The sequence below is a fragment of the Pseudomonas sp. ABFPK genome (genome assembly GCF_001586765.1).
In the GTDB taxonomy this organism is placed as follows: Bacteria; Pseudomonadota; Gammaproteobacteria; order Pseudomonadales; family Pseudomonadaceae; genus Aquipseudomonas; species Aquipseudomonas asiatica.
Window position 1 is genome coordinate 1 of record NZ_LQXW01000028.1, and the last position, 46,956, is coordinate 46,956.

The window sequence follows — 46,956 nt, forward strand, 5'->3', positions numbered from 1 at the left end:
GACAGCTTCGGGCTTTGCTTCGCAAAGCCCGAAAGCTGGGATATCAATTGGTGGCAGCCTAAGGTGCTTAAAAAACAGCGGGTTGCATTTTGTTTGATGAGAGCGGGTTTACCCGCGAAGAGGCCGGTACAGGTCAATCCTGGCTGATCGGCAGGATATAGCTCTTGAACTCGTTATCCTCACGAAACCCGATGGATTCGTAAGTCTTGTGCGCTACCTCATTGTCCGCGCTGGTCGACACCCGCATGCGCACGGCGTTGGTTTCCTTGGCCATTTTCTTCGCCTCGCGCATCAGGTGGTCGGCCACCAGCATGCGCCGCGAGTCCTCGGCCACGTAGATATCGTTGAGAATCCATACCCGCTTCAGCGACAGCGACGAGTAGCTCGGGTACAGCTGGCAGAAGCCCAGCAGCTTGCCGTCATCATCATCGGGTAGCGCCAGGTAGATCACCGACTCATCCCGCTTCAGGCGCTTTTCCAGGAAGCTGCGCGAACTGTCGGGGTAGGGTAGCTGCCCATAGAACTCGCGGTATTTGACGAACATCGGCGTAAGCAGATCGAGGTGTTCCAGGGTTGCCTTGATGATGCGCATGTGCGGCCCTCAGAGTCCATTAGGGGAAACAGCGGATTGCCAGCAGCTTTCAAAGGCATGCTGCCCAATGCTTGGCGCAAGTGCAATCCGCCTTCCGTGACATGTTTTTTATCCTTTGCCGAGCAGAAAGTTACCTTTCTGGCCGGTGTTGTGTTCACTCTCCAGGCTATGGACCTCGGCTTCGTCCTTCAGATTCACCCCGGAAAGCTGACGTCGGCAGGCTTCGCGCATCAAGTACAGCAAGCGGTGCGCCGCCATGCCATAGCTCAGCCCCTCCAGGCGGATGTTGGAAATGCAGTTGCGGTAGGCATCGGTCAGGCCGACCTTTGGCGCATAGGTGAAGTACAGGCCAAGGCTGTCGGGCGAGCTGAGCCCCGGGCGTTCGCCGATCAGCATCACCGTCATCCGTGCGCCCAGCAGTTCACCGACCTCGTCGGCCACTGCCACCCGACCCTGCTGCACCAGCACCACCGGGGCGCTGGTCCAGCCATCGGCGGCGGCCTGTTCCTCGAAGCGCGCCAGGAACGGCAGCGTGTGGCGGTGCACGGCCAGCGCCGATAGGCCGTCAGCGACGACGATGGCCAGGTCGACCCCGCCGGGGTTGGCCTGGGCATGCTGGCGCAGCACGGCAACCGAATCTTCGCTCAGCCGTCGCCCCAGGTCCGGGCGTTGCAGGTACTGGTTGCGGTCGCTGGCGGCGCTGTGCAGCACCAGGCTTTCGCGCCCGCGGTCACTCAGCTGGGTAGCCAGGCCGGCATGGTCGAAGGCCAGATGCACGGCATCGCGTGCCTGGGCGTGGGCGAACTGGAAGTCCAGTTGCGCACCGGTAGGCAGGCTGGTGCCGGTACGGCCCAGGGCAATGCGCGCCGGGGTCAGGTTGCGCAGGGCCAGCCAGGGGTTTTCGGGGGTAGGCGTGCGGTGGTCCATGGTCATCCCTATGCAAGCTGTGCCAAGGCCTGGCGGAAGGCCGGCGGCAGGTTGTCACCAAAGCGCACCCGGCCATCGGCCTGGGTGAAGATGCCGGTGCGGGCCAGCCATGCCTCGAATTCCGGCCCAGGCTTCAGGCCCAGGGTCTGGCGTGCATACAGCGCGTCGTGGAACGAGGTGGTCTGGTAGTTGAGCATGATGTCGTCGGAGCCTGGGATACCCATGATGAAGTTGATCCCGGCCACGCCCAGCAGGGTCAGCAGGGTGTCCATGTCGTCCTGGTCGGCTTCGGCGTGGTTGGTGTAGCAGATGTCGCAACCCATCGGCACTCCCAGCAGCTTGCCGCAGAAGTGGTCTTCGAGGCCGGCGCGGATGATCTGCTTGCCGTTGTACAGGTATTCGGGGCCGATGAAACCGACCACCGTGTTGACCAGGAACGGTTTGAAGTGGCGGGCCACGGCATAGGCGCGGGTCTCACAGGTCTGCTGGTCGACGCCGTGGTGGGCGTTGGCCGACAGCGCGCTGCCCTGGCCTGTTTCGAAGTACATCAGGTTCTGCCCGAGGGTGCCGCGTTTCAGCGAAAGGCCCGCTTCGTAGCCTTCCTGCAGCACGTTCAGGTTGATGCCGAACCCGGCGTTGGCCGCTTCGGTGCCGGCGATGGACTGGAATACCAGGTCCAGTGGCACGCCACGGTTGATCGCCTCGATCGAGGTGGTGACGTGGGTCAGCACGCAGGCCTGGGTGGGGATGTCGTAGCGCTGGATGATGGCGTCGAGCATCTCCAGCAGGGCGCAGATCGAGGCGATGCTGTCGGTGGCCGGGTTGATGCCGATCATGGCGTCACCGTTGCCGTACAGCAGGCCGTCGAGAATGCTGGCGGCGATGCCGGCCGGCTCGTCGGTCGGGTGGTTGGGCTGCAGCCGGGTCGACAGGCGCCCGCGCAGGCCCATGGTGCCACGGAACCGGGTGACCACGCGGATCTTCTGTGCCACCAGCACCAGGTCCTGCACGCGCATGATCTTCGACACCGCTGCGGCCATTTCCGGCGTCAGCCCGGGTGCCAGGCTGCGCAGGCTGTCCTCGTTGGCCTCTTCGCTCAGCAGCCAGTCGCGCAGGCCACCCACGGTCAGGTGGCTGACCGGGGCGAAGGCCTGGGCGTCGTGAGTGTCGATGATCAGGCGCGTGACTTCATCATCTTCGTAAGGGATCAGCGCTTCGTTGAGGAAATGCGTCAGCGGGATATTGGCCAGGGCCATCTGCGCGGCGACCCGTTCGCCATCATTGCTGGCCGCCACGCCCGCCAGGTAGTCCCCCGAGCGGGCGGGGCTGGCCTTGGCCATCACTTCCTTGAGGCTGTCGAAGCGGTAGACCAGGTGGCCGACCGTGTGTACGAAACTTGCCATACAGAGTCTCCAGAGCCGCGGGTTGCCCCGCGGCGGGTGGCGGCGATCAGTGCAGGGCCTCTTCGGCCTTCTGGATCGCGGCGAATTCCTCTTCCGGTGTACCCGCGACCAGGTGGTGGCGGCTGTAGAAAGCAAAGTAGGCAATTAATACCGCATAGATCACTGCGGCGCCAATCACTACCCGTGGGTCGACCAGGAAACCGGCGACCACGGCGATGCAGGCCAGTACCAGTGCCAGGCCCGAGGTGAAGATGCCACCGGGGGTGCGGTATGGGCGCTCCATCTTCGGCCGGCGGATGCGCAGGGTGATGTGCGCGGCCATCATCAGCACGTACGACAGGGTAGCGCCGAACACCGCCACCAGGATCAGCAGGTCACCTTGGCCAGTCAGCGACAGGGCAAAGCCGATGATCCCGGGGATGATCAAGGCCAGTACCGGGGCCTTGCTCTTGTTGGTTTCCGACAGCTTGCGCGGCAGGTAGCCGGCGCGGGACAGGGCGAAGATCTGCCGGGAGTAGGCGTAGATGATCGAGAAGAAGCTGGCGATCAGCCCGGCCAGGCCGACCAGGTTGACGAAGCCGCCCATCCAGGTGCTACCGCCGTAGGCCTTGGACAAGGCTTCTACCAGCGGGTTGCCGGACGCTTTCAGTGCTTCGGACCCTGCGCCGCCGGGGCCGACCACCAGGATCAGCAGGGCGAAGGCCAGCAACACCAGCATGGCGCCGATCAGGCCGCGTGGCAGGTCACGCTTGGGGTTCTTGGTTTCTTCGGCAGCCAGCGGCACGCCCTCTACGGCAAGGAAGAACCAGATGGCATAGGGGATGGCCGCCCACACGCCGACATAGCCGAACGGCAGGAAGCTGCTGGCGCCCACAGCGTCCGTTTTGGCGATGTCGAACAGGTTGGCTGCATCAAAATGGGGCACCATGCTCACCAGGAACACGGCCAAGGCGATGGCTGCGATGGCGGTGATGATGAACATCAGCTTCAACGCCTCACCCACGCCAAAGATGTGGATGCCGATGAACACGATGTAGAACGCCAGGTAGATCATCCAGCCACCGATGCCGAACAGTGACTGGCAGTAGGCGCCGATGAACACGGCGATGGCGGCGGGGGCGATAGCGTACTCGATGAGGATCGCCGTGCCGGTGAGGAAGCCGCCCCAGGGGCCGAAGGCGCTGCGGGCAAAGCCGTAGCCGCCGCCTGCGGTGGGGATCATCGACGACAGTTCGGCCAGCGAGAAGCACATGCACAGGTACATGGTGGCCATCAGCAGGGTGGCGAGGAACATGCCGCCCCAGCCGCCCTGGGCCAGGCCGAAGTTCCAGCCGGCATAGTCGCCGGAGATGACGTAGGCCACGCCCAGGCCGACCAGCAGGACCCAGCCGGCGGCACCTTTTTTCAGTTCACGTTGCTGGAAATAGTCCGAGCCGACTTTTTCGAAGTCGACGGAAGAGGCTGCCGGCGAGCCGGCGGAATGATCGCTTGGCATAGATTCACCTGTTGTTTTTCTTGGTGGCCGGACGGGTTCCGGGCCGATGGTGATGGGTACTGCAGGAAGCGAGCCAGAGCGTTGGTGCACGGTTACCGCTCTGGGTTTTGTATATGCAGGCCTGGCCTCTTCGCGGGTGAACCCGCTCCTACAGGGGGTGTACAGCGCCTTAAGCAAGCGCAGTACCTGTGGGAGCGGGTTTACCCGCGAAGAAGGCGACGCGGTTTAGAAGAAGCCCAACGGATTGATGTCGTAGCTCACCAGCAGGTTCTTGGTCTGCTGATAGTGGTCGAGCATCATCTTGTGCGTCTCACGCCCGACCCCCGACTTCTTGTAGCCACCGAACGCGGCATGCGCCGGGTACAGGTGGTAGCAGTTGGTCCACACGCGGCCAGCCTTGATCCCACGGCCCATGCGGTAGGCACGGTTGATGTCGCGGGTCCACACGCCGGCACCCAGGCCGAACTCGGTGTCGTTGGCGATTGCCAAGGCTTCGGCTTCGTCCTTGAAGGTGGTGACGCTGACCACCGGGCCGAAGATTTCTTCCTGGAACACGCGCATCTTGTTGTTGCCCTTGAGCAGGGTCGGCTGGATGTAGTAACCGGTGGCCAGCGAGCCTTCCAGTTTTTCGACCTTGCCGCCGGTCAGCAACTCGGCGCCTTCCTTCTGGGCGATGTCGAGGTACGACAGGATCTTCTCGAACTGCTGTTGCGAGGCCTGGGCGCCGACCATGGTGTCGGTGTCCAGCGGGTCGCCGCGCTTGATCTGCAGCACCTTCTTCATCACCACTTCCATGAACTGCGGGTAGATCGACTCCTGTACCAGTGCCCGTGACGGGCAGGTGCATACCTCGCCCTGGTTGAAGAACGCCAGCACCATGCCTTCGGCCGCCTTCTCGATGAAGCTTGGCTCGGCTTGCATGATGTCTTCGAAATACACGTTCGGCGACTTGCCGCCCAGTTCGACGGTGGACGGGATGATGTTCTCGGCGGCGCATTTCATGATGTGCGAGCCAACCGGGGTCGAGCCGGTGAAGGCGATCTTGGCGATGCGCTTGCTGGTGGCCAGTGCTTCACCGGCTTCGCGGCCATAGCCTTGCACCACGTTGAGCACGCCTTTTGGCAGCAGGTCACCGATCACTTCCAGCAGCACGGTGATGCCCAGCGGGGTCTGTTCGGCAGGCTTGAGCACCACGCAGTTGCCGGCGGCCAGGGCCGGGGCGAGCTTCCAGGCGGCCATCAGGATCGGGAAGTTCCACGGGATGATCTGCCCGACCACGCCCAGTGGCTCATGGATGTGATAGGCCACGGTGCCTTCGTTGATTTCCGCGGCGCCGCCTTCCTGGGCGCGGATGCAGCCAGCGAAGTAGCGGAAGTGGTCGACCGCCAGCGGAATGTCGGCATTGAGGGTTTCGCGGATCGGCTTGCCGTTGTCCCAGGTTTCGGTAATGGCCAGCAGTTCGAGGTTCTGCTCGATACGGTCGGCGATCTTCAGCAGAACGTTGGAGCGGTCCTGCACTGAAGTGCGGCCCCAGGCATCCGCCGCAGCGTGGGCGGCATCCAGGGCTTTGTCGATGTCTTCGGCAGTGGAGCGAGGGAATTCAGCGATCAGCTTGCCATTCACCGGGGAGGTATTTTCGAAGTACTGCCCCTTTACCGGAGGAACGAACTCACCACCGATGTAGTTGCCGTAGCGGCTCTTGAAGGAAACCTTCGCGCCTTCGGTACCGGGATGTGCGTAACGCATGGTGTGTCTCCTGGCTATTGTGTTTGTTAGGGAGTTGGAAAGCGTAGAGCAAAGGTTGGGCCAGCGTTTCGAGCGCCAGGCAAATCAATGACTTGGCTCGGTTCTTTGGGCCTGGCCCACGATCTCTGTGCCAGCGCCGGTACGCGCGGGGGTGACACTTTGTGCCATTTGCGACACGTAACCGGAGGGTGCATTGCAAAGCCTTCCCGGGTGGAGGATGCTGGCGGGACTCTCTATCTGCGGAGAACTACAACAATGCAGAGCAATCATTTCAGTCGCCATGCCCAGCAAGTCCATACCGTCGCCCATGGTGGGGCCGGGGAGGGTGGCAGTGACCCGTCCATCGCCCGCTCCTGGCTACGCTGCCTGGAGGACTACCACCTCGACCCGTCGGTGATCGAGGCCCCGGTGGTGCTCGAGCATGGGCGCCTGCTGGAAAGCCGCGAGCGCCTGCGCCAGGTGCTGCAGATTGCCGACCATGAAATGAACAGCCTGCACCAGCAGCTTTCCGGGGCCGGCCATGCGGTGCTGCTGACCGATGCCCGCGGGGTGATCCTCAATTGCGTCAGCGCGCCGACCGAGCGGCGCAGCTTCGAGCGTGCCGGGCTGTGGCTGGGCGCTGACTGGAGCGAGGCGCGCGAGGGCACCAACGGCATCGGCACCTGCCTGGTCGAGCGCCAGGCGCTGACCATTCACCAGAACGAGCACTTCCGCGGTCGCCACACCGGCCTGACCTGCTCGGCCAGCCCGGTGTTCGACCCGCATGGCGAGTTGCTTGCAGTGCTGGATGTGTCTTCGGCGCGGCCCGACGTTTCCCGGCAGAGCCAGTTCCACACCATGGCTTTGGTCAACCTGTCGGCGAAGATGATCGAAAGCTGCTACTTCCTGCGCCATTTCGAACAGCAATGGCTGCTGCGTTTTCACCTGCAGGCCGAGTCGGTCGGCCTGTTCAGCGAAGGCCTGCTGGCGTTCGACGGTGACGGGCGCATCTGCGCCGCCAACCAGAGCGCGCTGAACCTGCTGGGCACGGTGCGTGGTGGCGTGCTGGGCAAACCGCTGGAACGCTTTTTCGCTTGCAGCCACGACGAACTGTTCAGCCGCGCCACGCCTGGCGGCAGCACGGCGTGGCCGCTGCATACCCTGGACGGGCGCCAGGTGTTCGCCAGCCTGCGTGGCCAGGCTCGCGCACCGGTGTGGTCGGTGCCAGCCGCCCAGCCGCGGCCCACGCGGGAAGTGGAGCCGCTTATCTGCCTGCTCGACCCCGCCTTGCAAAACGACTTCCGCCGCAGCGTGCGGGTGTTCGAGCGCGATGTGCCGCTGTTGCTGCGCGGCGAGACCGGCTGTGGCAAGGAGGCTTTTGCCCAGGCCGTGCACCAGGCCAGCGAGCGGCGCGGCAAGCCGTTCGTCGCCATCAACTGCGCCTCGATCCCGGAAAGCCTGATCGAGAGCGAACTGTTCGGCTACCGCGGCGGCAGCTTTACCGGTGCACGCAAGGAAGGCATGCGCGGCAAGCTGCTGCAGGCCGATGGTGGCACCTTGCTGCTGGACGAGATCGGCGACATGCCACTGGCCCTGCAAACCCGCCTGCTGCGCGTGCTGGAGGAGCGCCAGGTGGTGCCGATCGGTGGCGAGCCGCAGGCGGTCGACGTGCGCATTGTCAGCGCTACTCACCGTGACCTGCTGGAACGGGTGGAGCAGGGCAGTTTCCGCGAGGACCTGTATTACCGGCTGAATGGCCTGGAAGTGGCATTGCCTGCGGTGCGCGAGCGCAGTGACAAGGCGCAGTTGCTGGACTTTCTGCTGCGTCAGGAGGCGCAGGGAGAACCGATCGATATCGAGCCCAGGGCGCGGCAGGCACTGCTCGACTTCGCCTGGCCGGGCAACGTGCGGCAGATGCGCAACGTGCTGCGTACCCTGGTGGCACTTTGCGAAGACTCCCGCATCGCGTTCCCGGATCTGCCCACCATTCTCCGCAACAGCACCGTCCCTGTAGGAGCGGCCTTGTGTCGCGAAAGGGCCGCAGAGCGGCCCCAGGGTCTCAGCAGCGCCGACCAATCTGCAGGGGCTGCGTCGCAGCCCGATCGCGACACAAGGCCGCTCCTACAGGATGCGGAGCGGCAAGCATTGTTGGAGACGCTAGATGCAAAACACTGGCACCTCACCCGTGTCGCCGAGCACTTGGGCATCAGCCGCAATACCTTGTATCGAAAACTGCGCAAACACGGCATCACCAGAGCCGACTGAGCGAAACATCTGGTGCGATTTGTCGCGCCCTGGGCTACCCTGCCTCGATGTTTTGCGAGGTCGACCATGCATATTCACATTCTCGGTATTTGCGGCACTTTCATGGGCTCGCTGGCGGTGCTGGCCAAGGAACTTGGCCACCGCGTCACCGGCTCGGACGCCAACGTCTATCCCCCGATGAGCACCCAGCTTGAAGCCCAGGGCATCGAACTGACCCAAGGATATGACCCGGCCCAGCTGGACCCGGCGCCAGACCTGGTGGTCATCGGCAACGCCATGTCGCGTGGCAACCCGGCGGTGGAGTACGTGCTGAACAAGGGCCTGCCCTATGTTTCCGGCCCGCAGTGGCTGGCCGACCACGTGTTGCAGGGCCGCTGGGTGCTGGCCGTTGCCGGTACCCACGGCAAGACCACTACCAGCAGCATGCTGGCCTGGGTGCTGGAACATGCCGGCATGAGCCCGGGCTTCCTGATTGGCGGTGTGCCGCAGAACTTCTCGGTGTCGGCGCGCCTGGGCGATACGCCGTTCTTCGTGGTCGAAGCCGACGAGTACGACAGCGCCTTCTTCGACAAGCGCTCGAAGTTCGTCCACTACCACCCGCGCACGGCGATCCTCAACAACCTCGAGTTCGACCATGCGGACATCTTCCCCGACCTGGCCTCGATCGAGCGGCAGTTCCACCACCTGGTGCGCACCATTCCTAGCGAAGGCCTGGTCATCCACCCCACCACCGAGCAGGCGCTGGAGCGGGTGATCGGCATGGGTTGCTGGACCCCGGTGCAGACCACCGGCGAAGGTGGCCAGTGGCAAGCCCGTCTGCTCAGCCCCGACGGCTCGCGCTTCGAAGTGCTGTTCGACGGCGAAGCGCAGGGCGTGGTGGACTGGGCGCTGACTGGCCAGCACAACGTCGCCAACGCCCTGGCTACCCTGGCAGCGGCGCGCCATGTAGGCGTGGTGCCAGCCATGGGCATCGAAGGCCTGAGCGCCTTCAAGAGCGTCAAGCGGCGTATGGAGAAGGTTGCCGAAGTGCAGGGCGTGACCATCTACGATGACTTCGCCCACCACCCGACCGCCATCGCCACCACCCTGGACGGCCTGCGCAAGCGCGTTGGCGAAGCCCCGGTGATCGCCGTGATCGAGCCGCGCTCCAACTCGATGAAGCTCGGTGCCCACCGTGACGGCCTGCCGGAAAGCGTCAACGATGCCGACCAGGTGATCTGGTACGCCCCGGCCAACCTTGGCTGGGACCTGGCTGCCACCGCCGCGCAATGCAAAGTGCCCAGCGTGGTGGCCGACAGCCTCGAAGCGATCATCGAGCGGGTCAAGGGGCAGGCCCGCGCGGGTACCCATGTAGTGATCATGAGCAACGGCGGCTTCGGCGGCCTGCACGGCAAGCTGGCCGAGGCACTGAAGTGAGCGGGCCGGAACGCATCACCCTGGCCATGACGGGCGCCTCTGGTGCCCAGTATGGCCTGCGCCTGCTCGACTGCCTGGTGCGTGAGGACCGCGAGGTGCACTTCCTGATCTCCAAGGCCGCGCAACTGGTGATGGCCACCGAGACGGACGTGGTGCTGCCGGCCAAGCCACAGGCGATGCAGGCTTTCCTCACCGAATATACCGGCGCTGCCGACGGGCAGATCCGCGTGTATGGCAAGGAAGACTGGATGTCGCCGGTGGCCTCGGGCTCCGGCGCCCCGGCGGCAATGGTAGTGGTGCCCTGTTCCACTGGGACCTTGTCGGCGATTGCCACTGGTGCCTGCAACAACCTGATCGAACGTGCTGCTGACGTTACCCTCAAGGAGCGCCGCCAACTGATCCTGGTGCCGCGCGAGGCGCCGTTCTCCACCATCCACCTGGAGAACATGCTCAAGCTGTCGCAGATGGGCGCGGTGATCCTGCCGGCGGCGCCGGGCTTTTATCACCAGCCGCAGACCATCGACGACCTGGTCGACTTCGTGGTCGCGCGCATTCTCAACCTGCTGAACATTCCCCAGGACATGTTGCCGCGCTGGGGTGAGCACCACTTCGGGGTGGATGATTGAAGCGAGCGCTGGTGGGCTTGCTGGCGCTGGTGCTGCTCGGTGGCTGCGCCACGGTGCGCACGCTGGATGCCAACAAGCCCGGGGCACCGGTGGTGTATGCAGGTACCCGGTTGGACTTGTATGTGATCAATGGCGGGTGCTGCCCGCGGGATCGTTACGGGGCTGAGGCGCCAGCGTATCCGGGGCTGGACCTGCCGGGGAGCATGTTGCTCGATACCTTGTTGCTGCCGTTGTCGTTGCTGACAGCGGCCGGTGTAGGCTTCCAGGCCACTGGTGGCCTGTAAGGGCCCTTTCGCGGGTAAACCCGCTCCCACAGGTACTGCACCAGGTCTGAAATCGGTGCAAATCCTGTGGGAGCGGGTTTACCCGCGAAGAGGCCCTGCCAGGTAAAGCCTACTTCTTGCCCAACCTGCGCAACTCATCCGACTCCACAATCCGCACCCCGTCCTCTTCCTCCAGCGCCAGCCGCCACAGCGCCCGGGCCAAGGTACAAGCCTCGATCCCCCGATACTTCCCGGGTATCAGCCTGGCAAACGGCGAAGCCAACTGTTCGCCGAGCCGCGGCTCGACCCGCTCACCCAGCAGCAACGACGGCCGCACGATGGTCAGCTGCGGCCAATCCTGAGCCTTGAGAGCCTCCTCCATCTCACCCTTGACCCGGTTGTAGAAAATCGACGATTTCGGGTCGGCGCCCAATGCACTGACCACCAGCAGATGCCGCGCGCCCAACTCCCGGGCACGCTTGCTGAAAGCCACCACCATGTCCAGGTCCACAGCGCGGAAGGCCGATTCGGAACCGGCTTGCTTAAGTGTGGTACCCAGGCAGCAATAGGCGATATCGACCCGCCCACCCAGTTGTGGAAGGAACACAGCCGGGTCGCCTACCGGGTTTTCCAGGTGCGGGTGCTCGGCCAATGGCCGGCGGGTAGGCGCCAGTACGCGAGTGATGGTGGGCTCGTTGAGCAGACGGTCGAGCAGGTGTTCACCTGTCAGACCCGTGGCACCGGCAAGCAGGACATGCTGAGGCGTCAAATACATGATGTCTCTCCCTTGTTACACACAAGCTTAGTGGCTGCCGGGCGTTTGCGCCTGTTCCCCCACGTTGGCCTGTGCGGCGTTACGCAATGCTTCTTCGGCCTGTTGCCGGCGCAGGTGCTGCCAGTGCTCAAGCACCTTCGGCGGCGCCCACAGCTGAGGTTCGGAGGCCTCGAAACCTTCCCTTTGTTCTCTTTCGGCAACGCTGGCGCGCGCCAGTTCAAACGCCTGTTTCAGGTCGTCGGTCTGGTTCAGCGCTTCGGCGAACAGGGCATCGCCGAAATAGGTGAAATCGGCTTCTTCCGAACAACCGAAAGACACGCGGTCGGCCCGGGCGGCGGTCATGATCAGCGTGCGCTCATCTTTGAGCGGCGTGATGTAGCCCCCTGAATAGCAGGCGGATATGACAATCACCTTGTCGCGGTTCTTCAGCGGTGCCAGCGCGCTCGCCAGCTCGTCGGCAGACAGATCGGCCAGCTGCAGGCGCGGTTGGTCGAGTACCAGCTGATGGTCCTGGCTGCCATGACTGGTGAGATAGATGAACACCAGGTCTTCGGGGCCGCTGCGCTCGGCCAGGGTGCGGGCGGCGCGGGTCAGGTTTTCGCGTGTGGCCATGGCTCGGGTGGTCATGTGGTCGCGGTGGTTGACCAGGGTCACCTGGCCACTGGCGCCAAAGCGCACCTTGAGCATGTTGCTGACATAGTCGGCTTCGCGCATGAACACGCTCTGCTGGCCATCGCCGGCCACCACCAGGCTGTATAGCTGAACTGGTGGCGCCGAGCGCGGTACCCGGGCCAACGCTTCATCCAGCAAACGGCCCTGGTTGAGCAGCGCCAGGTCCAGTGGGTCAGGCAACAGCTTGCCGTTCTGGTCCCGTACGCGCACGCCGTTGCTCCAGGTGCCACTTTCGACCTTGCCGTTGGCCAGGATCAGCCGGCCCTGGCCGTGGTAGGCATCGTTGAGAAAGCCACCGATATACTTGCTGCCGTCGGCCAGCTGCAGGCTGCCCTGGCCCGACAGTCGCCAGTCGGCGAAGGTGCCTTTGTAGTGGCTGCCATCGCTGCCCAGCAATTCGCCTTCGCCAACCAGCGAGCCGTCCTTGAATTCGCCGATCCACACATCACCATCGGCATTTTCGTAGCGGCCACGGCCTTCCAGGCGGTTGTCCTTGAACTCGCCGATGTACTGCTCGCCGTCAACGCTGTCGTAGGTGCCGCTGCCTTCCAGCTGGCCATTGATGAAGTGGCCGCTGAACTGGTTGCCGCTGGCATCGCTGCGCACCCCGGCGCCGTTGGGCTTGCCCTTGGCGAACAGGCCCTGGTAGCGGCTGCCGTCGGCCAGTTCCAGCTCGCCGGCGCCTTCGTACAAGTCGTCCTTGAACTGGCCGCGGTAGGTCTGGTCGGCTTGCTTGAGGGTGCCTTCGCCGTCGCGGCGGCCGTGGCTGAAGGTACCGGCATAGTGGCTGCCCGGGGTAGTCAGCTCGCCCAGCCCCTGGAACAGCCCTGCGGCGAACTGGCCGCGGTACACCTCGCCGTTGCGGCCGTGCCATTCGCCCTGGCCGTGCCATTGGCCGTCCTTGAAGGTACCGGCGTACCAGCTGCCGTTGGGGTAGTCGATCCGGCCCTCGCCTTGCAACAGGCCATCGACCACCTGCCCCCGGTACCGCCCACCGTCAGGCAGGCGCGCGTCCGGCGGGAGCAGCGATTCGCCATCGCCGCAGGCGGCGAGCAGCAGGACCAGGGTGACGGGGAGCAGTGAACGCATGGCGAGAACCGGGCAATAGGTCTGCCGAGTATGACGCAGAATGGGATCCTGAAACAGCGAACGCATGTGCTGGCGCAGCTCTCGAGCCTGCACTGCATTGAAAAGCTGGCACGGAACCTGTGGGAGCGGGCGTGCCCGCGAACACCGGCGAAGCCGGTGCCATGTACCGTGTGGTCTTCTTCGCGGGTGAACCCGCTCCCACAGGCATTGCGGTGAATTTCAGCTTTGCGCAATACCTGTGGGAGCGGCTTTAGCCGCGAACACCGGCGAAGCCGGTGCCAGGCACCGCGTCGCCTGCTTCGCGGGCACGCCGGCTCCCACAGTTTCCGTGTTGCCTTTGAGGTGCAATCAGCGCACGCCCGGCGACACGATGATCTTCACGTTCTCCTCCTTGTTGTTGACCAACTCCTCGAAGCCCAGCTCGACAATCTGCTCCAGCCCGATCCGCCCGGTCACCAGCGGGCGAATGTCCAGCCTGCCGTCAGCGATGAAGGCAATCACATCGGCGAACTCGCCGTTGTACGCCAACGCGCCCAGCACCTGCTTTTCGGTGGACACCAGTTCGAAGAAGTTGAACTCGCTAGGCTCCTCGAATATCCCCACCAACACGCACTTGCCCGCCTTGCGGATGGTGTCGATGGACAGCTTGGCCGTGTGCTTGTTGCCGATGCATTCAAAACTCACATCCGCGCCGAGCCCGGCAGTGAGCTTGCGGATTTCCACCAGGACGTCGCACTGGCTTGGGTCCAGCACCACGCTGGCGCCAACCTCCTTGGCCTTGGCCTTGCGTGCCGAGGACATTTCCAGGGCGATCACCTGCGCCGCGCCAGCCGCCTTGGCACACATGATGGTGCACAGGCCGATGGTGCCGGCGCCGACTACCACCACCGTCTGGCCAAGCAGGCTGCCGGCCTTCTTTACCGCATGCATGCCCACCGCCAGCGGTTCGATCAGCGCCCCGGCCTCAGCCGGGAAACCCTGCGGCAGCCGGTACAGCAGGTTGGCGGGCACGTTGACCAGTTCGGCAAAGGCGCCATTGTTCATCAGGCCGGTGAAGGCCAGGCGCTCGCAGATGTTGTACAGGCCGTGGGTGCAGTAGTAGCAGGTGCCGCAATGCTGGCAGGCGTCCGCAGCCACCGGGTCACCGACGGCAAAACCTTCCACGCCTTCACCCAGCTTGGCGATCTGGCCGCAGAACTCGTGGCCGAGGATGCACTGGCCCTGGATGCCGGTCAGCGGGTGCGGTGCCTCCACCGGGATGAATACCGGGCCAGCGACGTATTCGTGCAGGTCGGAGCCGCAGATGCCGCACCAGTCCACCTTGATCTGCACCCAGCCGGGCGCAGGGTCGGCCGGCAGGGGCACCTGTTCGACGCGAATATCATTGCGGCCATGCCAGACGGCGGCGCGCATGTGGGTGTGGCTCAGGTCGTTCATTGTTGTTCTCCAGGCTCACGGAAAGGGCTTAGTGCTTGCGCAGGAACGCGAGCAGTTGCTGGTTGACCTGTTCGGCCGCCTCCATTTGCACCATATGGCCAGCCTCGGGCAGCACCAGCACTTCAGCCTCCAGCCCTTCGGCATGGCTGGCCGGGATGATCGCGTCCTTGCCGCCCCACACCACCAGGGCCGGGTGTTGTCCCAGCACCCCGCGCAGGTCGTGGCGCTGCCGGTCGCCGTCGGCGATGGCCGATGCCAACAGGCGCAACGCGTCGTCCACGCCTTCCAGTCGCTTGAACTTGAGCATGTCCTCCAGCATCTGCCGCGTTACCAGTGCGGGGTCGGCAAACAGCTGTACCATCTGCGGTTTGAGGGCATTGCGGTTGGCGGCAGCGACGAAGCCTTGCAGGTACTGTCCGTTGATCTCCTCGCCCAGCCCGGCACTGGCCACCAGGCTCAGGCTGGCCACCCGTTGCGGCGCCAGGCGCGCCACATTCAGGCTGACCGCGCCGCCCATGGAGTGGCCGGCCAGGTGGGCCTTGGCGATGTCCAGGTGGTCGAGCAGGGCCAGTACGGTTTCGCTCAACTCTTCCAGGTCGCCCCGTTGCAGGGCCTTGGCCGACTCGCCATGGCCCGGCAGGTCGAGGGCGATTACCCGTCGCTCGGCAGCCAGCGCCGGGTGGTTGAACAGCCAGTTGTTGAGGTCGCCACCAAAACCGTGCACCAGCACCAGCGGCGTGCCGCCTTCACCCAGCTCGAACCAGCGCAACTGCCGGCCAGCCACTTCAGCCTTCTGTGGCGCCGGCCCTTGGGCCTGGTCGGCGCCACCCTCGGCGACGAACTCGGCCTGGAAGCGCTGCACCACGGCATCGATTTCAGCCTCTTCGGCTTCGCCTTCCACTACCACCGCCAGCAGGGCACCGACCGGCAGGGTTTCATCAGGCCTGGCCACCTGGCGGCGCAACACACCGCTGAACGGGGCTTCGACGCTGCTGCTGATCTTGTCGGTCTCGACGTCCAGCACCTCGTCGCCCTTGCTGATTTCGTCACCTTCCTGCTTCAGCCAGGTATCCACCCGGCCCTCGGTCATCGACAGGCCCCACTTGGGCATGGTCAGGGTATGGATCTGGCTCATGCGGCACTCCTTGCGGCTTCGATCACTTTGCGCACCGCAGCCTCGATCTTCGCCGCGTCGGGGATGTACAGGTCTTCCAGGGCATCGGAGAACGGCACGGGAGTATGCGGGGCGGTGACCATTTCGATCGGGCCCTTGAGCGCGCCGAAGGCCTTCTGAGCCACCAGCGCGCTGATGTCGGTGGCCATGGAGCAACGCGGGTTGGCTTCGTCGATCACCACCAGGCGGCCGGTCTTTTCCACGCTTTCCAGGATGCTGTCCTCATCCAGCGGGCTGGTGGTGCGCAGGTCCAGCACCTCGCAGTCGATACCCTGGCGGGCCAGGTTGTTGGCGGCCTCCAGCGCCACATGCACCATGCGGCCATAGGTGACCAGGGTCACGTCGTCGCCATCACGCAGGAAGTTGGCCTCACCGAACGGTACGGTGTACACCTCTTCCGGCACCTCTCCCTGCATGCTGTAGAGCAGCTTGTGCTCGCAGAAGATCACCGGGTCGTTGTCGCGGATCGCCTGTATCAACAGGCCCTTGGCATCGTACGGCGAGGACGGGCAGACCACCTTCAGGCCGGGAATGTGCGTCCACAGCGAGGTGAGCATCTGCGAGTGCTGGGCCGCCGCGCGCAGGCCGGCGCCGTACATGGTGCGCATCACCAGCGGAGTGACCGCCTTGCCGCCGAACATGTAGCGGAACTTGGCGGCCTGGTTGAGGATCTGGTCCAGGCAGCAGCCGGCGAAGTCGACGAACATCAGCTCGCACACCGGGCGCAGGCCCTGGGTGGCAGCACCGACGGCGGCGCCGACGTAGCCGATTTCGGATAGTGGCGCGTCGAGCACGCGCCCCGGGAACTGGTGGTAAAGGCCCTTGGTCACGCCCAGCACGCCACCCCAGGCGTCATCTTCGCCGGGGGCACCGGCACCGCCAGCAACGTCTTCGCCAATGATGAACACCGTGTTGTCGCGGCGCATTTCCTGGGCCAGGGCTTCGTTGATGGCCTGCTGGTAGCTGATCTTTCTTGCCATGGTGATTCTCCTGTTGTTCTTGTAATCCGCGGCTCAGGGGTAGGCGACGTAGACGTCGGTGAGCAGGTCGGCGGGCTGTGGCTTGGGATCGGACTTGGCGCGGCGCACGGCGTCTTCGATCAGGTCCTCGACGCGGGCGTCGATGGCGTCCAGTTGCGCAGCCGTGAGCAGGCCGGCGCGGGTGGTCTTGTTGCGGAACTGCATGAGGCAGTCGCGGGATTCGCGCAGGTTCTTCACTTCGTCCGGGGCGCGGTAGGTTTGTGCATCGCCTTCGAAATGGCCGTAGTAGCGGCTGAGCTTGACCTCGATCAGCGACGGGCCTTGCCCGGAACGTGCACGTTCGATGGCAGCGCCGGCGGCTTCGTACACGGCAAAGAAGTCGAAACCGTCGATGGTGACACCGGGCATGCCGAACCCGGCCGCGCGGTCGGCGATATGGTCGCAGGCAACCGACCAGGTCGAGGCGGTGGCTTCGGCGTAGCCGTTGTTCTCGGCCACGAAGATGCACGGCAGGTTCATGATCGAGGCCATGTTCATGGCTTCGAACACGGCGCCTTCGTTGGAAGCGCCATCGCCGAAGAAGGCCACCGATACATCGTCGCGGCCTTTGATCTTGGCCGCCAGCGCCGCCCCGGCCACCAGCGGAGCGCCTGCACCGACGATGCCGTTGGCGCCGAGCATGCCTTTTTCCAGGTCGGCGATGTGCATCGAACCGCCTTTGCCGCCGCACACGCCGGTCTTCTTGCCGTAGATCTCGGCCATCATGCCGTACACGTCCACACCCTTGGCGATGCAGTGGCCGTGGCCGCGGTGGGTCGAGGCGATACAGTCGCTATCGCGCAGGTGGGCCATGACTCCAGCGGCGGAAGCTTCTTCGCCGGCATACAGGTGCACGAAGCCAGGGATCTCGCCGGTGGCGAACTCGACGTGCAGGCGTTCTTCGAAGGCGCGGATGGTGCGCATCACTTCATAGGCATGCAGCAGTTGTTCGGTACTGAGTTGATTGGACATCTTGTTGTTCTCCGGGGTTGTCTCAACACGGGTTTGCAGGGTGCAGCCGATGGCCACGGGGCACGGCCATCAAGTGATGGCGGGCGGCGTGCGCCAGTACGGCCTCGACGTCCACGCTCAATGGGCCTTGGTGGTCGAGGGTGATGGTGGGGCTGTCATGCTCGGCGAATTCGATTTCGCGCTCGCCGTCCAGCGCCAGGGTGCCGCTGGCCAGGCTCAGGCGATGGGCTACGCCGGGCGTCAGGGCGCCGCTGGCGGTGATGCCGCAGCCTTGCAGCAGGCCGGGTGCCAGTGGTGCGAGCAGCGCTTGTTCGGCACCGGGGTTCAGGCGTACCCAGGCACCGTGCGGGTCCTGGCGCGAGACCGGGCACCACAGGCCGCACAGGGCCGAGAGGCCGATGGCATGGGGTTCGGCGAAACAGGCGAAGACTTCGCAAAGGTCTTCGCTGCGGCTCAGTGCCCGAGCGCCGATGAAGCGCTGGGGCGATACCGCCACCTCCACCAGTGCCCATTCGGCAAGCTGTTGTTCGGGCACCTTCACCAGCAGGCGCTTGTTGCGGCGCAGGCCGATGCTGGGCGGTACCCGGCCGCTGGCAAGCAGGCCGCCGGCCAGGCCGGCGCTGGTGGCCTCGCGCAGTTCGGGGAAGGCATTGTTGGTGCCGGTGGACAAGGTCAGCAGCGGTACGTCACCGGCCTCGGCAGCAACTGCCTTGTGGGTGCCGTCGCCGCCGAGCACGGCGATCATCGCCACACCGCGTTCGACCATGCGCCGGGTGGCCAGGCGGGTATCGGCAACGGTCTGGGTCAGCGGCAGGTCGAGTATTTCGATGGTCGGCCAGTGCTGGTCACGGGCGACCGGGCCCTGGCTAGCCTTGAGCACGGCGGCTGCAATGCCGGTCATGTCGCTGGGCAGCAGTACCTGGCCGATGCCGGTGGCACCGAAGGCGGCCAGCAGGCGCTGGATCGCCGAAGCCTTGTCGGTGCTCGAATAGAGCCCGGCGTTGGCGGTCAGGCGGCGCAGGTCGCGGCCAGAGGCAGGGTTGGCAATGATCCCGACGGTCGGGGCGGGTAGCGGCATGGCGCACCTCGTTTCTTGTTTGCCAGTGCCGGAGCAAGCGCGGTGCCAGTTTTCCTTGGGTTGGCTGAAATTACCGGGGCAGAGCGGTTTCGTTGCGCTCTGGCCGGAACGTATGGCCGGGCTGGCGAGACGCCGGGTGCCAGCCGAGGTATGGCATGGCCGAGACGCTGAGACGCTGCGTCTCAAGTCGGCCGGTAATCACGCAGTGCTTGTCGGGGCATGCCCGGAAGCGCTTAATGGCCGGACAACGATAAAAACAGCAACGAGAACCGGAGGGCCTGAATGCTTGCCGCGAACTCCCGAGCCCATGTCGACTGCGTCAGCAGGGTGCTGAAGAATGCCGACCGTCTGCCGCAGGCGCCGGTGCCACCGCTGATCCTCGATTCATGGCGCCGTTCCATGGAGCTGTACCGCCTCGACCCCGGATCCCAGCAGGGGCCGCGCATCCTGTCCCAAAGCCTGCTCAACGAATGCCGCGAGCGCGCCGAACTGTTCCTGCGCATCGCCAGCGATGCCGTGGCCCGCCTGCATGAGCGGGTGCGCGGTGCCGACTACTGCGTGCTGCTCACCGACGCCTTGGGGCGCACCATCGATTACCGGGTCGAGTCGGCCATCCGCAACGATTGCCGCAAGGCCGGGCTGTACCTGGGCACCTGCTGGTCGGAGGGCGAGGAGGGCACCTGCGGCGTGGCGGCGGTGTTGACCAGCAAGGCGCCGGTCACGGTGCACAAGCGCGACCACTTCCGCGCTGCGTTCATTGGCCTGACCTGTACGGCGGCACCGGTGTTCGACCCGCTGGGCGAGTTGCTGGGCGTGGTGGATGTCTCGGCCTTGCAGTCGCCGGACGACCGCCGCAGCCAGCACCTGATCCGCCAACTGGTCGAGCAGACTGCCCGCGAGATCGAAAATGCCTTTTTCATGCATAGTGCCCAGGGCCATTGGGTGATGCGTGCCCATGGCACGCCGGGATATGTGGAAAGCCAGCCCGACTACCTGCTGGCCTGGGATGGCGATGGCCGCCTGCAGGCGATCAACAGCCTGGCGCGCCAGCGCCTGGTGGAGCATCTGGGGCGTTTGCCCGAGCACATTGGCGAGCTGTTCGACATGGATCAGTTGCGCCGCGTGAACGCATCGTCCGCTCAACGCCTGCCGGGCCTGGGTGGGCTGTACGGCCGGGTCAGCGCACCCCGCCAGCGCCAGCGTGCGCAGCCGTTGCGCCAGGCCCAGGACGACCGTATCGAGCAGCATCTGCGCCTGGCCACGCGGGTCAAGGACTGCAACCTGGCGGTGCTTGTGCAAGGCGAGACGGGGGCTGGCAAAGAGGTGTTCGCCCGCCAGTTGCATCAGCAAAGCCTGCGTCGCGATGGCCCGTTCGTCACCTTGAACTGTGCGGCCATCCCGGAAAGCCTGATCGAGAGCGAGCTGTTCGGCTATGTGGCCGGGGCCTTCACCGGGGCTTCCAGCAAAGGTATGCAGGGGCTGTTGCAGCAGGCCGATGGCGGCACGCTGTTCCTCGACGAAATCGGTGACATGCCGCTGAACCTGCAAACCCGGTTGCTGCGCGTGCTGGCGGAGGGTGAAGTGGCGCCGCTGGGCGCGGCGCGGCGGGAGCGGGTGGATATTCAGGTGATTTGCGCGACCCACCGCGATTTGGCGGCGATGGTGGAGGATGGGCGTTTTCGTGAGGATCTTTACTTCCGCCTGGCCAATGCCCGCTTCGAATTGCCGCCGCTGCGCGAGCGTGAGGACCGCTTGGGGTTGATTCACCAGTTGCTGGTCGAGGAGGCCGAGGCCTGCGGGGTCGAGGTGATGTTGGCGGATGATGCGCTGCAGGCGCTGCTGGTCTATCGCTGGCCGGGGAACTTGCGCCAGCTGCGGCAGGTGTTGCGCTATGCCTGTGCGGTGAGTGAGGGCGGGCAGGTGCAGATGCAGGACCTGCCGCAGGAGGTGCGCGGCGAGGTAGTCGCGTCGGCTGAAAGCAGCATGTCCTGTCCGGCCCGGCAGTTGCTGCTGGATGCGCTGATCCGCCATCGCTGGAAGCCGGCCGATGCGGCGCGGGCTCTGGGGATATCGCGGGCGACCTTGTACCGGCGGGTGCATGAGCATCACATCGAGATGCCGCGGATGAAGGGCTGAGTCACGCGGACCTGTAGGAGCAGCCTTGTGCTGCGAAAGGGCCGGCATGAGCAACAAATTTGTTTGGGAAGTAATGCCCTCTTCGCAGCACAAGGCTGCTCCTACAGGGCTTCTGCCAAACCAGTGATCCATAAAAAACCCCGGAACAAGTCCGGGGTTTTCAGTACATCACACTACGCGATCACTCCTGGCTAGCCAGTTTGTGCTCGAGGTAGTGAATGTTGACGCCGCCTTTGCAGAAACCTTCATCACGCACCAGGTCGCGGTGCAGCGGGATGTTGGTCTTGATGCCGTCGACGACGATCTCGTCCAGGGCATTGCGCATGCGCGCCATGGCTTCGTCGCGGTCCTTGCCGTAGGTGATCAGCTTGCCGATCAGCGAGTCGTAGTTCGGCGGAACCGAGTAACCGCTGTACAGGTGCGAATCAACACGCACGCCGTTGCCGCCCGGGGCGTGGAAGTGCTTCACCTTGCCTGGGCTCGGGATGAACTTCTTCGGGTCTTCGGCGTTGATACGGCATTCCAGCGCATGGCCACGGATGACCACATCTTCCTGGCGGAACGACAGCTTGTTGCCAGCGGCGATGCTCAGCATCTCCTTGACGATGTCGATACCAGTCACCATCTCCGACACCGGGTGCTCAACCTGCACGCGGGTGTTCATCTCGATGAAGTAGAAGCGGCCGTTCTCGTACAGGAACTCGAAAGTACCCGCACCACGGTAGCCGATCTCGATGCACGCATCGACGCAGCGCTTGAACACTTCCTGACGGGCTTTCTCGTCGATGCCCGGGGCTGGCGCTTCTTCCAGTACCTTCTGGTGACGGCGCTGCAGCGAGCAGTCACGGTCACCCAGGTGAATGGCGTTGCCTTGGCCGTCGGACAGTACCTGTACTTCCACGTGGCGTGGGTTGGTCAGGAACTTCTCCAGATAGACCATCGGGTTGCCGAAGGCTGCACCGGCTTCAGTACGGGTGAGCTTGGCCGAGGCAATCAGGTCCTCTTCCTTGTGCACCACGCGCATGCCGCGACCACCACCGCCACCGGCGGCCTTGATGATCACCGGGTAGCCGACGTCACGAGCAATCGCCAGGGCGACTTCTTCATCTTCCGGCAGCGGGCCATCGGAGCCCGGTACGGTCGGTACGCCCGACTTGATCATCGCGTCCTTGGCCGAAACCTTGTCGCCCATCAGGCGAATGGTGTCGGCTTTCGGGCCGATGAAGGCGAAACCGGATTTTTCCACCTGCTCGGCGAAGTCGGCGTTTTCCGCCAGGAAGCCGTAGCCCGGGTGAATCGCGGTGGCGCCGGTCACTTCGGCGGCAGCGATGATTGCCGGGATATGCAGGTAGGAATCCTTGGACGATGCAGGGCCGATGCAGACCGACTCGTCTGCCAGGCCCAGGTGCATCAGTTCACGGTCGGCGGTGGAGTGCACGGCGACTGTCTTGATACCCAGCTCTTTGCAGGCACGCAGGATCCGCAGGGCAATTTCCCCGCGGTTGGCGATCAGGACTTTTTCGAGCTTCCCAGACATCGTTGGCTCTCCGCGATTCAAACGATGGTGAACAGCGGCTGGTCGAACTCAACCGGCTGGCCGTCTTCTACCAGGATGGCGTCGATGACACCGCCGACATCGGCTTCGATGTGGTTCATCATCTTCATGGCTTCGACGATGCACAGGGTGTCGCCTTTCTTCACGGTCTGGCCAACTTCAGCGAAGTTCGGCGAGGTCGGCGAAGGCTTGCGGTAGAAGGTACCTACCATCGGCGAGCGGATCACGGTGCCTTTCAGGGCCGGGGCGGCGGCAGCGGCTTCAGTGGCCGGAGCGGCAGCGGCGACCGGGGCAGCAACAGGAGCGGCGGCTACCGGAGCCGGTGCGAAGTACTGCTGGGCAGCCGGGGTCTTGCTGTGACGGCTGATACGGACCGACTCTTCGCCTTCCTTGATCTCCAGTTCGTCGATGCCAGACTCTTCCAGCAGCTCGATCAGTTTCTTGACTTTACGGATATCCATTAATCATCAACTCCCAAAGGTTCGGTCAGGGGGCGAAATACAAAAAAACGTATCTGAAACGTTTCTCTCGAACCCTGGCCCACTGAGGCCAGGGTTTTCATCATTTGGGCTGTGCGTTGGCAGCCAGTTGTTCCAGCGCGGACTCCAGGGCCAGGCGATAACCGCTGGCGCCCAGGCCGCAGATCACCCCTACGGCAACATCGGAAAAGTAGGAGTGGTGGCGGAACGGTTCGCGTTTGTGCACGTTGGACAGGTGCACTTCGATGAATGGGATGCTCACCGCAAGCAATGCGTCACGTAATGCGACGCTTGTGTGGGTGAAAGCAGCCGGATTGATCAGGATGAAGTCCACACCCTCGTTGCGTGCGGCGTGAATGCGGTCGATCAGTTCGTATTCGGCGTTGCTCTGCAGGTACTGCAGATGGTGGCCTGCGGCGCGGGCACGTTGCTCCAGGTCCTGGTTGATCTGGGCCAGGGTCACGGCGCCGTAGTGGCCAGGCTCGCGGGTACCGAGCAGGTTGAGGTTGGGGCCGTGGAGCACCAGTAGCGTTGCCATCTGCGGATTCCTTGGATTTGTAGGGCAATTCGACACAGCGCGGCGAGTGTGCCGTAAAGCGACGGCAAGTGTCCAGTTCCCGGCAATAGCCAGCACGATGTCCGAGGTTCGCGCGAAGTATGTGACCAAATAATTAAATTTGGTCACTGATTTCTGGATTTTTCACAGCTCGCGGGAAGTTATAGACCGACTTTGCCGCGCACGCGTGTGAGAATTTGCGCAAATTCACCGGCATTTATCTCGCCAATGACCCGATCAGCGGTTATTTCGCTACCGTTCGCGGCAAAGAACAGCAGGGCGGGCGGGCCGAACAGCTGGTAGCGATCGAGCAGGCTGCGTTGTTCGGCATTGCTTTCGGTGATGTCAAAACGCAGCAGCTTGAAGCCGGCCAGTTGCGCTTGCACCTGCGGAGCGGTGAGCACCTCGCGTTCGATCACTTTGCAGCTGATGCACCAATCGGCGTACCAGTCCAAGAGCACCGGCTGGCCGGCTGCCTTGGCCTGGGCCAGGGCAGCGTCCAGTGCGGCGGGGGTGGTGATGGTCTGCCAGCTATCCGCCTGCACCGCCGGCCCGTTGCCGGTGGCCACAAGGGTTGCCGGCGGCAGAGGGCGCAGGGGGTCGCCCTGGCCGCTGAGGGCGCCGTACCAGCAGGCCAGGGCGTACACCAGCAGGGCCAGGCCGAGCAGTTGGGCCAGGCGCTGGCGTGCGGTCTTGACGACGAACTCTAGGGCACCGAGGAACAGCGCCACGCCAGCGGCGAGGAAACCGACCAGCAGCAAGGTCAGCGGGCCTGGCAGCACTCGGCTGAGCAAGCCGATGGCCAAGCCCAGCAGCAGGACGCCGATGGCATTCTTCACCGTGTTCAGCCAGGGGCCGCTTTTCGGCAGCCAGGCCGCGCCACCGGTGGCCACCAGCAGCAATGGTGCGCCCATGCCCAGGCCCAGGGCGAACAGTTTGAATGCACCGCCCAGGGCATCGCCGCTGGCGCTGATGTACAGCAACGCACCGGCCAGCGGCGCCGACACACAGGGCGAAACCAGCAGGCTGGAGAGTACGCCCAGTATTGCCGCGCCCAGCAGCGAGCCGCCCCGGGTGTGGCTGGCCACATTGTTCAGGCGGTTGCTCAGGGCTTGCGGCAGTTTCAGTTCGAACAGGCCGAACATGGCCAGGGCGAACACCACGAAGAACAGCGCGAAGGGCACCAGTACCCAGGCCGACTGCAGGCGCGCCTGCAGGTTCAGGCCGGCGCCGAACAACCCCATCAACGCACCGAGTACCGCGAAGCTGGCCGCCATCGGCAGCACATAGGCCAGCGACAACGCCAAACCGCGCAGGCCGCCAGCCTGGCCGCGCAGCACCACGCCGGAAAGGATCGGCAGCATCGGCAGCACGCAGGGGGTGAACGTCAGGCCGACCCCGGCGAGGAAGAACAGCAGCAGCGACTTCCAGGTCCAGGCGTGTTCACCGCTGGCCGGGGTGCTTGCGCCGCCTTCGCCATCGATGCTCAGGCGTGCGGTTTCTGGCGGGTAGCACAGGCCTTTGTCGGCGCAGCCCTGGTAGCCCACCAGCAGGGTGAAGGCGCGCGGGTCATTGCGCGGGAGCTCGATATCGAGCACGCCGTGGTACACCTCGACATCGCCGAAGAACTCATCGTGCTTGGCCTCGCCCTTGGGGATGCTTGGTGTGCCCAGGGCAATGTCGGCCGGTTCGGTGCGGAACTGGAAACGGTGGCGATAGAGGTAGTAGCCGTCGGTTGCGACGAAGCGCAGCTTGATGGTTTGCGCATCGGCCTGGACCAGGCTGAGCTTGAACGCTTCGTGTACCGGCAGGAAGTCGGCGTTGTTGGCCAGCGAAGCTGCGCCGAGGGTGGCGCTGGGGCGGTTGTCGAGCAGGCCCGTGGCGAAGGCAGGGCTGGCCAGCAGCAGGAACAGCAGGAAAAACAGGCGGCGCATGGCGGACTCGCGAGGTGGAACGTGCTGGGCATGATAGCGGAGTTGGTGCGGGTTGGGGCCATGCTGGTGGCGGGGGCGACACATGGCCGCTGGCTCATGTGCTGCCTGTGTCGGCCTCTTCGCGGGTAAACCCGCTCCCACCTCGTCCGCATAGGCTATCCCTGTGGGAGCGGGTTTACCCGCGAAGAGGCCAGCACAGGCCAACCTAGACTCTGAAGGCCCGCACCGCCCGGTTCAGTTCACCCCCCAAACTCAGCAACTGCTCGCCTTGCTCACGCCCCTCGCCAATGCGCTGCAGGTTGTCCTCACCCAGCTCATGAATTCGCTCGCTGTGGTCGCGAATCTCACTCACGGCACCACTCTGCTGCGCCGTGACATCGGCAATCCGCACCGCAGTGTCCGAAATGGTGCGAATGGCACAGACGATCTCGTCCAGCGCCCCGTCCGCCGCCTGGGCCTGGTTGGCCGTGGCCTCGGCATGCTCAAGCTGCGCACGCATCCCGGCTACCGAGCTTCTGGCTGCCTGCTGCAAGCGGTCGATCAGTGCCTGAATCTCGCCGGTCGCCCCGGTGGTGCGCTGTGCCAGCGAACGCACCTCATCGGCCACCACGGCAAAACCACGGCCCATCTCACCGGCGCGGGCCGCTTCGATCGCGGCATTCAGCGCCAGCAGGTTGGTCTGCTCGGCAATCGAGCGGATCACCGTCAGGACGCCGCCGATGGTGGCCGACTCCTCCGCCAGTTGCTCGATCATGCGGGCGTTGCCCTGCACCTCGTCGACCAACTCACGCAAGCCCGACAGGCTCTGGCCGATCACCGCCTGGCCCTGCTCCACTGCACGCCCGGCATCGCGGCTGGCGTCGGCTGCGGCGCTGGCGTCGCCGGCCACTTGCTGGATGGTCGCTTCCAGTTCACCCAAAGCATCACGGATCTGCCCGGTGTCGCCGGCCTGGCGTTCGGCGCCGTCATGAAGGGCGGCGCTCATGCCGGCCAGGGCGTGGCTGCTGCCAGCCACCTGCTCGGCGTTGTGGCGGATGGTGCCGACCAGCTCTACCAGATACTGGCGCAGGCGGTTGAGCGATTCCTGGATGTCGCGCAGTTCGCGGTTGGTCCTGCCCAGGGCGATGGCCTCGGCGAAGTCACCCTCGGCCCAGCGCGACAGGGCCGGGGCCAGGCCGGTCAGGGTGCGCGCCAGGCGACGTTGCAAGGTGTCGATCAGCAGGGCGATAAGCAGGATCAGGCCGATCATAAGGCCCTGGATGATTCGCACTTCAGCGGCAATTTTCGCATGCTGGGCGCGTACCTCGGGCTCCAGCGCCGCGATGGCCTGTTGCACGGCCTCCAGGCGCTGGCCGGTGCTGGCGGCCAGGGCGACGCGGCGCTCGATCTGTTCGCGGGTGCGCTGCAGCTCGGCCGGGTAGCGGCCGAGCAGGCTCTGCAGTTCGCGCTTGAGGCCGACGGCAATGTCTTCCTGCTGGGCGCTGGCCTGGGTTTCCAGGCCCATCATCGCGGCGAAGTCGTCGGCACCGGACTCGGCGCTACGGGTTACGCCGAGCAAGGGCAAGGCATCGATCGCCTGGGCCTGGGCACGGATCAGCTGCAGCTCGCGCTCCACTTCGTCAGCCAGCTCCGGGCGGCCGCTGCTGACCAGCTTGTCCCGGGCCAGCGACAGACGACCGAGGTGCACGGTGGCGTCAAGCAGTGGCACCAGGTAGCGGTTTGCGTCGGCGCTGCCGCTGTCGCGGGCGTAGCCGGCCAGCTGTTCGAAGTTGGCACCCAGTTCCCGCTCGGCTTGCAGCAGCAGGGCCTGCGGGTCACCAGCCAGCTTGCCGGCGGCCAGTAGCTCCTCGGCGGTAAAGGCCTGCAGGCTGTCCAGGCTGGGGCGCAGTTTGTCGGCCAGTTCGCTGGGCCACTCGGCCAGCGCGGCCTGCAACTGCTGGTTGGCCTCCATCGCCGCGGCATGGCGCAGGGCATCGCCGCTGCCCAGGTACGCCTGGATGTTGCGGGCCGCCTGGTTCTGGAACTGCTGGGACAGGCCCAGGTAGCGCTCCATCAACTGGTAGGGGCGCTCAAGGGCCCGCTGCGACCACCAAAGGGTGGCGCCCAGAGCGATACACACGGTTACCAGCAACAGGGTGTTGAAATTGGTCAGCCACTTCAGGCGCATAGCCGCGAGCTTCCTGCGGGGAGGGGAGAGGTCGGTGGCTGAAGTTATTGCGATTTTGTGACGGGGTGATGACGACAGGGGGGTGGCGCCATAAAAAAAGTGGCACAGTGCCTCTATTGGTGGCCGTCTGCACTGGCCTCTTCGCAGCACAAGGCTGCTCCTACAGAGCGTGCGATACCTGTAGGAGCAGCCTTGTGCTGCGAAGAGGCCAGTGCAGGCTATAAGAAACTCAAGGCTCCACACGGACTACGCAATTACGCCCGGCATGCTTGGCCCGATACAGCGCCTCGTCCGCCGCACTGGCCATGGTCAGCGCATCCAGCCCCTCATCCAACTGCACCACCCCTGCACTGAAGGTGCACTGCAAGTCCCGTGGCTGCGCCGGGTAGAGGATCTCGGCAAAGCGCCGGCGGATTTCGTCCAGCACCTTGTGCGCCGCGTCCAGCGCGGTATTGGGCATCACAATGGCGAACTCTTCACCGCCGTAACGGCCAATGAAATCGGTCTTGCGCAAGCGCTGCTTGAGAAACAGCGCCAGGCTCTTGATCACCCGGTCGCCCATGGGGTGACCGTGGCGGTCGTTGATCTTCTTGAAATGGTCGATGTCGAGCATGGCAAAGCACAACGGCAGCTGCTCGCGACGGGCGCGGAAGCTGCAGTCTTCCAGCAATTGCAGGATGTGGGTGTGGTTGTACAACCCGGTCAGGCTGTCGCGCACCATGCGCGCCTTCAGGTGCCGGGCGCGGGCGGCGCGGTTGCGCACGGTGGTGATCAGGTGGCGAGAGCGAAACGGTTTGGTCAGGAAGTCATCACCGCCTTCGCTCATGGCATCCAGCTGCTTGTCCAGGTCGTCCTCGGCAGACAGATAGATGATCGGCACACTAACATAACGGTCGCTGTGGCGGATCACCTTGGCCAGTTCGGGGCCGGTGCAGGCCGGCATGTACAGGTCGAGGATGATCAGGTCGGGCTGGAAGTCAGCCAGTTCGGCCATGGTGCGGATCGGGTCGGTCAGGCTGCGGGTGATCATGCCGGCGCTGGCCAGCACGCGCTCGGTGTACAGCGCCTGGGTGCGTGAGTCGTCGATGACCAGTACGCGCAACGGGTCGTGCTGTGTTGCATTGGTCAGCAGTTCGACCTTTTCCAACAGGCTGGAGGCTTCCAGGGTGCCGGTGAGGAAGTCCTGGCCACCGGCGCGCACGGCGGCCAGGCGGGTCGGGGTGTCGGTTTCGTGATGGCTGAAGAACAGCAGTGGTATATGTCGGGCCAGCCCCTGCTGCATCTGGGCAGCCAACAGCAGGCCTTGGCCGGCACCGTTGAAGTCGACATCCATGATGATGGCCGAGGGCGGGTATTCGCTGATCGAGGCCTGAAACGCCGCAGCGCTGGCAAGCGCCTGCACCACCAGGCCAAAGAACTCCAGTTGCTGGGCCAGGCGCTGGGCGCGCTCGTGGTCCTGCAGCAGGATGTACACCGGCTTGCGCAGGGGCGGCAGCAGCACCTGATCGAGCGGGTCGTCCTTGCGCAGGCCGCTACGCGTCAGCTGTTGGGCGGGGCACAGCGGGCTCGGCTCGGCTGCTTGGCTCATGTCCTGGCTACTTGTAGGTTGGGGTGTGCAGGGGCAATGATGGCTCTATGCTAGCAGTTCTTTTCAGGTGCGTGAGTGCCCTGCGTCAACAAAGCGGCCAGAACGAATATTCAGTTGCTGACCGATTGGTCGCTTATGCGTAAGGCGGTGTCTGCTTTATAGTGCTGCCACGCGGGCTTGCCGTGGCACCCTGGCGTAGGCCTGTGGTCCAAGCCCCTGAACCGTCGTGACTGATTAAGGACAAAGCCATGCTGGACTGGAAAAACCGCGAGGCCAAAGCCGAGCCCCGCGAGCGTGTCGACGGCCGTGGCGCCGCCGCCCGTAGCTATCTTGGCGGCCTCTGGAGCCGTGCCCTGGGGACCCTGATCGGGTTGTACCTGCTGGTGTGCATCGGCCTGGGCTGGTACTGGAGCCAGGAGCCGGAGCTGTTCCCGGTGCAGCAGAACGCCCAGGCCGCAGCCGAGCGTACCGGCCAGCAGATGGTGGTGGGCTACACCACTATCGAAACCCTCAAGACTGTGGCCGGCACTTTGCTGAACAAGCCGGGTGGCTACATTTCCAACGACCGCTTCCCGCCCGGGCTGTGGATGGACAACATGCCGAGCTGGGAATATGGCGTGCTGGTCCAGGTGCGCGACCTGTCCCGTGCCTTGCGCAAGGACTTCGCCCGTTCGCAGTCGCAGTCGACCGAAGACGCCGACCTGGCCAAGGCCGAGCCGCGTTTCAACTTCGACAACAAGAGCTGGATCCTGCCGTCGAGCGAGTCGGAGTTCGAAGAGGGCATCAAGTCGCTTACCCGCTACCAGACCCGTCTGGCTGCCGGCGACAAGGGCGCAATCTTCTATACCCGTGCCGACAACCTGAACAACTGGCTGGGTGACGTGGCCACCCGCCTGGGCTCGCTGTCGCAGCGCCTGTCGGCCAGCGTTGGCCGGGTCAAGCTCAACACCACGCTGAAGACCGAGTCGCTGGTCGCCGGCCAGGCGCCGCAGGTGGACGAGGAACTGGTGGAAACCCCATGGCTGCAGATCGACAACGTGTTCTACGAAGCCCGTGGCCAGGCCTGGGCGCTGTCGCACCTGCTGCGCGCCATCGAGGTGGACTTTGCCGACGTGCTGGCGAAGAAGAATGCCACGGTCAGCGTGCGCCAGATCATCCGTGAGCTGGAGGCCTCGCAGGAAGCCCTGTGGAGCCCGATGGTGCTCAACGGCAGCGGCTTCGGCATGTGGGCCAACCACTCACTGGTCATGGCCAACTACATTTCCCGGGCCAACGCGGCGGTCATCGACCTGCGTCAGCTGCTGTCGCAGGGTTGATGATGGCGATCAGCCCGAACGAGGCCGCCCACCGGGCGGCTTCCGACCGAGAACTGGTCACCTGGGTGGACGAAGCCGACCGGGTGCTGGGTGCCTTGCCCCGGGCCGAACTGCGTGAGCGCGGCCTGATAGGGCGTTGCACGTTCATTCTGCTGTTCAACAGTGCCGGTGAGCTGTGCGTGCACCGGCGTACCCTGAGCAAGGCGCTGTACCCGGGTTACTGGGATGTGGCGGCAGGCGGCATGGTGACGGCCGGGGAGGCGTATGCCGATTCGGCGGCGCGGGAGCTGGCCGAGGAGCTGGGGATCGACGGTGTGGAGCTGCGTTTTCATGAGCGGTTCTACTTTGACCAGCCGGATAACCACTTGTGGTGTGCGGTGTTTTCGGCGGTGTCGGATGCGCCATTGCGGTTACAGCCGGAAGAGGTTATCGAGGCGCGGTTCATTGGCCTGGAGCAGGCTGAGCAAGAAAGCCTGACGAAGCCGTATTGCCCGGACTCGTTGGCGGCGTTGCAGCGCTATAAAGCCAGCCTCAAATAGATGCGTGGCCCATGCCGGCCCCTTCGCGGGTAAACCCGCTCCCACAGGGATTTCACAGGTCGTGAAACCTGCGCAGTACCTGTGGGAGCGGGTTTACCCGCGAGGGGGTCGCAAAACATTCGCAAAATGCCGCATTCCGGTACTTAGCAACAGCCGGATTTATCGTTACACTGCGCGCCCTTTTCGGGCTGCCGCAGGTCTTGCGGTGGTAGCGCCGCCCCTGCCAGAGTGGGGCTTCGCGGTCGGGCTCAACCCCCTGGGGCCGACCAGTTTTTGTCCTCAGCACAGAGGAACAAAAGTGGCCAAGAAAGCTTCTTCCTTCGCCGCCCTTGGCGGTCTCGTTTACTCCACCGACACCGGTCGGCACTGCCCTGACTGTAGCCAGCCGGTGGATGCCTGTACCTGCAAGCAGCAGGTCATCCCCGAAGGCGATGGCATTGCCCGTGTGCGCCGCGAAAGCAAGGGCCGCGGCGGCAAGACCGTGACCACCGTCACCGGCGTGCCGCTGCCGCTCGATCAGCTCAAGGAGCTGGCCTCTACCCTCAAGCGCCGCTGTGGTACCGGTGGCGCCCTGAATGATGGGGTCATCGAAATCCAGGGCGACCATGTCGAACTGCTGATCGGTGAGCTGACCAAGCAGGGCTTCAAGGCGAAAAAATCCGGCGGCTGATGCGGCCACGCGATTTTTTGCCCAGTGCTTTCTAAACTCGTTGCCGTGACCAGGGTCTATCCAGGGCACGGACGAATCGTCATTTTTGGCTTTTACACTGCGCCCGCCTCCTTGCGGGGCAGTGTCTTCGACTTATCTATAGGGGACTTGAATGTCCGTACGACGCACACGCAAAGACGATGGTAGCCAATGGACCGTGGCCGACAGCCGCAGTGTTTATGGCATCCGCCATTGGGGCGCTGGTTATTTCGCCATCAATGAAGCCGGGCGCGTCGAAGTACGCCCCAACGGCCCCAAAAGCGCACCGATCGACCTGTTCGAACAGGTCGACGAACTGCGCCAGAGCGGCCTGTCGCTGCCATTGCTGGTGCGCTTCCCCGACATTCTGCAGGACCGCGTGCGCCAGCTGACCGGCGCCTTCGATGCCAACATCGCGCGCCTGGAATACCAGAGCAAGTACACCGCGCTGTACCCGATCAAGGTCAACCAGCAGGAAGCGGTGGTGGAAAACATCATCGCCACGCAGAACGTCTCCATTGGCCTGGAAGCCGGCTCCAAGCCTGAGCTGCTGGCAGTGCTGGCGCTGGCGCCGAAGGGTGGCACCATCGTCTGCAACGGCTACAAGGACCGCGAGTTCATCCGCCTGGCGCTGATGGGCCAGAAGCTCGGCCACAACGTGTTCATCGTCATCGAGAAAGAGTCGGAAGTGGCCCTGGTGATCGACGAGGCCGCCGAGCTCAAGGTCAAGCCGCAAGTCGGCCTGCGCGTGCGCCTGTCGTCGCTGGCCTCGAGCAAGTGGGCCGACACCGGTGGCGAGAAGTCCAAGTTCGGCTTGTCCGCCGCCCAGCTGATTTCGGTGGTACAGCGCTTCCGCGATGCCGGCCTGGACCAAGGTATCCGCCTGCTTCACTTCCACATGGGCTCGCAGATCGCCAACCTGGCGGACTACCAACACGGCTTCAAGGAAGCCATCCGTTACTACGGTGAGCTGCGTGCGCTGGGCCTGCCGGTCGACCATATCGACGTTGGCGGTGGTCTGGGCGTGGACTACGACGGTACCCATTCGCGCAATGCCAGCTCGATCAACTACGACATGGACGACTACGCCGGCGTGGTGGTGGGCATGCTCAAGGAATTCTGCGACGCGCAGGGCCTGCCGCACCCGCACATCTTCTCCGAGAGCGGCCGTTCGCTGACCGCCCACCACGCCATGCTGGTGATCCAGGTGACCGACGTCGAGAAGCACAACGACGACGTGCCGACCATCGAGAACAAGGAAGCCCTGCCCGAGACCGTGCAGTGGCTGGTCGACCTGCTCGGCCCGACCGATATCGAGATGGTGACCGAGACCTACTGGCGCGCCACCCACTACATGGGTGACGTGGCTGCGCAGTATGCCGATGGCAAGATCAGCCTGGCCGAGAAGGCCCTGGCCGAGCAGTGCTACTTTGCCGTGTGCCGCCGCCTGCACAACTCGCTGAAAGCCCGCCAGCGCTCGCACCGCCAGGTGCTGGACGAGCTGAACGACAAGCTGGCCGACAAGTACATCTGCAACTTCTCGGTGTTCCAGAGCCTGCCGGACACCTGGGCCATCGGCCAGGTACTGCCGATCATCCCGCTGCACCGCCTGGACGAAGAGCCGATGCGTCGTGCCGTGCTGCAGGACCTGACCTGCGACTCCGACGGCAAGATCAACCAGTACGTCGACGAGCAGAGCATCGAGACCAGCATGCCGGTGCATGCGGTGAAGGAGGGCGAGGACTACTTGCTGGGTGTGTTCCTGGTTGGTGCCTACCAGGAAATCCTCGGTGACATGCACAACCTGTTCGGTGACACCGACTCGGTGAACATCTACCAGAACGCCGACGGTAGCGTGTACCACGCCGGTATCGAGACCCACGACACCATCGAAGACATGCTGCGCTATGTGCACCTGTCGCCGGAGGAGTTGATGACGCATTACCGTGACAAGGTGGCCAGCGCCAAGATCACTGCGCGGGAGCGGACTCAGTACCTGGATGCGTTGCGCCTTGGGTTGACGCGGTCTTCGTACTTGTCGTCGTGATCCTCGGGGGCCGCTTTGCGGCCCATCGCGACACAAGGCCGCTCCTACAGGGGGCCGCGAAACCACATGAAATTGCGGTTTCGCGGGAAATCGCGGCGCGAGCTGTTGTAGGAGCGGCCTTGTGTCGCGATCTGAGGGCGCAGCCCTCACCGCGTCATACTCGGTAATGATCCACCGGCGATGCATTTCATCGCCACGTCTATCCTGTGAATGCAATGTTCAAAGGAAGTCGACATGGATCGTCACGGCAACCATCGCTTGCGCCAAGGGCGCTTTTCAGAGCCAGGCCGGCTCTACCTGCTAACCACCATCACACGCCATCGCCTCCCGTTATTCGAGAACCTCTGGTTTGCGCGTTCGGCCATTCAGCAATTGCGGCTGAGTGATCGAGAGGGGAGTTGCCGTTCGCTGGCCTGGGTCTTGATGCCGGACCATTTGCATTGGCTGATCGAGCTCGGCCCGACCAGCCTGGGCAAACTCATGTGTGCCTTCAAGTCGCGAAGCAGTTGCGCGCTCTACCGTACAGGTGCCGAGCGACAGCACATCTGGCAACCCGGCTTTTACGACCGGGCGCTGCGCAAGGAGGAGGATGTAAAGGCCGCTGCCCGCTACATCATCGCCAATCCCATTCGGGCTGGCCTGGTGCGGCGGGCTGGTGATTATCCACATTGGGATTGTGTGTGGCTGTGAATCCGCAGGTGATCGCGATACCAGGCCGTCTCCATGTAGGAGCGGCCTTGCGTCGCGATGGGCCGCAAAGCGGCCCCGGCATTACTGAATCCACTCACCTTTTTCCTGCAACCGCCACCCCACCCACCCCAATGTCACCGCCCGCAACCCCATGAACCCGAGAAACGCCAACCACAACCCATGGTTGCCAAACCCACTCATGAGCACCCCCAAGGGCAGCGCAATCACCACCGACACCAACATCGCATTACGCATCTCCCGCGCCCGGGTCGCGCCTATGAACAAGCCATCCAGCAAATAGCTCCACACCGCAATCAATGGCAGCAATGCCAGGTACGGCAGGTACGGATAAGCCGCTGCCCGCACACTCTCGATGTCGGTCTGCAAATCGATGAACAGGTGCCCGCCCAGCAGGAACAACCCGGCAAACCCCAGGCTGGTGATCAGCGACCAGCCACAGGCCACCACCAGCGAGCGGCGCAATGTGTCGCGGTCGCGGGCGCCAATGGCATGGCCGCACAGGGCCTCTACCGCGTGCGCCAACCCGTCAAGCGCATAGGCAGTCAGCAGCAGGCCGTTGAGCAGCAGGGCATTGGCCGCCACGGTGGCTTCGCCCAGACGAGCGCCTTGCACGGTGATCAGCAGGAACACCAGTTGCAGCGCCAGGCTGCGCAGGAAGATGTCGCGGTTCACCGCCAGCAGCGGCCGCCAGGCCTGCCAGCGCTTGAGCGCCGCCCACACGATCTGCCCCGGGTAGGCGCGCAGGGCCGGGCGGGTCAGGGCCAGGCCGAGCAGGGCGGCGCTCCATTCGGCGATCACCGACGCCCGCGCCGAACCCAGCACGCCCCAGTCCAGGCCAAGCACGAACCACAGGTTCAAGGCGATGTTCAGCAGGTTGGTGGTCAGCAGGATGGCCAGTGGCGCCTTGGCGTTCTGGGTGCCGAGGAACCAGCCGACCAGGGCGTAGCTGGCCAGTGCCGCGGGCAGGCCGAGCAGGCGGGTATGGAAGAAGTCTTCGGTGGCTTGCTGCAGGGCCGCGCTGGGTTGCATCGCGTGCAGCGCCAGCTGGCTGAAGGGCAGGGCCAGCAGGCCGATCAGCAGGGCGAAGCCGACCGCCAGCAATAGCCCTTGTACCAGTACCTGGCGCAACGCTGCACCGTCGCCTCGGCCGGCGGCCTGGGCGGCGAAGCCGGTAGAGCCCATGCGCAGGAAACCCATCAGGCCGACCATGAAGGTGAACAGCGTGGCGCCCACGGCTACGGCACCCAACTGGTGGGCGTGGGGGAGGTGGCCGATGACCGTGCTGTCGACCAGGGCTACCAGCGGCACGGAGATATTGGACAGGATCATCGGCGCGGCCAGGGCCCAGACCTTGTGGTGGGTGGGGCGGTGCTGCCAGTCGGTGGTCAGTGAGGTCATCGGGTGTCCTGGGGAATCCTGGGGCTGCTGCGCAGCCCTTTCGCGACACAAGGTCGCTCCTACAGGGGCCGCAAGGCCTTCCAGGTTGCCGCGGTCTCTGTAGGAGCGACCTTGTGTCGCGAAAGGGGCGCAAAGCGCCCCCGCTTTTCTAAATTGCCAGCAGTGTACCGGCCATGCAGCCAATTCGCGCGACCATAGTTGCGCTATAGTTGCTGCCCTCACGTACACGCTGCCAAAGAGTTCTACTCCATGTTCAACAAAGGATTGTTGCTGGCCTGCGCGCTGGCTTTGCTCAGTGCCTGTGACTCTTCGACGCCGGACAAGCCGGCGCCATCCGAAAAGCCGGCGGCCACAGCGCCCGTCGCCACCCCGGCACCCCAACGCGAAGACCAGGCCGTACTCGGAAAACGCTACGAGGGCCGCGAGCTGACGGTGCTGGATGTTTCCGAAGTGCAGCTCGATGGCGCCGCGACGCTGTCGATCAGCTTCTCCGCGCCGCTGGATGCCAAACAGGACTTCGCCAGCAAAGTGCACCTGGTCGACACCGTCAAAGGCAAGCTCGACGGCGCCTGGGAGCTCTCCGACAACCAGATGGAGCTGCGTCTGCGCCATCTGGAGCCGCAGCGCAAGCTGGTGCTGACCGTCGACAAGGGCCTGCTGGCGGTCAATGGCAAGCAACTGGACAGCGAGTCGATCAGCCGCCTGGAAACCCGCGACATGCAGCCGACCATCGGCTTCGCCAGCCGCGGTTCGCTGCTGCCCACGCGCCTGGCCGAGGGGCTGCCGGTGATCGCGCTCAACGTCGACAAGGTCGATGTCGAGTTCTTCCGCGTGAAGCCGGACATGCTCTCGACCTTCCTGGTCAACTGGGGGCGCAACAGCAGCCTGTACTACTACCAGTCCAAGGAAACCCTGGACATGGCCGATCTGGTCTACAGCGGCCGCTTCGACCTCAACCCCGCACGCAACACCCGCGAGACCGTGCTGCTGCCGATCGCCGGCATCAAGCCGCTGCAGGAGCCAGGCGTGTACCTGGCGGTGATGCGAGCCTCGGGCACTTACGACTACTCGCAACCAGCGACCCTGTTCACTCTCAGCGACATCGGTGTGTCCGCGCATCGCTACCGTGACCGCCTCGATGTGTTCGCCCAGGCCCTGGAAGGTGGCAAGGCGATGAACGGCGTCAACCTGGAAATCCATGACGACAAGGGCAAGCTGCTGGCCCAGGCCAGCACCGATAGCGATGGCCACGCCCAACTGCCGATCACGCCCAAGGCCGACACCCTGATCGCCACCCAGGGCGTGCACACCACCCTGCTGCGCCTGAGCAGCGCGGCGCTGGACCTGGCCGAGTTCGACATCACCGGCCCGCAGGCCAACCCGCTGCAGTTCTTCATCTTCGGCCCGCGTGACCTGTATCGCCCCGGTGAAACGGTTTTGCTCAACGGCCTGCTGCGCGACCAGGACGGCAAGCCGGTCAAGGCGCAGCCAGTTAGCGTGGAAGTGCGTCGCCCGGATGAGCAGGTCAGCCGCAAGTTCGTCTGGGAAGCCGACGGTAATGGCCTGTACCAGTACCAGCTGCAGCTGGCCAGCGAGGCCCCGACCGGCCGCTGGCAACTGCTGCTCGACCTGGGCGGCGGACGCAAGCAGGTGTATGAATTTCTCGTCGAAGACTTCCTGCCCGAGCGCCTGGCGCTGGAACTCAAGGGCAGCAGCAAACCGTTGTCTCCGGATCAGGATGCGCGCATCCAGGTCAATGGCCGTTACCTATACGGCGCCCCGGCTGCTGGCAACCGCCTGAGCGGCCAGGCCTATGTTCGCCCGCTGCGCGAGGCGGTACCGGCGCTGCCTGGCTACCAGTTCGGCTCGGTCACCGAAACCGAGCTGAACCAGGACCTGGAGCTGGACGAAGTCACCCTCGACCAGGCCGGCAAGGCCGTGGTCGATATCGAAAGCCGCTGGGCCGAAGCCCGCTCGCCGCTGCAACTGACCGTGCAGGCCAGCCTGCAGGAGTCCGGTGGCCGGCCGATTACCCGGCGCCTGGAGCAACCCATCTGGCCGGCCGAGCGCCTGCCAGGCCTGCGTGGCCTGTTCGACGGCGAGGAAACCGACAGTGACGGGCCGGTGGAGTTCGAGTTCCTGGTGGCCGACCGCAACGGCAAGAAGCTGGCGGCCAACGACCTCAAGGTGCGGCTGGTGCGCGAGCGCCGTGACTACTACTGGAACTACTCGCAGAGCGATGGCTGGAGCTACGCCTACAACGAGAAGTTCCTCACCCAGAGCGAAGAGACCGTCAGCGTCAAGGCCGGCTCCACCGCCAAGCTGAGCTTCCAGGTGGAATGGGGCCCGTACCGTGTCGAGGTAGAGGACCCGGAGACGGGCCTTGTGTCCAGCGCGCGCTTCTGGGCTGGCTACCGCGCCCAGGACAACGCCGAGGGCGGTGCGGTGCGGCCGGACCAGGTCAAGCTGGCGCTGGACAAACCGGCCTACGCCGACGGCGCTACCGCCAAGGTCACCGTCACCCCGCCCGCAGCCGGCAGTGGCTACCTGATGATCGAGTCCAGCGATGGCCCGCTGTGGTGGCAGGAGATCGACGTGCCCGCCGAGGGCAAGACGTTCGACGTGCAGCTGGACAAGCAGTGGGCCCGCCACGACCTGTACATCAGCGCGCTGGTGATCCGCCCGGGTGAGCGCAAGGCCAACGCCACGCCGAAACGCGCGGTGGGCGTGCTGCACCTGCCGCTGAACCGCGCCGAACGCAAGCTGGCGGTGAGCCTGCAGGCGCCGGAGAAAATGCGCCCGAAACAGCCGCTGACCGTGAAGGTCAAGGCTGCAAATGCCGATGGCAGCGTGCCGAAACAGGTGCATGTGCTGTTGTCGGCGGTGGACGTGGGCATCCTCAACATCACCGACTTCAAGACCCCCGACCCGTTCGCCAGCCTGTTCGGGCGCAAGGCTTACGGTGCTGACCAGCTGGATATCTACGGCCAGTTGATCGAAGCCGGACAGGGTCGCCTGGCCAGCCTGGCATTTGGCGGTGACGCAGCGATGGCCAAGGGTGGCAAGCGCCCCAACACCACGGTGACCATCGTCGCCCAGCAGAGCCTGCCGGTGACCCTGGACGACAAGGGCGAGGGCCAGGCCACGGTCGATATCCCCGACTTCAATGGCGAACTGCGGCTGATGGCCCAGGCCTGGACCGAGGAACAGTTCGGCATGGCCGAAGGCAAGACCGTGGTCGCCGCGCCGCTGATCGCCGAGCTCTCGGCACCGCGTTTCCTGGCCGGTGGCGACCGCACCAGCCTGGCGCTGGACCTGGCCAACCTGTCGGGCCGTGCCCAGCAGCTGAACGTTGAAATCAGCACCGAAGGGCAGCTGAGCCTGGCGGCCAACGCCGTGCAGAACGTTGCCCTGGCTGAAGGCCAGCGCTCGACGCTGATGATCCCGGTACAGGCCCAGGGTGGCCTGGGCCAGGGCAAGGTGCATGTGCGGGTCACTGGCCTGCAGCTGCCGAACGAGCCGACCGGCGCGTTCGAACGCGAGTGGACGCTGGGCGTGCGCCCGGCCTACCCGGCGATGCTCAAGCACTACCGCGTGGCATTGAAGGACCAGCCATGGACCCTGCCTGAAGCAGACCTGGCCGCCTTCGAACCCGCCGGGCTTGAAGCCAGCCTGGCCTTGTCGAGCCGGCCACCGCTGAACCTGGCCGAGCAGATCCGTGCCCTCGAAGCCTACCCCTACGGTTGCCTGGAGCAGACCACCAGCGGCCTCTACCCGTCGCTGTACGCCGATGCCGACAGCCTCAAGCGCCTGGGCATCAAGGGCGAGCCAGCCGATGTGCGCAAGCGCAAGATCGAGATGGGTATCGAGCATCTGCTGGGCATGCAGCGCTACAACGGCAGCTTCGGCCTGTGGAGCTCGGACAGCGAAGAAGAATACTGGCTGACCGCCTATGTCACCGACTTCCTGCTGCGCGCCCGTGACCAAGGCTATGGTGTGCCGGCCGAAGCGCTGAAGAAGGCCAGCGAGCGCCTGCTGCGCTACCTGCAGGAGCGCAACCTGATCGAAGTCGACTACAGCGAGAACGCCGAACACACCCGCTTCGCCGTGCAGGCCTATGCGGCATTGGTGCTGTCGCGCAGCCAGCAGGCGCCCCTGGGTGCCCTGCGTGGCCTGTTCGAACGCCGCGCCGACGCCCGCTCTGGCCTGCCACTGGTGCAACTGGCGGTGGCGCTGGACAAGATGGGCGACAAGCCGCGTGCCGAGCAGGCCCTGCAGGCAGGCCTGGGCATCAGCCGCGGTAAAGGCTGGATGGCCGACTATGGTAGCGCCCTGCGTGACCAGGCACTGATCCTGGCGCTGCTGCAGGAAAGCAACCTGGCCAGCCGCCAGGTCGACCAGCGCCTGTTCGCCCTGTCGGATGAACTGGCGGCCAACCGCTGGCTGTCGACCCAGGAGCGCAATGCACTGTTCCTGGCCGGCCGTGGCCTGCTGGGCAAGCCGGAAGGCCAGTGGCAGGCGCGCCTGGACAGCGCGGGCGAAGTGCGCGAGTTCAACAATGCCGAGTCTGGCATGAAGCTCGAAGGCCCGTTGCTGGCTTCGCCGCTTAGTGTGCAGAACCAAGGCAGCGAGACGCTGTACCAGCAACTGACCTTGTCGGGTTACCCACGCCAGGCGCCTGCGGCCGGTGGCAACGGCATGCAGATCCGCCGTGAGTACCTGGGTATGAATGGTCAGCCGTTGGATCTGCATAACCTGCGCAGCGGAGACCTGGTGCTGGTGCACCTGGCGCTCAAGGCTGAAGACCGGGTGCCGGATGCGCTGGTGGTGGACTTGTTACCGGCGGGCCTGGAGCTGGAAAACCAGAACCTGGCGCAAAGTGCCGCCAGCCTGGAAAACGCCAGCAGTGCGGTGAAGGAATGGCGCGAATCGATGCAGAACGCCAGCGTGGTGCACCAGGAGTATCGCGATGATCGTTACGTCGCCGCGCTCAAGCTGGACAGCTACGGCACCACCCACCTGCTGTACCTTGCTCGGGCGGTGACCCCGGGCACCTATCGCGTGCCGCCGCCGCAGGTTGAATCGATGTACCGGCCAAACCTGCAGGCTGTGGGGGATGGGCAAGGGGAGATGACCGTAAAAGCCCGCTAGAATTTTGTCGCCTTTACCGGCCTCATCGCCGGCAAGCCAGCTCCCACAGGATGGAGCATGGCTTGAGGGCGACGCGGGCGAGGTGGCAGCTGGCTTGCCGGCGATTGGGCCGCAACGCGGCCCCCGGCCTTGTTCAGTGAATCACCCAGCTCATCACCCACAACCCCAGCAACAGCCAGATGATCCCGAGGATGATCGAGGCGCGCATGAACGCGCGGATTGCCGAGTACAGCAGCACCAGCCCGATGATCAGGGCGAGGATGCTGAGCAGCGAGGTCTCCATGCCCAAGGTGCGCGCCAGGCCATCGATGAAATTGCCACCGGCATTGGCCAGCAGGTTGAACAGCCCGCTCAATGCGTCGACGATGAAGCGGATCAACGACCCCAGCGCCTGGCCCAGCCACTCGAAAAAACCTTCTACATGCATAGTTGCTTCCTGATGAACGAATCGGCGATGTTGGCGTTCCCAAGCCTTTGGCCATCACCTGGCCAGGTCGGTTCCCGATGCCAAGCTTAACGCGGCCGCGTATCCGTGCGGGCAGGCTGTTGCGCGCCACGGCGATCGGCATGCTGGTACTGTTCGGCCTGTTGTGGCTGGCCGACCGCCTATGGCCGCTGCCCATGCCCGGAGATGACTTGGCCCGCGTGGTGCTGGCCGAGGACGGCACGCCGTTGTGGCGCTTTGCCGATGCCGATGGTGTATGGCGCTACCCGGTCAGCTCCGACGAAGTCTCGCCGCTGTATCTGCAGGCGCTGCTCACCTACGAAGACCGCTGGTTCTACAGCCACCCCGGAGTCAACCCGCTGGCCCTGGCTCGCGCTGCCTGGCTGAACCTGCGTGGCGGGCGTGTGGTGTCGGGCGGCAGCACGCTGTCGATGCAGGTCGCACGCCTGCTCGACCCGCATGAGCGCACCCTGGCCGGCAAGCTGCGCCAACTATGGCGCACGGCGCAGCTGGAATGGCACTTGTCCAAGCGCGAAATCCTGCAGATCTACCTGGATCGCGCGCCCTTCGGCGGCACCCTGCAGGGCGTGGCGGCGGCCAGCTGGGCCTACCTTGGCAAGTCGCCCATGCACCTGACCCCGGCCGAAGCGGCACTGCTGGCCGTGCTGCCCCAGGCGCCCAGCCGCTTGCGCCCGGACCGTCACCCCGAGCGTGCGCAGCGCGCCCGGGACAAGGTGCTGCAACGCCTGGCCGAATACCAGGTGTGGCCGGCTCAGCAAATCCGTGAGGCTGCCGAAGAGCCGCTGGTGCTGGCGCCACGTCAGGAGCCGGCTCTCGCGCCGTTGCTGGCCCGGCGCCTGAACAGCGCCGACAGCCCGCCGCTGATCCGTACCACGCTCGACGCCGCACTGCAGCGGCGCCTCGAAGACCTGCTGCTGGGCTGGCGGGCACGGCTGCCGGAGCGCACCTCCGCCGCCATCCTGGTGGTCGATGCGCAGACGATGGCGGTGCGTGCCTACCTGGGTTCTATCGACCTGGCCGACGAGCGCCGCTTCGGGCATGTCGACATGGTGCGTTCGTTGCGCTCGCCGGGCTCCACTCTAAAGCCGTTCCTCTACGGCATGGCACTGGATGATGGCCTGATCCATTCCGAGTCGTTGTTGCAGGATGTGCCGCGACGCTATGGCGACTACCGCCCCGGCAACTTCTCCATGGGCTTCAGCGGGCCGGTGTCGGCCAGTTCGGCGCTTGCGCTGTCGCTCAACCTGCCGGCGGTGCAGCTGTTGGAGGCCTATGGTCCGAAACGCTTTGCCGCGCAACTGCGCATGGCGGGCATGCCGCTGATATTGCCGCCTCTGGCAGAGCCCAACCTGTCGTTGATCCTGGGTGGTGCGGGCAGCCGCCTGGAGGACCTGGTGGGTGGCTACGCTGCGCTGGCGCGGGGTGGCAATAGTGCGAGGGTGCGCCTGCAACCACAGGATCCGTTGCTGGAACGGCGCCTGCTGTCGCCAGGGGCGGCGTGGATCATCCGGCGCATCCTCAGCGGCCAGGCGCGCCCCGACCGCGACCCGCATGCCGAGCTGGTGCAACGCCCGCAACTGGCGTGGAAGACGGGCACAAGCTACGGCTTTCGCGATGCCTGGTCGATCGGCGTGGGCCCGCGCTACCTGATCGGCGTATGGATTGGCCGCCCCGATGGCACACCGGTCCCCGGCCAATTCGGGCTGGCTTCGGCAGCGCCGCTGATGCTGCAGGTGCACGACCTGCTGAGCAACCGTGACAGCCAGCGTGGCATCAGCGTGCCGGTGGAGCGGGTGCCGGCGAACGTCGGCGTGGCTGCGATCTGTTGGCCACTGGGCCAGCCGATGAGCAAAAAGGACCCCAACTGCCGGCGTCAGCGTTTCGCCTGGACTTTGGACGGCACTACGCCGCCAACCCTGCAGGCCGCCGACCAGCCACTCGGCCTGGGCTTGCGTGAAAGCGTATGGGTCAACGACCAGGGGCTGCGCGTCGATGGCAGTTGCCCGGGCGCCAAGGCCCGCGATATCGCCCTATGGCCCGCCCCGCTGGAGCCTTGGCTGCCACGTGTGGAGCGGCGTGCGGCGCGCCTGCCGGCCATCGACCCGGCCTGCCCGCCGCAGGTGCCGGCCAGCGCGCCACCGCTTTCGATCGTGGGCGTGCGCCCAGGCGACAACCTGCGCCGCCCGGCCACCAGCAGCGAGCCGTTGCAACTGCATGTGTCGGCACTGGGCGGCGGCGGTCGGCGCTGGTGGTTCCTCAACGGCCAGCCATTGGGCGAAACCCAGGGCCAGGACAGCCTGCTGGTGCGCTTCCAACAGGTAGGCCAGGCCGAAATCAGCGCGCTGGATGAAAGCGGCGAGACGGCGCGCGTGGCGTTCCAGATCAGCGAGTAGCCGTTCGACGAGGGCCGAGGCAGCACCTACGCTTGCAGGTAACGGGTGTGACCGGCTGGCGCCCCTGATGCCTGACAGTCAAGCAATTTGGGGCCGCTTTGCGGCCCTTCGCGGGCGCGCCCGCGAAGGGCTGCAACGCAGCCCCAGGGAACATGGAGCGCCCTATGCGTCCTCTGGCCGTGCCCCTGTTGTTGCTGCCCTGGGCGCTTGCGGCCCATGCCGAGCCTTTGCCAGGTTTCCTCGATAGCCATGAGTACGAACGTCGCCTACCCGGCGCCAACCTGCCGATAGACGCCTACCGCCCGGTCAGTGCTCACCTGCAGCTGGCCGGGGAGGATGGCGACAGCCCCGCGTGGGCGCCTGCGAATACCCGGCTGGTGCTGCATAAAGTGCGCTTCGAAGGCGGCACGGTGTTCCCCCTGAGCGACCTGCGCGAACACTACCAACCGCTGATCGGGCGCCAGACCACGTTGGGCGAGCTGCAGCAGTACACCGCGCGCCTGACCCAGCGCTATCGGCAGGAAGGCTACCTGTTGTCGTACGCCTACCTGCCGCCGCAGGAAGTGGCCGATGGCCGGGTCAATGTGGTGCTGGTCGAAGGTTATATCCGTGATTACCGCGTGGACGGCGATATCGGCCCGGCCGGCGCCTATCTGCATCAGCTGCTGGAGCGGCTTGCCACCGAGCGCCCGCTGACCCGAGAAACGCTGGAGCGCTACCTGGGCCTGGCCGAGCGCCTGCCGGGGGTAACGATAGAGCCGCAGCTGGCCGTGGCGCAAACCGCTGATGGTGCTGCGCGGTTGACCGTGCATGCGCAGCGCAAGCCGTTCAGCGCTGCTGTTATCGTTGCTGATGGCAACCGCGACGATGCGCAGGCGCTGCTGACGGCAACCAGCCACGCCCAGACCCGCTTTGCCGAACAGATCGAGGCCAGCCTGTTGCTGCCGCCGGGGGATGACCAGGTGCATTATCAGCGCCTGTCCTACAGCCAGTACCTGGACGCGGGCGGCAGCCAGCTGCTGCTGTCGGCTTCGCGCTACCGCAGCGAACCCGGCACGCGGATTCGTCTGGACGATGGCCGTGACATCACCCGCAAGCGCGACAGCGATCGCTATGCGATCGGCCTGCGCCAGCCGGTGATCGTCAGGCCGGATGAATGGATGGTGGTGCAGGGGCAGGTGTATTCGGTCAGTGAGCACTTCGAGGACCGGGTAGATGGGTTGCCATCGGCACGGGACTACGACACCTACGTGCGTGCGCTGTCATTCGAGGGCGACTGGCGCAAGGTGGAAGAGGGCCGTTTGCGCATCGTCAGCGCCGGGGTCTATCAGGGCCTGGATTATCTGGGGGCGCGTAGCGATGCCGACTACGATCTGGATTTTCTGCGGTTGCGGCTTTCCGGCTTGCAGAGCAACACGTTGCTAGGTAACTGGCAGGGGGGGGTGTCCGGGGCGTTGTACTGGAGCGATGACCAGCTGCCTGACAGCGAGCGTGCGGGATTTGGCGGGCAAAATTTCGGCCGTGGCTACCCGCGCGACCAGGCGGACGGCGACAAGGGCTGGGGTTTGGCTTACGAGGTGAACTACAGCATGCACGGCAGCTGGCTGGCGTTGGTGCAGCCCTATGTGGTGGTGGACACGGCGCAGGCATGGCATAACCGAGGGCCTGTGGAGGATGCCCACCTGGCTTCGGCGGCGCTTGGGGTGCGATTGGGCGATGGGCGCTTGTTCAATGTGGCGCTGGAGGTGGCCAAGCCTTTGGCCGATGTGGCATTGGACAGCCTGGACCGCGCGCCGCGCGTGACGTTAAAACTGGCTATCCAGTTGTAACAGGTGAACCGAGGATCTGTAGGAGCAGCCTTGTGCTGCAAAGAGGCCATTTCAGGCGCAATCTTTTGTATGCCATGAGGGCCCTTTCGCAGCGCAAGGCTGCTCCTACAAAAAAGCGGTGTGCCTACCGGTCACTCAATGGGTAGTAAACCGCTGATGCACCGGCGACGAACTGGGTGTCAGTGCCAGTGCCAGCTGGGTGCGGTTGTGCATGTGGGTCAGGCGCAGCACCTGCGACACATACAGCTTCACGGTATTCTCGGTAATTCCCAGCTCACAGGCGATCTGGTAGTTGGTCTGGCCCTTGCCCACCAGGCGGGCTACTTCCAGCTGGCGTGGCGACAGCTTCTCGAACGCCGCTGGCAGTTCGCTTTCACTCTCGTCCACATCGCTGGCACGCCGGTGCATGCCCTGGCCCCGGGCTTTTTGCAGGTCCTGGTAAAGCTCGTCCATCGACTCTGCCAGGTCTTGCAGACGCTGGCTCAACCCGCCCAGCTCGCGGAAGCTGCGCTGGCGCTCCTGCACGGCCTGTTCCTGGCGGCGTACGCCCTCCAGCAGTTCATCGAGGTCCATGGGTTTCTGGTAGTAATCGGCAAAGCCCTCGCGCAACGCTCGGATCACATCCTGCTTCTCCGCTCGACCGGTCACCATGATGGCCTCGAACGCGCGCTGCCCGCCTTGTATCTTCAGTTCGCGGACCAGTTCAATACCATCACGACCAGGCATGTGCAGGTCACAGATGACCACGCCAATGGCCTCGTCTGCCAGGTAACGTTCCAGGGCTTCGTCAGTGGAGTGGGCCGGCAGGCAGCGGTAACCCTTGGTTTCGAGAAACTCACACAATTGTTCGACTATCACTGGTTGGTCATCGACCACCAATATCTTCACATCACTGAATGCTCTGGACACGATCAACTCCCTGTCGTTACGCGGTCCTGCTCCCGGGCCAGTCGGGTGGGAGCCAGCCATTCCTGGCTGACTCCCCCCTAAGAACCGTACGTGCGCCTTTCAGCGCATACGGCTCAAGCCTTCGCTAAGCTTCCGATGGAAGCCGGTTTGTTCACGTGCAGGCCAC

General features: G+C 64.7%; 34 protein-coding genes. 13 read left to right on the forward strand and 21 right to left on the reverse strand.

The genetic code is table 11. The annotated features are described in order from the left end of the window. Positions 1–133: 133 nt before the first annotated feature. The 5 genes from WM94_RS18210 to WM94_RS18230 all read right to left on the reverse strand — a co-directional run bounded on the left by WM94_RS18210 (position 134) and on the right by WM94_RS18230 (position 6,163). Positions 134–592 (reverse strand): GNAT family N-acetyltransferase, encoded by a 459-nt coding sequence (locus WM94_RS18210; protein ID WP_003257044.1) that lies wholly within the window; start codon positions 590–592, stop codon positions 134–136. Positions 593–700: 108 nt separating this feature from the next. Then, positions 701–1,519, reverse strand: a complete 819-nt coding sequence (gene eutC, locus WM94_RS18215) for an ethanolamine ammonia-lyase subunit EutC (RefSeq protein WP_061551871.1) — start codon at positions 1,517–1,519, stop codon at positions 701–703. An 8-nt stretch (positions 1,520–1,527) separates the two neighbouring features. Further along, a complete protein-coding gene (locus WM94_RS18220) occupies positions 1,528–2,922 on the reverse strand; it encodes an ethanolamine ammonia-lyase subunit EutB (RefSeq protein ID WP_013970694.1) in 1,395 nt (464 codons plus the stop codon). 46 nt (positions 2,923–2,968) lie between these two features. Then, positions 2,969–4,417 carry an ethanolamine permease gene (eat, locus tag WM94_RS18225; RefSeq protein ID WP_061551857.1) on the reverse strand — a complete coding sequence of 483 codons (1,449 nt, stop codon included), beginning with the start codon at positions 4,415–4,417 and terminating at the stop codon, positions 2,969–2,971. 225 nt (positions 4,418–4,642) lie between these two features. Further along, the gene (locus tag WM94_RS18230) at positions 4,643–6,163 is read right to left on the reverse strand and encodes an aldehyde dehydrogenase family protein (RefSeq protein WP_003257045.1); all 1,521 of its coding nucleotides are present in this window, start codon (positions 6,161–6,163) and stop codon (positions 4,643–4,645) included. Between the two features lie 255 nt (positions 6,164–6,418). On the opposite strand from WM94_RS18230, the gene WM94_RS18235 reads away from it, so the two are divergent. From WM94_RS18235 to WM94_RS18250, 4 genes are all read left to right on the forward strand, one after another. Beyond that, entirely contained in the window at positions 6,419–8,407 is a 1,989-nt protein-coding gene (locus WM94_RS18235) for a sigma-54-dependent Fis family transcriptional regulator (RefSeq protein ID WP_013970696.1), read from the forward strand. Positions 8,408–8,473: 66 nt separating this feature from the next. Beyond that, complete coding sequence (mpl, locus tag WM94_RS18240) at positions 8,474–9,823, forward strand: UDP-N-acetylmuramate:L-alanyl-gamma-D-glutamyl-meso-diaminopimelate ligase (protein WP_024086190.1); 1,350 nt, start codon at positions 8,474–8,476, stop codon at positions 9,821–9,823. Beyond that, positions 9,820–10,449: a flavin prenyltransferase UbiX gene (gene ubiX, locus WM94_RS18245; protein ID WP_013970698.1), complete on the forward strand. Its 630-nt coding sequence runs from the start codon at positions 9,820–9,822 to the stop codon at positions 10,447–10,449. Before mpl ends, ubiX begins: the two co-directional genes overlap by 4 nt. After that, the gene (locus WM94_RS18250; protein ID WP_015268804.1) at positions 10,446–10,733 is read left to right on the forward strand and encodes a YceK/YidQ family lipoprotein; all 288 of its coding nucleotides are present in this window, start codon (positions 10,446–10,448) and stop codon (positions 10,731–10,733) included. The genes ubiX and WM94_RS18250 overlap by 4 nt, the downstream gene beginning before the upstream one ends. A 109-nt stretch (positions 10,734–10,842) precedes the next feature. Here the strand turns inward: WM94_RS18250 and WM94_RS18255 are convergent, their stop codons facing one another. The 7 genes from WM94_RS18255 to WM94_RS18285 form a co-directional block, all read right to left on the reverse strand. Beyond that, on the reverse strand, positions 10,843–11,487 hold the full coding sequence (locus tag WM94_RS18255) for an oxidoreductase (RefSeq protein WP_013970700.1): 645 nt from the start codon (positions 11,485–11,487) through the stop codon (positions 10,843–10,845). Between the two features lie 27 nt (positions 11,488–11,514). Then, positions 11,515–13,248, reverse strand: a complete 1,734-nt coding sequence (locus WM94_RS18260) for a C13 family peptidase (protein WP_061551858.1) — start codon at positions 13,246–13,248, stop codon at positions 11,515–11,517. 348 nt (positions 13,249–13,596) lie between these two features. After that, positions 13,597–14,661, reverse strand: coding sequence for a 2,3-butanediol dehydrogenase (locus tag WM94_RS18265; RefSeq protein ID WP_241523204.1), 1,065 nt, complete (start codon positions 14,659–14,661; stop codon positions 13,597–13,599). A gap of 52 nt (positions 14,662–14,713) precedes the next feature. Continuing rightward, positions 14,714–15,820, reverse strand: a complete 1,107-nt coding sequence (locus tag WM94_RS18270; RefSeq protein ID WP_061551860.1) for an acetoin dehydrogenase dihydrolipoyllysine-residue acetyltransferase subunit — start codon at positions 15,818–15,820, stop codon at positions 14,714–14,716. Further along, entirely contained in the window at positions 15,817–16,839 is a 1,023-nt protein-coding gene (locus WM94_RS18275) for an alpha-ketoacid dehydrogenase subunit beta (RefSeq protein ID WP_013970705.1), read from the reverse strand. The genes WM94_RS18270 and WM94_RS18275 overlap by 4 nt, the downstream gene beginning before the upstream one ends. Before the next feature lie 33 nt (positions 16,840–16,872). Then, positions 16,873–17,850: a thiamine pyrophosphate-dependent dehydrogenase E1 component subunit alpha gene (locus WM94_RS18280; RefSeq protein ID WP_015268810.1), complete on the reverse strand. Its 978-nt coding sequence runs from the start codon at positions 17,848–17,850 to the stop codon at positions 16,873–16,875. Between the two features lie 22 nt (positions 17,851–17,872). Next, positions 17,873–18,928 (reverse strand): ATP-NAD kinase family protein, encoded by a 1,056-nt coding sequence (locus tag WM94_RS18285; RefSeq protein ID WP_061551861.1) that lies wholly within the window; start codon positions 18,926–18,928, stop codon positions 17,873–17,875. A gap of 282 nt (positions 18,929–19,210) precedes the next feature. Between WM94_RS18285 and WM94_RS18290 the strand changes: the two genes are divergently transcribed. Beyond that, entirely contained in the window at positions 19,211–21,064 is a 1,854-nt protein-coding gene (locus WM94_RS18290) for a sigma-54-dependent Fis family transcriptional regulator (protein WP_061551862.1), read from the forward strand. Between the two features lie 181 nt (positions 21,065–21,245). Here the strand turns inward: WM94_RS18290 and accC are convergent, their stop codons facing one another. The 6 genes from accC to WM94_RS18320 all read right to left on the reverse strand — a co-directional run bounded on the left by accC (position 21,246) and on the right by WM94_RS18320 (position 29,343). Further along, positions 21,246–22,601 (reverse strand): acetyl-CoA carboxylase biotin carboxylase subunit, encoded by a 1,356-nt coding sequence (gene accC / locus WM94_RS18295; RefSeq protein WP_046615992.1) that lies wholly within the window; start codon positions 22,599–22,601, stop codon positions 21,246–21,248. A gap of 17 nt (positions 22,602–22,618) precedes the next feature. After that, positions 22,619–23,080 carry an acetyl-CoA carboxylase biotin carboxyl carrier protein gene (accB, locus tag WM94_RS18300; RefSeq protein WP_061551863.1) on the reverse strand — a complete coding sequence of 154 codons (462 nt, stop codon included), beginning with the start codon at positions 23,078–23,080 and terminating at the stop codon, positions 22,619–22,621. 100 nt (positions 23,081–23,180) lie between these two features. Beyond that, on the reverse strand, positions 23,181–23,636 hold the full coding sequence (gene aroQ / locus WM94_RS18305) for a type II 3-dehydroquinate dehydratase (RefSeq protein WP_003255330.1): 456 nt from the start codon (positions 23,634–23,636) through the stop codon (positions 23,181–23,183). Positions 23,637–23,815: 179 nt separating this feature from the next. Further along, the gene (locus WM94_RS18310; protein ID WP_061551872.1) at positions 23,816–25,588 is read right to left on the reverse strand and encodes a protein-disulfide reductase DsbD; all 1,773 of its coding nucleotides are present in this window, start codon (positions 25,586–25,588) and stop codon (positions 23,816–23,818) included. 205 nt (positions 25,589–25,793) lie between these two features. Continuing rightward, complete coding sequence (locus WM94_RS18315) at positions 25,794–27,755, reverse strand: methyl-accepting chemotaxis protein (protein ID WP_061551864.1); 1,962 nt, start codon at positions 27,753–27,755, stop codon at positions 25,794–25,796. A gap of 229 nt (positions 27,756–27,984) precedes the next feature. Next, positions 27,985–29,343, reverse strand: coding sequence for a diguanylate cyclase (locus tag WM94_RS18320; RefSeq protein ID WP_015268816.1), 1,359 nt, complete (start codon positions 29,341–29,343; stop codon positions 27,985–27,987). Between the two features lie 248 nt (positions 29,344–29,591). Between WM94_RS18320 and WM94_RS18325 the strand changes: the two genes are divergently transcribed. From WM94_RS18325 to WM94_RS18345, 5 genes are all read left to right on the forward strand, one after another. Beyond that, positions 29,592–30,659 (forward strand): DUF2333 family protein, encoded by a 1,068-nt coding sequence (locus WM94_RS18325; RefSeq protein WP_013970713.1) that lies wholly within the window; start codon positions 29,592–29,594, stop codon positions 30,657–30,659. Between the two features lie 2 nt (positions 30,660–30,661). Further along, positions 30,662–31,198, forward strand: a complete 537-nt coding sequence (locus WM94_RS18330) for an NUDIX hydrolase (RefSeq protein ID WP_061551865.1) — start codon at positions 30,662–30,664, stop codon at positions 31,196–31,198. A gap of 298 nt (positions 31,199–31,496) precedes the next feature. Beyond that, positions 31,497–31,868 (forward strand): translation initiation factor Sui1, encoded by a 372-nt coding sequence (locus WM94_RS18335; protein WP_061551866.1) that lies wholly within the window; start codon positions 31,497–31,499, stop codon positions 31,866–31,868. A gap of 151 nt (positions 31,869–32,019) precedes the next feature. Then, positions 32,020–33,933 (forward strand): arginine decarboxylase, encoded by a 1,914-nt coding sequence (gene speA, locus WM94_RS18340; RefSeq protein ID WP_013970716.1) that lies wholly within the window; start codon positions 32,020–32,022, stop codon positions 33,931–33,933. A gap of 234 nt (positions 33,934–34,167) precedes the next feature. Continuing rightward, positions 34,168–34,623 carry a transposase gene (locus WM94_RS18345; RefSeq protein WP_015268818.1) on the forward strand — a complete coding sequence of 152 codons (456 nt, stop codon included), beginning with the start codon at positions 34,168–34,170 and terminating at the stop codon, positions 34,621–34,623. An 81-nt stretch (positions 34,624–34,704) separates the two neighbouring features. Here the strand turns inward: WM94_RS18345 and WM94_RS18350 are convergent, their stop codons facing one another. Then, positions 34,705–36,042, reverse strand: a complete 1,338-nt coding sequence (locus tag WM94_RS18350; protein WP_061551867.1) for an MATE family efflux transporter — start codon at positions 36,040–36,042, stop codon at positions 34,705–34,707. A gap of 249 nt (positions 36,043–36,291) precedes the next feature. Between WM94_RS18350 and WM94_RS18355 the strand changes: the two genes are divergently transcribed. Then, on the forward strand, positions 36,292–41,193 hold the full coding sequence (locus WM94_RS18355; RefSeq protein WP_061551868.1) for an alpha-2-macroglobulin: 4,902 nt from the start codon (positions 36,292–36,294) through the stop codon (positions 41,191–41,193). Positions 41,194–41,326: 133 nt separating this feature from the next. Here WM94_RS18355 and WM94_RS18360 read toward each other — a convergent pair whose 3' ends face one another. Next, positions 41,327–41,620, reverse strand: coding sequence for a hypothetical protein (locus tag WM94_RS18360; protein ID WP_013970720.1), 294 nt, complete (start codon positions 41,618–41,620; stop codon positions 41,327–41,329). Positions 41,621–41,697: 77 nt separating this feature from the next. Between WM94_RS18360 and pbpC the strand changes: the two genes are divergently transcribed. Then, positions 41,698–44,052 carry a peptidoglycan glycosyltransferase PbpC gene (pbpC, locus tag WM94_RS18365; RefSeq protein ID WP_061551869.1) on the forward strand — a complete coding sequence of 785 codons (2,355 nt, stop codon included), beginning with the start codon at positions 41,698–41,700 and terminating at the stop codon, positions 44,050–44,052. Between the two features lie 164 nt (positions 44,053–44,216). After that, positions 44,217–45,881 (forward strand): ShlB/FhaC/HecB family hemolysin secretion/activation protein, encoded by a 1,665-nt coding sequence (locus WM94_RS18370; RefSeq protein ID WP_061551870.1) that lies wholly within the window; start codon positions 44,217–44,219, stop codon positions 45,879–45,881. 135 nt (positions 45,882–46,016) lie between these two features. Here WM94_RS18370 and WM94_RS18375 read toward each other — a convergent pair whose 3' ends face one another. Then, positions 46,017–46,790 carry a response regulator transcription factor gene (locus WM94_RS18375; protein ID WP_061551873.1) on the reverse strand — a complete coding sequence of 258 codons (774 nt, stop codon included), beginning with the start codon at positions 46,788–46,790 and terminating at the stop codon, positions 46,017–46,019. Positions 46,791–46,956 lie beyond the last annotated feature (166 nt).

Coding starts and splice junctions, on each gene's coding strand:
- WM94_RS18355 (WP_061551868.1), top strand. CDS start 36,292: ATGTTCAACAAAGGATTGTTGCTGGCCTGCGCGCTGGCTTTGCTCAGT.
- WM94_RS18350 (WP_061551867.1), bottom strand. CDS start 36,042: ATGACCTCACTGACCACCGACTGGCAGCACCGCCCCACCCACCACAAG.
- WM94_RS18270 (WP_061551860.1), bottom strand. CDS start 15,820: ATGAGCCAGATCCATACCCTGACCATGCCCAAGTGGGGCCTGTCGATG.
- WM94_RS18255 (WP_013970700.1), bottom strand. CDS start 11,487: ATGTATTTGACGCCTCAGCATGTCCTGCTTGCCGGTGCCACGGGTCTG.
- WM94_RS18325 (WP_013970713.1), top strand. CDS start 29,592: ATGCTGGACTGGAAAAACCGCGAGGCCAAAGCCGAGCCCCGCGAGCGT.
- WM94_RS18290 (WP_061551862.1), top strand. CDS start 19,211: ATGCTTGCCGCGAACTCCCGAGCCCATGTCGACTGCGTCAGCAGGGTG.
- WM94_RS18230 (WP_003257045.1), bottom strand. CDS start 6,163: ATGCGTTACGCACATCCCGGTACCGAAGGCGCGAAGGTTTCCTTCAAG.
- WM94_RS18280 (WP_015268810.1), bottom strand. CDS start 17,850: ATGTCCAATCAACTCAGTACCGAACAACTGCTGCATGCCTATGAAGTG.
- WM94_RS18220 (WP_013970694.1), bottom strand. CDS start 2,922: ATGGCAAGTTTCGTACACACGGTCGGCCACCTGGTCTACCGCTTCGAC.
- WM94_RS18210 (WP_003257044.1), bottom strand. CDS start 592: ATGCGCATCATCAAGGCAACCCTGGAACACCTCGATCTGCTTACGCCG.
- WM94_RS18285 (WP_061551861.1), bottom strand. CDS start 18,928: ATGCCGCTACCCGCCCCGACCGTCGGGATCATTGCCAACCCTGCCTCT.
- eat (WP_061551857.1), bottom strand. CDS start 4,417: ATGCCAAGCGATCATTCCGCCGGCTCGCCGGCAGCCTCTTCCGTCGAC.
- accC (WP_046615992.1), bottom strand. CDS start 22,601: ATGTCTGGGAAGCTCGAAAAAGTCCTGATCGCCAACCGCGGGGAAATT.
- accB (WP_061551863.1), bottom strand. CDS start 23,080: ATGGATATCCGTAAAGTCAAGAAACTGATCGAGCTGCTGGAAGAGTCT.
- WM94_RS18370 (WP_061551870.1), top strand. CDS start 44,217: ATGCGTCCTCTGGCCGTGCCCCTGTTGTTGCTGCCCTGGGCGCTTGCG.
- eutC (WP_061551871.1), bottom strand. CDS start 1,519: ATGGACCACCGCACGCCTACCCCCGAAAACCCCTGGCTGGCCCTGCGC.
- WM94_RS18235 (WP_013970696.1), top strand. CDS start 6,419: ATGCAGAGCAATCATTTCAGTCGCCATGCCCAGCAAGTCCATACCGTC.
- WM94_RS18345 (WP_015268818.1), top strand. CDS start 34,168: ATGGATCGTCACGGCAACCATCGCTTGCGCCAAGGGCGCTTTTCAGAG.
- WM94_RS18320 (WP_015268816.1), bottom strand. CDS start 29,343: ATGAGCCAAGCAGCCGAGCCGAGCCCGCTGTGCCCCGCCCAACAGCTG.
- speA (WP_013970716.1), top strand. CDS start 32,020: ATGTCCGTACGACGCACACGCAAAGACGATGGTAGCCAATGGACCGTG.
- WM94_RS18330 (WP_061551865.1), top strand. CDS start 30,662: ATGGCGATCAGCCCGAACGAGGCCGCCCACCGGGCGGCTTCCGACCGA.
- WM94_RS18315 (WP_061551864.1), bottom strand. CDS start 27,755: ATGCGCCTGAAGTGGCTGACCAATTTCAACACCCTGTTGCTGGTAACC.
- mpl (WP_024086190.1), top strand. CDS start 8,474: ATGCATATTCACATTCTCGGTATTTGCGGCACTTTCATGGGCTCGCTG.
- WM94_RS18360 (WP_013970720.1), bottom strand. CDS start 41,620: ATGCATGTAGAAGGTTTTTTCGAGTGGCTGGGCCAGGCGCTGGGGTCG.
- WM94_RS18265 (WP_241523204.1), bottom strand. CDS start 14,661: ATGCGCGCCGCCGTCTGGCATGGCCGCAATGATATTCGCGTCGAACAG.
- WM94_RS18260 (WP_061551858.1), bottom strand. CDS start 13,248: ATGCGTTCACTGCTCCCCGTCACCCTGGTCCTGCTGCTCGCCGCCTGC.
- aroQ (WP_003255330.1), bottom strand. CDS start 23,636: ATGGCAACGCTACTGGTGCTCCACGGCCCCAACCTCAACCTGCTCGGT.
- pbpC (WP_061551869.1), top strand. CDS start 41,698: ATGCCAAGCTTAACGCGGCCGCGTATCCGTGCGGGCAGGCTGTTGCGC.
- WM94_RS18310 (WP_061551872.1), bottom strand. CDS start 25,588: ATGCGCCGCCTGTTTTTCCTGCTGTTCCTGCTGCTGGCCAGCCCTGCC.
- WM94_RS18275 (WP_013970705.1), bottom strand. CDS start 16,839: ATGGCAAGAAAGATCAGCTACCAGCAGGCCATCAACGAAGCCCTGGCC.